A 57671-nucleotide genomic window follows, 5' to 3' on the forward strand; every position below is an offset into this window, starting at 1 on the left:
ATTGATTGGAGCTAATGCTGGAAAACAAAGATAACAGGTTGATAAGTAAAAAGCTTACAATGTGAGTGTTCACAATTCAGTTAATATAATGTTAGAAGAAACCGGCGAGGAGCTTTATTATATATGTGTTTATGAGGCGGGGTGGTTTTCTTATTTTTGTGGTCGTTGGGATACTATTGGCAGCTTTGTTGCTCACTTCTATCTGGAGTTTGATTGAGGGCATAAAGAACAGGTCCCGATTTATCTTTGGAGAAAGAATTAAGTACTATTTTATTGTTTTTTTGATTTCTGCAGTAGTCGCAGTTGTGGCAAGCTGGTCATCGCCTGATAAGGAAATAGGATTATTAACCACTGTCGTAATTACAATAACCTTGATTTTTGGAAATCTTATATATTATACAAGAATTGAAAAAGTGAAAAATATTTTGGAATTGAAATTTAGATTTTTGAAATACTTATTATTTTCGATAATCATCTTGTTCCTTAACTTAATGATCTTTGGATAGATGAATACTAGGATATAGAAGAGATCAAGGAGGCAAGAAGATGCCTGTTCAAATTGAATATAGAGATTCGTTTTCGGTTATTGGGAAGCTGGGTGAAGGTCTTGCTGCTGAAGGTGGTAAGTGGATTCCTGTTCTTTGGGAGAAGGCCAATCATAACTTTGATGAGATTCGTGATTTAGCGAAGAAGGACAATGAGGGAAATCTAGTTGGACTATGGGGAGCGATGAGCGATATTTCGGAAAGTTTTGAGCGATGGACGGATCAAGGGAAATATTTGGCTGGCTGTGAAGTTATAGATAACTGCAACGCTCCAGCGGGATGGGCGAGATGGGTAATTCCTGCTTACAAGTATGCAATCATTCAATGCAATCTGGACACATATGACGAGAAATTTAGATACATGATTACGGAGTATCTCCCAAGCAATAATTATTCAATCGTCGGAGCGGTTCATGAATTTTATAAGCCGGGTGAAACTGACGAGGGGTTGTGGTTGTATTTTCCAATAGAAAGAGCTTAATGTACTGATGATTTAAATACCGAATGCGAGAAAGCGGTGAAGCCTATGATTATTCGCAAACATGAAGAAGGATTTATTCTTATCCATCAGCATGAGCACGCAAAATTATCAGGTGACATATGCAGCAATATGAATAAGGAGCTATTTCTTAATGCGAATATTCCAGATGTAGTAACTGCCGTTTATGAACACGATAGAAGCTGGATTCGGTTGGACCCGCAATATCAAGTGAATCCGGACACTCATAGCCCTTATTCTTTTCAAGATTATCCGCTAGAAGAAAAAATCATTGCCTACACACAAGGGCTGGATGAGACGGAAGAGATCAATAAATACGCGGGGTTGTTGTGTAGCCTGCATTATGTATCGTTTTTCGACAATTGGAGTCCACCTGAAAGTAAGTCTTTTATAGAGAAGGAAAAACAAAAGCAGGTTAAGATTCTCGCGGAACTCGGCCATGTGGATCGAAAAGTGATCGAGGCTCATCTAAATATTCTTCAATTCTGCGACAGATTGTCGCTTTACGTTTGTCTCAATGATCCAGGGGTGCCGAAAAACAAGGAACATGAATGGTATAGGGAAGGAATTAGCCATTCGGAAAGCATAAATCCCTCCGGCAACATGCCGATCCGAACGAGCTGGATGAGCGACTACGAAGTGCAAGTTGCGGGATTCCCGTTTACGGATGAGTTTGAGACTTGGATAAGGTATAGCAGAGTTTCAAAGGAACATGTCGATTCTGGTGTGATTCATGCGGAAAAGATTAAATGGGAAGATCAAAGGGTAATTTTTAGGCGTTAGACGCCAGTTTTTTCCCATTGTCTGTACTGGATTTAATTAAGTCCGAATAAGAATATGAGCTTTTAAGCCGCGAATAATCGCGGCTTTTTTCGCTATTTAATGACAAAATGCTCAGGAAGAGAAAGGAAAATAATGACGGACATGGAATTAGAAAAGTAGGCATTTGATGAGGATTAAGCTGATGGATCAAGGTTTTGAACGGAATGGGATTATGAATACATGATCAAGCGGAAAGAAGGGGCAAGTATGAGCGAATTTAGTGAGAGCTATCATCTTTTTTCAACAGAACAGAACGATGGTGTTGAGTTGTTGAAGCGGGCCTGGCTTCGGGGGTATGTTTATCCGGCAAGCAACCATTGGGTGACTATTGCTCCGAAAGGAAAAATTTTCAAACCAAATAAACGGCTGATCAATAGTAATAAAGGCACATTAGTCCACCTAATTAATGCCGAAGATCATGGATGGTCAATTAGTGTCTACGATGGGAATAAAAGAGCTTTTCATTTTGAATGCGCCTGGGAAGAAGAGGTTGAAATAAACCAAGACGAATATAATAGAGAACGTATGGTTGAACTCATCAATCAAAATCCTAATAAATTGTCGGTGGTAACACCGTTGGATATTACAAAGGTTTTTTATTTCTCGGATTTTGAGGAATTTTTTGAAAGGGATCCCGTGAATCAAATCGCAGGCTTATTAAGGTTAGACAACTATAAGTGGGTATCTTATGAGTATGTTCAAGCAGAATATAAAGAAAATTCAAGTGAAGTGATAAACAAAGGGATAAAAATGGTTTGAGGAGGAGTAAAGTGTTGACCCCACCAAAGCATATTGTTTCAGCGGCTGCGATAGTAATAAATGAAAACAACGAAATATTACTTATCAAGGGGCCTAGAAGAGGCTGGGAAATGCCTGGCGGACAAGTAGAAGAAGGGGAATCATTAAGCGATGCAGCAATAAGAGAGACGAAAGAGGAAGCGGGAATTGACATTGAAATCATCAGATTCTGCGGTATTTTTCAAAATGTCGGAAATTCAATTTGTAACACACTCTTCTTGGGGAAGCCAATCGGCGGGGAGCTAATTCAGACACCGGAAAGCTTGGAGTCTGGATTTTTCCCGATTCAAGAGGCTTTAGAAAAAGTGGAGTGGAAAGATTTCAGGCAAAGAATATTTGAACAAGTCAGATGACAAAGCCCTAAAGCTCAAGCATCAAAAAATGGAGGGAACTACTATCTTGAATGTAATATTAGTTATTTAGGAGGTTGGGTTTCCTTGAGTAAATGGTATTCGATACAATTGTTATTTAAAGCGGTAATCCATGAAGAATTAGTCAAACATGATTCAGAAACATATGAGGAACAGATATTCGTAATAATGGCCAATTCTAAAGATGAGGCTCATATAATTGCTGAAAATAAAGGTAAGGAAGAAGAGGTTAGCTATAAGAATCTATATAATGAAGAACTTACTTGGAAGTTTATTAAAGTAATTGATATTTTCGAAATTCTAGAGGAAGAACTAAAATCGGGAGTTGAAGTGTTTTCTAGATACTTGTTAGTACCGAAACCCTCAAGTACACCTGAAGTTCTAAAGCATTATTATCAAGAAGAATGATTAAATAATTAAAAAGGAGCAATTCATATCGAAACTATTATACAAGTAGTGATTGGTATAATCGTTCTTGTATATATTCTTAATCTAGCATCACTTGCAAAAATGGAATTAAAGACAGGTTACAAACTGCTGATTGCATTTGCGGAAGTGTTGATGATGCTAATAATTGCGGCGTCTTTCTTGACACTTATGTATATATTTCATTCAGAATCGCGTAGTTTGAGTGTAGTAGTAGGTCAAAGTTTTGCTCTCATTTTAAGTTTTATAGTAAATGGAATTATTATGATGACTTATAATATGATTTTTTTGAGTCCCAGAAGAAAAAGCAAAGAAGTAGTTTTTATGTCAGTTTTAGCGGTAACGATTCTTATTCATTTAATATTTTCATTTTCATTTGGATGGAAGACCGATCATAATGACGAGAAATATATAAGTTTCGTACAAGAACATGATCGGAAGCACAATTAATGTATTATAGGGAAATCACAGAACAAGAGCTGGAGCTACTTAATTTCGAAGATGAGTTCTCCCAAGAATGGGGTGTACGATGAAGAAAGAATCTCTTTTTATTTTCGCCATCTTTTTTGCTCTAATTGTTTTAACTAATACTCATCTACATTACTCTCTTGGAGATCTAATTTTTGAGTCAATTGGAATAGCGCCGTGGACTAGGGGAAATCAAAACGGATTTCATTTGCCTGTTATTCTGGGACTAATTATTCTTATTTCAGGAATCATTGGAAGCGTTAAATATTACAGCCCGAGATACCCTAAAATTCGAAGCCGAATTTATATTTGCTGTATCGCGTTTGTAATTCTTTACCCATTGGCGACTGAGAAGGCTATGTTTCTATTTAGGCATAATGCAGAAGGGATAAAGTCAATCGATTTATTGAAAAAGGATAGTCGGTGCAGCATGCAAACTACAGGCGATCAAATTATGGCTAATTGCTCTATTACGATATTTAATTATGGAAGTGCAGATCAATTAACCGTTAGACCCCTATTATTAGATTCGTCTGCGAACATCCAGTTTGAGAAGATGACCGTTTCAATAACCCCGCATGCTAAAGTCGGTTTTGGAGCCGTATTTTATGGAACTCAAAGAAATGAAACTGGTTATCAGGAAGCAGTAAATAGGTTTAAACTTGAATTGGAAGTGAATGGAACTAGCAAAATATTCGAATAGTTCAGCAGACTATATTGGCCTAAGTAAAGGAGAAGATCATGGGATCAAGAGTCATGCATTATTGCATAACATCATTGCTCGCTAAGGAGCTACAAATTGAAGATGATCAGTTTCTACTGGGTGGGATAGCACCGGATGTTCATAAAAATATGAATGCACCTAAAAGTATTTCTCATTTTATAAGAGCAGATCGCGATGGAAAGTTTTTTGCTGATTACATTGGTTTCAGTGAAAAATATCTGAATCATATGAAAGATCCATTTTACTTAGGTTATTTTTACCATTTAATATCTGATGTTGTTTGGGTAGAAGAGATCTATAACAAGAAAATAAAGTGGCTGCCACAACCAGATAAAAAGGAAGCACAATTAATGTATTATAGGGATTTCTGGAGATTGAATGGCAAACTCATTGATTATTACTCATTAGAAATTAAACCGTTGGCAGTTAAGTTAGTTGAGATTGAAGAAATCGATTATAGGTACCTCCCAGAATTGATGAAGAATTTGGAAGTCGATTTTGCAATGAAAGACGAAGCTAAGGAACAAGAGTTGGAGATTCTTAACTTCTCTGAAGTGATTGCCGTTCTTGAAAAAACTGTGAGGGAGTGTGTGGCAACTTCAGAAGTGATGGGGAGATAAAATGACAAGGAAAACTAAAATTAAAATAGAGCCTTATCTCGACATAAGTGAATATAGGAATGGATTCCAAGTCGTGTCGGCTTCAATAGGCTTTGATGACAACATATACATTTTACTTATAGATGAAATTCCTGAAAGAATAAATGGGACTTCCGTTCAAAGCAACACAAAAAATGCTCACACCTATAAAGTGCTAACCGCAGGGGAAGACTTTGTCAGCGAATTATTACTATATAATCAGAGATTTAATTATCATTTTGTTCAGCCATTTCAAAACGACAAGTTGCTTTTAGCTGGGGCGAGAACAAGATTCTTCAATCAAGATAAGTATGAGCTTAATGGGAAGTTATTTGATCTAGATGGGGTGTTGTTAAAAGAAATCCTGTTGGGAGACGGTATTCAGAATCTTCAAGTTTCAAAGAACGGCACGTTATGAACGGGGTATTTTGATGAAGGCGTATTCGGCAACTATGGTTGGGATTCTCCGATCGGTGCTGCAGGTTTGATTGCTTGGAATATCAACGGTGAACAAATTTTTAGGAATTCAAAAGCGGATATCTGCGACTGTTATGCATTAAACGTAATCTCAGATGATGATATCTGGTTCTATTACTATACGGATTTTAATCTTTGTAATATTAAAGATTCTCAAATCCAATTTTTTAATCCTAGAATATCTGGTTCGTCTGGTTTTGTTAAATATGATAGTTATTTTTTATTTGATAAAGGATACGGTAAGCACGATTATTATTCGTTACTTAAAGCAGGATCATTTAAGGAACAATATTCTATAGAGTTTATTAACAAGGACGGGGATAAGATTGAGTCTAGTATTCGGGATTTTAGAGGCGACAAGCTGCTGCTAATCGATCATGCTCATGTTTATGTAGTTGGGCTAAAAGATATTATGAATACATTGAAAAGGGAGAATCTCTCTAAATGAGTAGAATAACAGATGATAGTTTAATAGAGGCAGACATCATTTCGCTGCAGTTAGCGATGGAATCGGGAGAATTAACATCCGAAGCTTGCGTTCGTTGGTATTTGGAGCGGATCGAACGGCTAAATCCGAAGCTGAAAGCGGTCCTGGAAGTCAATCCGGACGCGATCACGATCGCAGTGGCGCTTGACGCAGAGCGGCAGGAACGCGGAGTTCGCGGTCCGCTGCACGGCATTCCGATCTTGCTCAAGGACAATATCGATACAGGGGATCGCATGCATACGAGTGCCGGTTCGATCGCTCTTGCTGAACATTTCGCTCTGACGGATTCGGCAGTTGCTGCGCAACTAAGGGCGGCCGGCGCTGTGCTTCTCGGCAAGGCAAATATGACGGAATGGGCTAATTTCATGTCAGGTACGATGTGGGCGGGGTATTGCTCCAGAGGAGGTCTGACGCTTAACCCTTACGGTCCCGGAGAGTTGTTCGTGGGCGGCTCAAGTTCAGGCTCCGGCGTGGCGGTTGCAGCGAATCTGTGTACCGCAGCCATCGGCACAGAAACTTCGGGTTCGATCATCAGCCCAGCCTCGCAAAATAGTCTGGTCGGCCTGAAGCCGACGATTGGACTCATCAGTCGTACAGGCATCATTCCGATTACGCAAAGCCAAGATTCGGCTGGCCCGATGACGCGTACGGTTAAAGACGCCGCAATTTTGCTCGGAGCCATGACTGCTGTAGATCCGGAAGATACGGCCATGCAGGGGAATGGGCGAATAGCCTATACGGACTATACGCCCTTCTTAGACCCGGAAGGTTTGAAAGGCGCGAGGATTGGCATTCCGCGGCATTATTATAGTGGATTGGACGAAGCCCGTGCGGAGATTCTCGAGCGGGCAATCACTCTCTGCGAGGAACGCGGAGCGATCATTGTCGATCCGGTATCTTTGCCTTGCGAGAGTGCAGAGTGGGACTGGGACGTGATGCAGTACGAATTCAAAAAGGGTCTGAACGATTATCTTGCCAAAGCAGGGCCCGGCGCTTCGGTCCGGACGTTAGATGAACTCATTGCCTATAACGAAGCGAATCGTGACGTCGCGCTGAAATACGGGCAAGACACGCTGATCTGGTCGAATGAAACAAGCGGCACATTAACTGAACCGGCTTACGTCGAGAGTTTGCGTCTTAACCGTGAAATGTCCCGGGAGCAAGGCATTGATCACGCAATTGGTGAATTTCGCCTTGACGCGTTGCTGTTCCTGGGCAATGAGGATGGGCTCGATCTATCCGCGCGAGCTGGGTATCCTGTCATTACCGTACCAGGCGGGTATGCGGAGACAGGCATCATCGCAGAAGGCGGCTATACGACGAAAGGGCCGCAGGGGATCACCTTCGTCGGAACCGCCTACAGCGAGCCAACTCTTTTCCGACTCGCCTACGCCTATGAACAAGCGAGTAAGCACCGTTTTGCTCCTCTCGATCCGGTCTGAAAATTTACGCTATAGGAGGGGAGGGCTTGATAGGTCCGATTTTTCTTAGGAAAGGCTTGGTTGCCAAATTCAAAGATCATATTTCAAGCGTTCCTTATTGTATAGTAATTCACAATGCCAAACGGTACTCCGTTAGTGTAGAAAAAAAACTAGCAACAGAAGAGGTATCTTCAATCGTTAATCATTTTCTGAGTACAAGGTATCCTATTGTTTGTTCGGCAGGGAGCAAAAGCTCAATTCCTTTTTGGGACTATCATATTGCATTAACAGGTGGAAATAATGACGAGGACACCGTGAATACGGCAACTTTAGATGATATTTGGAGTGAGTACGATAACCCCAAACCAAAGGAACTAATGAAATGACTTATACCTTGTACCATTATTATGAAGCAGAACAGGGGCCATTTCGAAACCTCTCTAGTTTATCGATTGAGGAAGCTAGCAAGGTATCTGAACAAATAAGACTTGAAGGTAGGTCTTTTGCAAGCCAACGATCAGAAGAATATATGACGATTAGAAGAGGATTGGAGGAAATCGCCCGAAACCAGTTTATTAATAAAGGCGGTAAGCCGAAAAATCGATTCCCTCATTATATGACTTTAGGGGAATGCAGATGGTTAGAGTCATGGTATAAGAACCCGAAAATGATTGCTATCGACTGGAATGAGTTTTTAGAAGACTCAATTAGTTTCACGTATGGTGATCTGTTTCCGACTATGAGATATCCAGATAATAAACCTTATCGGAGGAAGATCTTCACCAAAGCGGAAATCGTTACGTTAATAGCAGAATGGGGTTTGCCCCAGGAGTGGAACAAGGATGGAGAAAAAGGGCCGGAAAGGTATATTGAAGTTCAGATCTGGGACGAAGAAACAATTAATAGATTTTGGTGAGCCAGTGCAAATCTAGATTAAAGGAGCTTTGTTTTTGTGCCAACTAAATCACCAGATCAAATATTATACGAGATTGCCGAGGAACTTAAACTTTATTATGGGCTAATCGTCAAAAATGCTGAAGCTAATGACTTTGGATTCGCAAATCTGAAATGGAAGATTGATACGGATGCAGGTATATTCTTTGTAAAGCAATATAATTCAGAGAGATATACAGATGAATTATTAAGTCATGTCGAAGTGGCTCTAGGTCTACAAGACAGATTAAACAAGGAAGCAGGCATTCCTTGCCCAACGATACTCCCCCATAAAGGTTCGTATATTCAACGAACATCGTCCGGCGAACGATTCATGTTAACCGAATTTTGTCATGGCCATATGGTCGGCCCTGGTGAAGTGAATAAAGATCAGATGTATCATTTGGGCCAAGTGACTGGAAGGATGCACAGGTGGTTAAATGAGCATGCTCCACTGTCCTTGCATTTGCATTGGGTACCGGCTTCAAAGGAAAAGATGTTAACGCAATGGTTGACGAATTGGCATCAAGCGCATAGTGCTGGATCAGATAAATATATTGCAGCTCTTGAGCTTCAAAGAAAAATTGCGGAAAAAATAGATCTGGAAATGTTTCAATCTTGCGAGGAGGGCTGGGTTCACTGGGATCTCTTCGTAGACAATATATTGTTTCATTCCAATTATGTTTCTGCGATTTTAGATTTTGACCGAATGCATTTTATCTATCCTGAATTCGACATATCGCGAGCAATATTGTCAGGGACCATTTTGAATAATAAGATCAATTTGGAGTCGGCAAAGGCGTTTATTAATGGGTATCGTGAAAGTGCTCCGCTACCTGTATTAAAGCTAGTTCGGTCAATCAAGTTAACTTGGTGGAAAGAATCGGCTTGGTTAAATATTAAATCTGAAGAGTTCAGAACTTTAAGGAGATTTGCGGAGGAGTTAATGTGGGTAGGTAGCCATTGGTCAATGCTAGAGGATATATTTAATGATTGATTTAAAGAAAGAAGGGTATAGCTATGACATTATTACATATAAAAACGCTTTGAAAGTTAATTAGCGGGTAGTCTGCTTCATCGATTGGAGATTCTCTATAAATAAAATTTAACGAATTCGGTGATACCTAATGCCACCTAAGTCGGCACTTATCGAAAATGAAATTACGATTAAGTCTGTTCGCTGCTACTATAGATGGGTTTTCTCATATGGCGATTATTATTGTTTTATTAAAGAATATGATGATAAAGGTAATTTCAAACCGTATTTTGAAGATATACTTCACTTCGGACAACGAAATTCAGATCTTAAAAAATTTTATTATTTTCTTAAGATATTCAATAAAGATAAGGCAGAACTGATTAGGATACTAGCATCAAACCTATATGGTCAGAAGAATTGGTCAAATAATGATAGAAGACGAAATGGACTTAGTTTTATAAATTTGAAAAGACTTATGAAAGAAAGAGAAAAGTCGTAAATAACGCATGGTTATATTATGAATAACTACAAACCCGAAGGAGGCTCAATGAACGATAATGTTCACGAATCATTCGGAAGACTGGTGCTGTCACTTCCAGCAATGATTGAATCCGTTCGTAAGGGACATTGACGAGTTTTCAGAAACTTCTGTAATTCACTATGAGGGATTAGAGGGTACACTATGAGTAAGATTCATTTTTCAAGGACAATCTCAGGCTGAGGAGAACGTGGAAGAATCAAGTCACAATATAAGGAAGAGGAAAGTGCATGAGCGATATCACAACTATTTTTCTCACAAGACACGGTCAAACGGAGTGGAATATTTTAAAAAAATTTCAAGGTCATAATGACTCTGCTCTCACAGAACTGGGGATTAAACAAGCAAAGTGGCTGGGGGAAGCTCTTAGGGATGAAAAGATAGATTTGATTTATTCGAGTTCCAGCCTTCGGACCCTTAGAACAGCCGAATTATTAGCCGAAGGAAGAGACATTCCCATTGAAGCCTGTGATGAGTTGATGGAGCTCAATCTAGGGGTCTGGGAAGGTTTAAACCAAGAGGAAGCAAAGAATTCAGATCCTCTTCAGTTTTCTAATTTCTGGAATGATCCGAATAGCTTTAAAGTTCAACAAAGCGAAACGTTCCAAGAGGTCTCAAAGCGCGCGGTAAATAAATTACAACAAATTATAACCGAAAATTCAGGTAAGTCGATTTTGCTTGTCACTCACACAGTTGTCGTAAAGCTGATCATGGCTTATTTTGAAAAACGCGATTTAAAAGATCTGTGGAACCCCCCGTATATTCATCCTACCTGTTTATGCAAGATTGAAATTAGCCAAGATCGGCATTCAATTATTCTGCACGGGGATATTACACACTATAAGGAAGAGGCGGTTGAGAGTTGAAAGCGGAAGTCCAAGAGCATTAAGATGAATGTGGATCGAACCTATAGATAAAAGTTTGTTATCTTCTCGATTGGTTTAATTGTTTTCACCTTATTTGGGTATTGTTGTAACATTCGATTGAGGTGATTAAGAATGAGAGCCGACTTTGGTAAAGTGTCTTCCGATTATGCAAAATATCGTGATCGTCTGCCTGCAATCCTATTGAACAATTAGCTAACAAAGGATTCCGCTTCAAAGATCAGGACGTGATTGACCTTGGCTCGGGCAGTGGCATTTTCAGTAGAGATTTGAATAAGCACGGTGCCCGCGTCATCGGTATCGAGCCTTCAGATGAATTGATTAAAGAAGCAGTGAGGATTGATCAATCCTTAGGAATAAATAATATTAGCTATGTTCGAGCTCAAGCTGAAGATTTTACACTTTCGAGAACATATCCGATGTTCACAGCGGTTAGAGCGTGGCATTGGTTTCAGCGCATCAATGTTATTGAGAATATAAAAAGGTATTTGGAACCGCATGGGCATCTAATAGTCATTAACTCTGTTTTCAAACCGGATTCCGATATTGCTCAAAAAACATTTGAAGTGTTAATCAACAACGGCATCGAACTTAAGCCAGCTGGCTCCAACGCGGAGACTAAAGAGAGAAGAAACGGGTTTCCGGTGAACTGGTTTGACGAGTGGCAGAACCATTCGTTCCATGTAGTAGGCGAATGGCAGCAAGATTACGAAGGCAAGTATTCTCACGAGGAATGGTGCGGGAAAATGAGATCCGTATCATGGTTAACAAACATAGATGAGAGCAAACGAATGAAGGTAATCAGAGAATTATTAAATAAATTATGTGATGACCATGAAATACTGAATGTTCCTCATCAATTTTCAATCGTGATTCTAAAATATGCTCTGCAGGACAAAACGGAGAGATAAATATGTCATTGAAGATTTCCAATAATATAACTGAATCAAATAAGGATTACGTCAGAAATAAGATGATAGAGTTTAATTTAATGCACTTCCCTGACGAGCTTAAAGGTCGATATCAAGAGTTAAATTTGCATTTAGTGAATGAGGATGGAGAAATATTGGGCGGTATCGTAGGGGAGTTTTGTTGGAATTGGCTGGAGGTTCAATATTTATTTGTTGATCCGGCGCATCGGAAATCAGGAAATGGAAAATCGCTTCTCAGGGAAGCCGAGAAAATGGCTCGAGATAAAAAGTGCGATTTTATTAAGCTGGATACATTAAGTTTTCAAGCATTGGATTTTTATCTCAAAGAAGGTTTTCAGATCTATGGAACAATTGAGAATGCCGGAGGGTATACTCACTATTATTTAAAGAAAGATCTATTGAACTGAATGAACACTAAACAACTCATGAGTGTTCGTCTGCCTTGGAGGGATTTCCTTTGAATTCAAAAATAATGAATGGAATAATTGGGCTTTGTATCGGTGATGCACTCGGCGTGCCCGTAGAATTCAGGTCGCGCGGAGCTCTGTCAGGACACCCCGTCTTAGACATGATCGGCTATGGAACGTACAACCAACCTCCTGGTACTTGGTCTGATGATAGTTCATTAACTTTTTGTTTAATGGACAGTATAGCCGAATGTAAGCGAATTGATTTGTTTGATATCGCCGACAAATTCAAAAAGTGGTTATGGGAAGGATATTGGACGCCGTATGGAGAGGTATTTGATGTCGGTATCGCCACAAAGCAAGCGATTGATAGGCTGAATCACGAGTTGATTAGGCCGGACTTCGCCGGTGGCCAAGATGAATACAGCAATGGAAATGGATCGTTAATGAGAATTCTGCCTCTAGCCTTTCTGCTGCGAAAAAGCAATGTTGAAGAACGTATTTCAGCGATCACGCAGGTTTCGTCCATTACACATCGTCATATGATCTCGATCATTGCATGTGTTATTTATACAGAGGTTGCCATCAACTTAATCGACGGGTTGGATTTGAAAACCAGCATAAACGAGATGAAGCTAGTTGTTAATAGACATTTTTCCGGCCATAGTGAGATTGTTCAATTCGAAAGAATACTTAATGAAGACCTATCGGACATTAAAGTGAATGATATTCATTCCACAGGATATGTTGTGCACACTTTGGAAGCGAGCTTGTGGAGCTTACTGACGTCGGTCAGCTATAAAGAGGCGGTATTAAAGTCCATAAATTTAGGAGAAGATACCGATACAACAGGGGCCGTTACAGGGGGATTGGCGGGTCTGATTTATGGAATAGAGAGTATCCCTGATGAGTGGGTACAGCAGATTGCGCGAATCGATGAAATAGTTGAATTGTGCAGAAGATTTGAAAACAGTATTAACATTTAAATTTGAGAAAAATTTAGTATTCAGACAACCATCTTTATCTTATAGTTGAACTATTAAATTACGGAGGGATGAAAGTGCTAGATGCTTTTACAAAAAAGAGAATAGAAAAAGTACTGCAAAATTATATAGATAAAAAAATCCCGAAACATCTCAAAAATGAAGTTCAGATTCATTATAAATTTAGGGGCAAAACCGTCACGTTAAGCCAGGAGAGACCAGGGTATATGGGGAGGCGATTTGTATACCCAATTGCTCAACTCAGAAATGAAGAAGCATTGTGGAAGGTATATTGGCAAGATAGTAAAAATAGATGGCATTTTGTCGATGATATTGAGCCGGATACGGACTTCGAAAAGCAATTAAAGGAAATTGATGAAAATGATATTTTTTGGGCCTAGGCGAGGATGGCAATGGCTTCTCATCACATGAAACGGGTCAGTACATAGGAAGCTCAGGAGCGGCAGTACCATAGCAGCCTATAAGGTTTGTCTAATCGTATGATTCAGATGAGTATCTATTATTCGTCTAATTATACGATTTTTCGTTTATAAGGAGAGCGCATTTTGAAAACATGGGTTATAATACCAAATAAAAGCTTGTGAACTAACGGCCATTAAGAGATTTTTGCAAAGCGAGGAACAGCTAGATGGTTAAAAATTTATTGATAGAAACGAAACGATTGATTATTCGCCCCTATAATGCAAATGATTTAGAACCTTCGTATCGGTTAATGCAGGACAAAGAGCTTTATCAATTTCTTGAATTCGATGATTCGATGTTCTTTCCTATGAGGAATATCAAGGCCTTTTTCAATGGCTGATGGAGAGTTACGAGGTAAGCTATGAAGGCGAATTTAAGTATTCATTTGCGATTATTTTGAAGGAAACGAATCAGGTTATCGGCTGGTGCGGGATTGGCACCCTTGATCTTAGTAAATCAGACAAGGAAGTGTATTACCTGATTGGACGGGATCATTGGGGTAAAGGGTATGCCTTCGAGGCCATGAAATCGTTTATCGCCTCGAAGAGGATCATTGAAAAACTAGGTTTTCGCTTCGAACATATTCTAAAGGATTTACCTCAAGAATTCAGTCATTGTAATGGCGAATGGTTTTACTCCATAGCAAGATAGGAGATGTCCATTGTTCGGCAGGAGATCTGCTTGCCAAATGGTAAAATAATCAGTACCTTTATCCGGTCTAACCCGCAGGATTTTGTAACGATTGTAGAATGAGGTGTTCTGTGGGGAGGACCTGTTGAAGCAGGGGGTTTTTGATTTTGACGGGAAGTTTGGAGGCTAAATCAATGGAGAATATTTATTTGTCGAGACCTTCAATAAATTTGAAGGATGAATATTTGGATTTCTATCAAGAATGGATAGATAGCGGGGAAGATATAGTTCCATGGGTCGTGAGCAGAGACCCTTCAGATTTTGAGCAGATGATCAGATGGCTTGAAGATCATGAGAACGGAGTGAACCTGCAGGAGGGCTGGGTTCCCGATTCAACCTTCTGGTTGGTTGCTGACGATCACAGGATCGTAGGAGCAGTAAATATTAGGCATAAATTGACTAAATTTTTAATGGATAGGGGCGGACATATCGGTTACGGAATACGACCGTCTGAACGAAGAAAAGGCTACGCGACGCAGTTGCTAAAATTAGCGTTAGTAGAAGCTAAGCAGTTAGGAATAAATCAAGCATTAGTGGTTTGTGATAAGGGTAACATTGCATCCGAAAGAACGATTATCCGAAATGGCGGTACTTCCGACGTTGATTTTCTTGAAGAGGACGGCAATGTAATTAAGCGGTACTGGATTAGACTTTAAGAACAATATAGCTAAAATAGGGAGCCATATGCAGATGCCCATCACAATTAGATTTGGAGATATTAATGATTTGAAGGATGTAAGCAATGGGGATCAACATGTTCCAGCTCATATATTATTGTGGAAATTACAAAATCAAGAGATCATTATAGCCACTGATAAGGCTGACTTGGTTGGATACCTCAGACTAGAGTATTTGTGGTCTAAGTATCCTTATATTGGACTTATTATTGTTCGGCCTGACTACAGAGGCAACGGCTTGGGAAAAGGGCTTCTAGAGTTTGCTCAAGCGCACTTAAGGAAAAAAGGGATGAAGAAAATATACAGCTCTTCTCAAGCAAATGAGTCTGATCCTCAAAAGTGGCATAGGAAAATGGGGTTTCAGGAATGCGGAATCATAAATGGAATCAATGACGGGGATATTGGAGAGTTGTTTTTTGCTAAAGAAATTTAAGGACATACCCAATTTAAAGCTTCGATATTAAAGCGTAGATAGAATGGCATTCATTGAACTGAATGAAGTCATAGATAAACTGAAACAAAAGTGGTGACTTGGCCGTAGTGGAAACAATACTGTATTTTGTCAGACATGCAGAGTCTGTTTACGAAGAAGGTAGAGAAAGAACTAGAGGTTTATCTGAACAAGGAATGAAGGATGCACGGAAGGTTAGTGATATTTTAAGGTCCCAAAACATCGACATATTTGTCTCAAGTCCATATGAGAGAGCGATAGAGACGATTCGTTTATTGGCGGAAGAACAATGTAGAGAGATACATTTAGAGGAGGATTTGCGGGAAAGAACAATCGGCGACTTTGCTCCAGCATCATTTTGGGAGGCAAAACGTGTTGTATACGAAGACTTTAACGAATCTTATCCAGGCGGAGAGTCAAGTGAGGCTGCACAGAAGAGAGCGATGGAGGTCATAACAAGGCATATTGAAATCTCTAGAGGCAAGAAAATTGCAATTGGAACACACGGCGACATTATGACACTGATGTTGAATTACTTTGATCAACGATACGGGTATGCTTTTTGGAAATCGATGACAATGCCTGATATTTACAAGGTGAGAGTTGAAGGGAAAAGACTCATTGAAGTAAAGAGAATGTGGATGTAGCTTGGAGGCCGTCTCATGAATAGTGAACGAATTTATATATCCATTGGGCAACTGTAGGGGATGGATATATTTGAGGGGAGAGCAAATGAATAAAAAGCTAAAAAGTTTGAGTTCACTTTTACTCTTAGTATGCATTGTTGCTCTGATCGTCTTATGGCAAGTTGGACTACTTGGATTATGGAAAGACGGAATCGCATATATTGCAAATAATACAGAAAAGTATAGTGATAGAGAGGGTCACAAAATACAAGGTCGTCACTCTTTATCTATTGATCTTTCAGATTTGAATAGCAATAGGGGCAAAGAGCTTTATAATGACGGTACTCATAAAATTGTAGTTGCTTCCGTTGAGAAAACAATAAATGACAGTATAACGATTAGTTTCAGATCGATGGGGCATTATTCCCTCAATGGGGCAACGCTAATTTCTGGAGTGCGACATTATACAGTGAATAACATTTCATTTGCCAGTGAAATGTCTGCGATAATGACTGCAGAGGACGATTCTACAAATTACTCGGTATCGGGAACTGGAATGAGCGGATTGAACTATAGAGATGGAGATGATTTCTCTTTCTCCATCTATCCTTTAAAAACTTCAGATGGAGCGGGAAAACTACAAATTACATTAACGAATCTGTATTTGAACGCTTGGAATAAGAAATGAAGGATGGGTAAGGAAAGGCCGGAATAGAAGGAATCAATTTTGGAGGTTGACCGGTGTACCACATTAGAGTAAGGGCATGTGCGTTAATTATAGAGAAGAACTCGATTCTGTTAGTGGAATTTGATGATGAAAATGGACTTCATTATAATTTGCCTGCCGGGGGAGCCGAACCGGGAGAGTCGATTATTGAAGCGGTAAAACGCGAAGCACGAGAAGAGGCCAATGTCGAAGTAGAGGTTGGGCCGTTGGCTTTTGCTTATGAATATGCTCCGCATTTTAATTCTTATATTTACGGAAAAGGACATAGCTTAAGTTTAATGTTTGAATGTCGAATTACGAGCGGTCGCCCTTCATTGCCCGAGAAACCGGACCTCAATCAAACAAATGTAAAATGGATTGAACTAGAGAAATTAGAAGAGATCGTACTCTATCCGAACATTAAGGATGAAATAAAGGAATACGCGAAAAACAAGAGAAATATCGAGCTAATTGAGGAATGCAGGTTGAAGAAATACAGATCGTGAAGAGGCAGCGGCTCGAATCTTAAAAAAGGAAGGCGGTAGGTAGCACCCTCGCCTTCCTTTCCATGGTTTACTTTATCTTACTTATGCGGAGCAGCATTGTTGCAGCTTCCGCGCGGGTGGCTGCCCCATCCGGAGCGAAGCTGGTGTTGCCGCGGCGTCTTTCTTCGGGAAAAATGAAAAATAGAGGCGTCAGTCAGCCCAGATCGGAGAGATAATATGAAGCTTCTAATTGCGCAACCTCGATTAGAGAAGGAGCTACGACAGCTGGAGCTTGAAATGATGAATCATCCAGAAGCAGATGTTATCATTTTTCCGGAAGGGTACATCAACCACAATATAGATTGCGCATGCGAGTTGGCTAGAAAATATTCAAAGATCATTATATCGGGGTACAAGAACCCAAAAGATAGGGCGGTCGTGATAGATCGTGATGGGAAGCTGCTGCTCGATCGCGCCAAGTACGAGGATACTAAACTCGTTGAGGTTGAAGGGAACGTTATTGGTATAATGTTGTGCGATGAACTGGTCCTCCAAGGGATGAGCAATCTACAACCAACGAACATCCTATTCATTGTTCATCCTATTGGAGTGGGAATGTTTAGCGAAGAACAGTTCGCTGAATGGGTAGAGGAAGCCAGGAAGTATGCCATACAATATAAAACGGTCATCATTGGGACCAGCCATGCAGACGGATCGTTCGGAGACAGCGAAGTTTCTATCCCCATCGCCTATTGCATGGATGAAGAGGGCACGGACATCTTTATTTCCAAGAACGATACTAAGACAAGAATCGTAACTCTTGAAACAAGGCCGGGCCGCTCCGTGATTAATCTGGCTTAGGAACAGCGACAGGGAATAGTTCACCTATCATTCTTGCGGATGCGTTGGAGAATTGTACGCGAAAGGACTGACAAGCGATTGAAATACAAAAAGAGATATAAAATCATCTTTGTGACGATAGCTTTGGTTATTTGCGTATTATTTGTCTCTACACGATATATAAAACCATACTATACCTATAAAGTTGAAGACGATGAAAATGCCATTGCCCAATCCATAAGCCAAATGGTGAAGTTGCCTGTTCAGATCAGGCTAATGGAAGATGCAGACGACAAGAAAATCGTTCTTTTTACAATTGAGTCACAATTTGGCGAAGCGGAGCTTACAAAGGGCCCTAACCATAAATACAAACTTGATTTCACGGGGCATGGAACAAATGAGATCCGACCTAGAATTATGGAAACGGGTAAGGGACAGTATGTTAGAATTCTGGGCCGGAATACGGAAGGGATTTCTAAGATACTTACGTTGATTGATGGCGAGAAATATGAATTGGCGGTGCAGGAGGGAGACTTTTTTATTGCCATTTCTCCGTTAACCGGGAGTACGGATAGTAAATTCCCCTCAGGATCAGTATTGTACGACAGCCAAGGCAATGAAATCAGAAGAATAGGGATATCTGAAGATTATATTTTATGAACAAATTACTCTGGGAGGCAAACTCAATGTCCAAAAGTATGAGATTAATGCTGGCGTTTCTATTAATTACAGTTTTCTTAGGGCAATCCGTATCTGCTGCAACTGCGAAGACGACCAAAATAAAGGTAACCCTTGTCAGTGTTGAATTAGTGGAAAATAACCATGTCGGTAATGAATGGTATACCGCAGGCTATGTTAACGGTAAAGAAATTAAAGAAGGCTCGACAGTCACTTTAAACTTAAAATCATCGGAGAGTGTAAAATTAAAAGCATACGCAGAAGAGCAGGATAAGATCCCCGATGTAGGAACAGCCAACTTATCCATTAAAGCATCCTCGATTTCTAAAACTATGAATAAATCGCTTACGGTAAAGGTCAAAGAAAATCGCGGCAGATATTCGGGCAACACGGCAGAATGGAAATTTACATTTAAGATTCAAAAGTAAGACTGGGCTTGTAATAGATCGAATTATTCATTGACCTTTCAAGTTAATAGGAGTACAATCTTCCCAATATTTATGATATTGGGGGTTTTTGTATGTCGGGAAATTCGATTGAAGAACGATTGCAAGCACTAAACGTTATGCTTCCTTCTGCAAGTCAGCCGGCTGCAAAGTATGCAAATTACGTGATCGTCAATGATATGATTTATGTTTCAGGTAAAGGTCCTTCCGGAAACCCCACAGGAAAATTAGGACTAGAGTTCTCGACTGAAGAAGGCTACGCTTTCGCAAGATCGACCGCGGTTGAAGTGCTTGCCGTATTGAAATCTGCTTTAGGATCTTTAGACAAAGTGAAAAGAGCTGTGAAGGTACAGGGATTCGTGAATGCAAGCGCTGACTTTGAAGAGCATCATAAAGTGCTGAATGGATTTTCTGACTTGTTGGTCGAAGTGTTTGAGGATAAAGGGAGCCACGCTCGTTCTGTTCTCGGGGCGGTCTCCGTAAGAGATAACTTGCCAATCATTGTGGATTCCATTTTTCAAATAGAGGTATAAAAGCGAAATAAATGATATCATGCAGGAGGCTAACGTGCTCTATGATACTCGTTGATAAAGATGAAATTCGGTTGCGGACACTGGAGTCGGAAGATTCTTATTTATTAGTGAAGTGGCTTTCGAATCCAGCAGTGTTGGAGTTTTACGAAGGCCGCGATCGACCGCATGATCTGGAGCTTGTAAACAAGCATTTTTATGAAGATAGAGAAAACATAACGCAATGTATAATCGAATATAAGGCCCAAGCAATCGGGTATTTGCAATTTTATGAGATAGATGATGAAGAACTCGAGGCGTACGAGCTTAAAGAGTTTACCGGAGTCGTTTATGGAATGGATCAATTCATTGGCGAACCGGACTATTGGAATCGCGGGATCGGGACGAAAGTCATCCAAGAGACTGTAAATTACTTGGCGGAACACAGAAAGGCAAGCAAAATCGTTATGGATCCGCAAACGTGGAATACCAGAGCATTAAGAGTGTATGAAAAGCTAGGATTTACGAAGAAGAAATTATTAGAGAAACAGGAGTGGCATGAGGGCGAATATAGAGACTGTTGGCTTATTGAATACGAAGTCAAATCTTGAGGTGCATCATGAAAAACTTCACATTTATTATTATTCTATTCCTAGTTATTGTAGTATCGGCATGTGGCTCCGAACCGTACAGCTATGATACGGCAATGGAAAACGGCGACGTTGTAGACTTACATGGTAACGTGAAGAACGCGGAACGACTAGAGGCATTTTATCAGAACTCATTAACGAAAACGGAAGATAAAATTAGAATTACCAGGTTTACGATAGAAGGAGATCCGATATTTTACGACCTAGTATTTAACGGAGCGGAAGTACAATTTAAGTATGACAATTCTAAAGATAAACATGGAACAACCAACATAAGAACCGCGAGCTGTAAAACCCTAACTTTTAATACGGTTGAAAATGGAAAGGAATATGAGCTTCAAGGGTGTTACGGGAAAAATAAGGAGCTGGGAGACGGGTTTAAATTTGAAGTCAGGAACTAGTAGGCGTTTTATGAAGGAGGGGGCGACCCATTGAATATTTCTTTACTCAAATCGGATCTGAGTCAGGCATCGCTCATCTACGAAATGCAAATTAAAGCATTTACGCCTCTGTTTAATAAATACCAAGATCACACAACCAGCCCTGCTAATGAATCTGTAGAACGAATAATAGATCGATTAAATGAATCGTCTACGGATTACTATATTATAAAAGATTGCGAGGTTCCCGTAGGTGCGATTAGGATTGTAAGGAAAGAGAATAAAGCGTATCGCGTCAGTCCGGTATTTATTGTACCCGAGCACCAGGGAAAAGGGATTGCCCAGAAGGTATTCGCTATTATCGAAGATAAATATAAGGATGCATTAATTTGGGAGCTGGACACCATATTGCAAGAGCAGGGCAATTGTTACCTCTATGAGAAGCTAGGCTATCGAAAGACGGGGCAAACCAAACAAATTAACGATAAAATGACAATTGTGTTTTATGAGAAACGCATGACACTTAGCAAATGAACTGGACATAATTACTTTCAATCAAATAAATAAAGCCGTTCCAGGCAGTATAGGGACGGCTTTGTTCTAGTTCCATACACTTCGGAGGAAATTTTGCTCGTGGAACCGAGATACGGCGCATAAGTCTTTTTTTTATTTTTCGACCAAACTTTTTGCGGACATGGCCGTCATACTCCGTAAATCAAGCTTTTAGGCGGTGAAGACATGAACATTCAGATTCAAGCTTTAAGCAAAACTTACAATGGAAACAAACAAGCGTTACGCGAAATCGATCTATCAATCGGCTCGGGAATGTTCGGGTTGCTCGGTCCGAATGGGGCGGGCAAAAGCACGCTAATGCAAATTCTGGCGACTCTTATTCCGCCGACCGGCGGCAAAGTACAAGTCGGTCCTTACGTGTTGGGCAAGGATGATCACTGTATTCGGCAGTGCCTGGGCTATTTGCCTCAAGCGTCAAGGTTTTACGATAAATTAACCGGGGAAGAATTTCTTCATTATGTCGCGGCCATTAAAGGAATGAAATCGGCGAAGGAACGTCGCGCAGCAGTAGCTACCCTTTTGGAAAAGGTGAACCTTCAGCATCACGCCAAGCGCAAGCTTAAAACATACTCCGGCGGCATGAGGCAGCGGATTGGCATTGCTCAGGCGCTAATCGGCGAACCCCGCGTATTAATTGTAGACGAGCCGACGGCCGGACTTGATCCGGAGGAGAGGATCCGGTTTCGCGAGCTGCTGGAGGAGTTGGGACAGGAACGAATTATTGTGTTATCCACTCATATCGTAGCGGATATTGAAGCAAGCTGCCGTTCGTTGGCCATTTTGGATCAAGGAAGTATGAGGTATCACGGAACGATGGCCGATCTTCTGGCTAAGGTGCAAGGTCGTGTGTGGACAACGTATGTTCATGAACGAGATCTGCACAGGCTGACAGGGGAGTCCGTTATCCGTCGGCGGAAAACAATTGAAGGCTACGAGCTGAGGATGATCTCCAGCACTTGTCCTTTGCCGGATGCGGTTCCCGCATCTCCCAGCCTGGAGGATGCTTATTTGCATTTAACGAGAGGTGAATCCGATGAGTGAATGGCGAGCGCATTTTGCAACGGAATGGAAGCTTCTCCTGCGTGGGGCTCACTTTCGGATTCTGATGCTGGTCGGTGTTGTTCATGCTTGGCTTGTTCATAGGGCAAACGAATGGACGGAGCATGCCGGCTATTATCTTCATCAATTTGAATTTATGTACTTGGGCGCGATTACGATATTGGCCATTTTGTCAGGGGTATATGGAGCAAGAAGCCGCCAAGCTGCCGGGGAAGCGCAATTGATCGGGAGCCTCCCCTATCGTTCGATACGGCGATGGTCGGCGCAACTGACCGTTTTTTTGCTTCCCTTTTTCATTTTCACATGTGTTCCGGTTTTCATTTACCTTTGGTTGCGAGAGACGATGTATCCGGGGGCAAGCTTGTATCCGGCCTGGTTTTTATTGTCCACGTTTATTCCGATGCTGTATGCGATGATTCTGGGCTGGCTATTGGGCGGGTTGTTTAAGAGCAAAATAGGCTATGCGGCAGGGTTTCTGCTGTTTTTTCTTCATATTTATGGCGGACTCTTATTGCTCACGCCCCGTCTTCCGATGCCCACCCGACTTCTTCCCAACTTTTTATTATTCGACTTCAAGTCGATGGGATATTTTGACGACCAGTTTGGATTTTCGCGCGAAATGTCTTTTTGGACGCATCGGGGGTTTTATCTCTTTTTGGCTTTTGCTTTATTTATTTTGTTTATTTACATCAAAGCCAAAGCCAGAAGAGAGCCGGGAGTCCGAATGCAGGCGACAGGTCTTATTCTTGCCGCCTGCTTGGCAGCCGGATTGCTTGCGGGTCATGTATCGCAGAAAACCGTTCAGATGAATCAAGTGGCGATTAGGGAAATCTCGAATTTGGAGTCCGTCAAGCCAGCCAGACTATCCGGATTGAGCTATGACCTGGATATGAGGCCATACAAAGACGGCGGGCTCGCTGTAAAAGCAACAATTCAGTTCACGAATGAAGAAGCGGCGACACTCCCTCTTGCTTTTACGCTGAATGAAAGATTCGAGATGACCGAAGCGCGTCTCAATTCGGAGTCGGTTCGCTTCAGCAGGGACGGGAATCAGATTCAGATCGAGACGGGAGACATACGTCCGGTCACCTTGGTTTTGCACTATCAAGGAAAAATAGCCGACCATAAAGTGACGGAGGAGGGGACGATGACAGCCGTTCATATGGCCGATCGCTGGAACGTGAACCTCCCTATGGAATTAGCCTGGCTCCCGCAGCCTCTGTTCACAGAAGGCGCTGCGCCAAGCCGAGTCACCGTTCGTTATCCCGATACGATCCGGCTGTACAGCAACTACCGCACACTCGAAAAAACGACAAATGCCGGCGTACAGACGATTCAATTCGAAGCGTCCAATGAAGCCGAGTCCGGTTTCAATTTATGGGGCGGATCGTTAAAAGAAGTAGCGGCGGAAACCGGCGGAATGACAACGAAAGCCATCGTTAACGAATTGTTCAATGACGACTACGTTTCGCGATGGGTCGCATTATTTCATGAAGGAAAACGGCTGATGCTTCAATTGAATCCGGAAGTCCAAGTTCGTGAAGCCGATACGCTGATCGCAATGGACAGAATTCGTTTCAATCAACGGGAAATAGCTAAAACAGGCAGCGGGATTATACAAGTGCCGTCCTACTTCTTCCAAGGGCTGTACGACGATGAAGAGGTGGTTGCGCAAATAACCGAGTTTTGGTTTGATTCCTCGGGAGCGAAGGGGGAACGGGCCGATCCGGGCAAACGGAAGCAGTTCATAAGAGAACTTTCCGCTTATCTGATTAAACTGGACAACAAGAAGCTGCTAGCGGCGAATGCTGGCGATAAACACGTTCAAGAGCTGCGGGATAACGATTTAGGGGAGGCGTCATGAACAGGCTGGGGCTAAGCTTGAAGCTCGTTTGGTCGTCTTTCGTGTGGGCCGCTTTGGGGGTGACGGTACTGCAGGTCGCGGCAGTCGCCGTGCTTCAGCCATGGCACTTCGTTGAGAAAATCGAGTTGATTCATATTCAAATCCTATATGAATATACATTGCCGTTTATCGCCAGTTTGATCATGTGCCAGCTTTTTGTGGCGGAGCTGGATAAGGAAACGAGCGGTTGGTTTATGTCGCTTCCGTTTCGAAGTCCGCTTTTCTTCGGTACAAGGTGGTTGTTGGGCACAGCAACGATATTTATACTTTATTTAATGGGAATTGCCGCCATTCACCTGTTAGTTCTTCCCATTCCGCTGCGGACTTTTTCCTATCATGTGCTGCCGCCGGCGTTATGGCTAGGTCACCTTGCGCTGCTTGGCAGCTTGATTGGAAGAACCTATATCGCGGGAATTTCGGTTTCCTTATTTTATTGGGTGATGGAATCCTTAACGAACGGGGGGATTACGGACAGGCTTTACTTGTTTTCGGGAAGCCTGCAGGAGGGGGCGGAACTAATCTGGAATCGCAATGCCTTGCTGCTCGGCAGCCTCCTTGCTTTTATACTCTGTATATTCGTATTTGGACGACGCACATTTTTTGTTAATAGATAGTTAAGGATGATTCTACCGGAAGGGAGAAGCGAATGACCGACGAACAATTAATGCGGCAATTCGCCGACGGAAACGCCTCTGCTTTGGAAACTCTCACCTATCGTTATCATGCGGCTATTCATAAATATATTCATCGCATGATGCAATCGCGAGTGCTGGCTGAGGATTTAACGCAGGAATGCTTCGTGCGTGTCATGCTTTCTGCGCGGGAGGGGCGCTATCCGCAATCCTTTCGGCCATGGCTGTACAAAATAGCGACGAATCTGTGCCGAGACCATTGGCGCCGATCGCACGTCTGGGCGAAAGCGGTCCCGGATCTGGAACGGAATGCCGCCGCCGCTTCGGATAACGTGTCGCAAATTTACGAGAAACAGGAAGAACGGGCGCTTGTTGTGCAGGCGCTGAATCAGCTGTCTGCCATCCGCAAGGAAGTCATTATTCTTCGTTTCTACCAGGAGCTGCGGCTGGATGAAATTTCCGATGTTCTGGATATTCCATTGAGCACCGTCAAGAGCAGATTATATGAAGCAATCCGTGTGTTAAACGGACTTTTAAGCGCTGGAGGAATTAAGGGAGAGACGGAAAGACGGGCTGCAGCTCGTAAAGGAGGGAGGGAAATATGATGGGCGAAAATGGAAATCGGCAAAGTAATAAGCAGGATTTGGCTGAGGAAGAGGCGAAATTAAAGGAGTATTTGGGTCGGTATACCGTGGAGGAACCTTCGCTCAAGGATACGGCTCAATTCGCCGCCATGCTGACTCGTCAATGGGAAGAGTCGCAAGCCGCTCCGCCGCATCGGAAGGAACGGGCGGTTCAACTGCTTATTCCGCTTATTCGGTCGCATCTACGATTGTTTAATTGGAAATATGTGCTGCTGTCCTTGGCGCTATCCGCTTTGGCCTTTGTGGCCGAGTTCATCATTGCGGATGAAGTGGCCATACGGCCTTTCCTGTTTACCGCTCCGCTGCTTGCCGCATTAACGGTTTGTTTGGGCTTTCGCTCCTACGGAACGCCGATGTTCGAGTTGGAGCTTTCTATGCCCGCGAATCCATTATTATTGATCTTTAGCAGATTAACGTTGATCGTCGCCTATTACCTCGTTTTGGGCAGCGTTCTTACCGTGCTTCTGCCTGATTTGCAGCATCGCATGGGGGCGCATATGATCAGTTGGTTGATCCCATTGGGGATTTTCAGCTTGGTCGCCGCCTTGCTGCTCTTTTATTTCGGTGTGTTTGCGGGGCTGTACGGATCGGTCGTTTGTTGGATCGTCCAGCTTTTGCTTAACAAGCATTTAGGAATTTTGTTTTGGTTTAGCGAAGTAACGAGCCCTCAGCGGCAGCAAAGCCAAATGGTCGGCTTAGTTTTCATTCTGCTGCTTTCCCTGTTGTTGATCCATCGGGTCCGGAGGATGAGCGGCCGAAGAGGATGGCTGCGTTATGAGAATTAGAATTCGATCGGCGACGGTATTCGGCGACTCGGGACAGGCGCTCGGCCCGCTCAGCTTGGAGCTGTACCCGGGCTTGATCGGCTTGATTGGTCCTAACGGATCGGGCAAAAGCAGGTTAATTAAATTGCTTGCGCATGTCGTTCCTATTAACTCGGGCAGTATTGGATATGAGCTTGACGGAGTTCCTCTGTCGCCCTTCCAGGCAAGAAAGGAAAGCGGGTATGTGCCGCAGGAGATTGCCATTTACGAGCGATTTACAGTGCGGGAATACTTGGCTTACATTGCCGGAATAAAGTTTCTTGGGAGCGAGGAGGCCGATAACACGGTGGCGGAGCTGGGCGGTTTTATGGAAATTGCCCCGTTGCTGGACAGAAAAATGGGAGAGCTATCCGTAGGCCAGCAGCGTCTGGCGATGATCGCGCAAAGTATGATTGGCTCGCCGAAGTTTTTGTTTCTCGACGAGCCGTTCAACAATCTCGACGTTCGACAACGCGACCGCTTGCTGGAGCTTCTCTTCGTCGTATCGCGCCAAGCGATCGTGCTTGTATCGAATCATATTGTGGAAGAGATGAGCGGGTACAACCAGACAATTGCCATGCGAGACGGCATGATTGCCGAGATTTCTCCCTATGTCTGAAAAGGGCAAACGAAACGGAGGGCATTGCGATGAAGATCGGGTTTGTCGTGTTTAACGGGATTACTTTTCTGGATTTGATCGGTTTTTACGATGTGATCTACCGTTTGAATTTGTTCGAACAGACAAAAGGGACGACATGGGACTTCTGCGGACTATCCGAGGAAATTACCGATGAATTGGGATTAACGATAAAAGTGAACAAGATCAGACCGGAACTCTCGGCCTATGATCTTATTTTTGTTCCCGGCGGAATGGGGACGAGGAAGCTGAGGTTTGACGAAAATTTCATCGGATGGCTTCGTCAAGCCGCCGATGTGCGCTACATCGTATCTGTCTGTACCGGATCGTTGTTAATCGGAGCAGCGGGATTTCTGACGGGGAAAAAAGCAACGACGCATCCCAGTGCATATGAGCTGCTGGAACCCTATTGTCAAGAAGTAATGAATGCTAGAATTGTGAAAGACGGCAATTTGATTACGGCCGGAGGCGTTTCGACATCAATCGACCTGGCTTTGTATCTTGTCGAGCTTTTTGTGAATAAAGAGGCCGTCGAGACGGTCAAGAAACAAATTGACTATCCGTACGAAATACAAGGAATTGTTGAAGTGTAGCTTCCTTACGAGAATAGACGAAATCGCATGCAGAAAGGGTACATAGCCGGATGAACGCAGCATTATTCTACACAGGCATGGTCGTGGCCGCTATTCTGATGGGAGTTTCGTTGATATACGCTGTCATTTATCGGCGCGAGCGCGCAGTTCGTTATTTCGTTTGGCTAATGGCCTGCCGATTGATTTATGCAGGTGGAGTCATTATGGAGTTGCAGGCGGACGCTCTGCCGGGCAAAGAATGGTTTCGCAGCATTCAGCAGATTGCGCTCGTACTGAGCGTGCCATTATTTATTCTGTTTGTGCTGGACTTGTACAACAGGGATAAGTGGCGTAGGTTTTCCTCTCATCTGATCATTTTCGGTCCGTTTGTGGGATGGGCGATCGTCGTCGCGACAGATTTTCGAACAGGGCTTATCTATGCCAGCAAGCAGCTCGTTAACGGACATTTGGAGACGGTCAGAACACCGCTTGCGCTGAGCGTTAATCTGCTTTGTTTTACGATTATCGCGACAGGCCTCGTATTCGTCGTTCGATATATTCGCAGCGCTCGGCCCGAGGTGCGCAAAGCAGGCATGTGGGTGCTCGTCTTATGCTGTATTCCCGTTCTGTTTGAGCTGGCCAAGCTCACCGTTCCCGACTTGCAGGTTTGGCTGCTGCCGATTTCGGTATATACCGGCTTCCTCGGCATGATTATGCTGTGGTTGGTCGTTCGAAATCGACTCTTTTCGATCGTTCCTATGGCGAGGCAGCAGATCATCGACACTCAGCGGGAAGGCTTTCTGATTGCCGATCACAACGGGCGCATCGTCGATCATAACGGTTACGTTCAGCCCTTGCTTCTCGATTCGGAGGACGGCTCGCTTATCGGACTGTACATCAACGATGTGCTGAGCGGTTGGCCGGAGTGGAAGGAAGCTTGCTTACAGATGCGGACGGAGAGAATGGAGATTCGCGGCGGCGGCCGTCTTCCCGATCGCGTCTTTATTCTGGACGTATACCCGCTGCTCTCTCAGAGAGGACGCAAGCACGGCACAGTCAGCGTCCTCTTCGACATTACGGAGAAGCAGCGGCATCTTGAACAGATCGCCTCGCTTAATCAGCTTAAGGATCAGCTGTTCACCGTCGTCTCGCACGACATTCGCGATCCGCTGGCTCTTCAGGTCAGCTTGATCGAGCTGTTGGAGGAATCCCGGTACTCGCTGCAGTCGGACCAGCGGGAACTGGTGGATACATTAAGCGAGCAAATTCGCAATACGTATACGATGGCCGAAAATTTGCTGGAATGGTTCCGCGTGCAGAAGGAAGGTTTCTCTCTTCGCGCCGACGGATTCGACCTGTCGCAGATCGTGCGCGAAGCTTGTCGATCCTTGACGCTGCGCAGCGAAGTCAAGCAGGTTCGTCTGGTTAACGAAGTACCCGACGATTTCCGAATTCATGCGGACAGGGAAGCGATTCTGCTGATCGTGCGCAATCTGCTCTCGAATGCGATCAAGTTTTCGCGCAGAGGCGGTACAGTGCTTATCCGCGCACAGGAGGAAAAGCGCGAATGGCTGCTGGCCGTGCGCGACGACGGGATCGGGATGGACGATACGCAGCTGCGCCTTCTGTTCGACGATGCCAGCTTGGATACTCTTCCGGGCACCGAAGGAGAGAAGGGAGCCGGTCTGGGGCTGATGGTCAGCCGCCGGTTTCTACAACTGAGCGGCGGGCGTCTGCGCGTCGAAAGCGCGCCCGGGAAGGGCAGCACGTTTTATATCCATCTGCCGAAGGAGGGGGGTCGAAGCAATGAAGGTGCTGATCCTGGACGATGAACGAGCGATGCACACGATTATGAAGCAGATGCTGGCTCGAGTAGAGGGGATTGAACGAGTCGAATGCTTTTTGGAGCCGGCAGAAGCGGTGGAGTATGCCCGCAAGGAGGCCGTCGATGTCGCCTTTATCGATATTAAGATCGGGAGAGAGAACGGCTTGCAGGCAGCCGCGCAGCTGCGCGCGCTTGCGGGCGGACTGGACATCGTCTTTGTCACCTCCCATAAGGAATATGCGTTGGAATCGTTTGAGACTTATCCGCTCGACTACATCGTCAAACCGATCTCGCGCAGCCGCCTGGAGCAGACTATTGCCCGGGCATTCGAGCGAAGAGCGCAAAACGCTGCAGACAAGCAAGCCGAACCGCGCTTACAGGTTCGCGCTTTGGGCGGGTTGGAGATATCCGGGGTGCAAGGCGGACGCGTGCGTTGGATTTCGCGCAAGAGCGCCGAGCTGTTCGCTTATCTCCTTCTCTGTCGGGGACAATTTGTCGCTAAAGGTCGAATTATCGAAGATATTTTCTTGGAAATGCCGATCAAGAATGCCGAAATTTATATGAATACGGCGGTTTATCAGCTTCGCAAGGCGCTCACGCCGCTGGGGATGAAGGCGATTGTGCAATCCGCCAATGAGCAGTACCGTCTGGAAATGAGAGAGGTAGCCGTAGATTTTGTGCATTTTGAGGAACAGGTCAATCAATGGAACAGGGGAGCGGATTCCAGGGCCGAACTGGACGAAGGCATTGCTTTGGAGCAGCAATATACAGGGGCTCTGTTTGAGGATAACGCCTACCAATGGTGCGCCGCGGAGCAGTACAGGCTGGAACAGCTGTATATGAGCTTCGCCAAGCGTCTCGCCCGCGAGTTGGCCGAGCATCGAAGATACGAGCAGGCTGTTATCGTGCTCAGACGGGTTTTGGCGCTGGCCGAGCTGGACGAGGAAGCGAACTTACTGCTGCTGCACGCCTATCGGGAGCAGAAGGATCGACTTGCGCTCCAAGCCCATCTCCGCCATTACGCCGACCTGTATGAGCAGCAGCTTGGCCTGCCGCTGCCGGTCGAAGCCACTTCTTTTATGATCCTTTAATATTTTTGAACGCCACTTCGATCAGCTCGATATCGGCGGAGCCCACAATCGCATCGGCTACTTCCCCGCGTTCGTTAAAGAAATAGAGCGAAGGAAAACCGACGCCTCCGAATTTGTTGTAGATATCGCCGGCTTCGTCCAAAAGAACGGGATATTCAATATGATGCCGCTGCACATAATCTCGCACATCCTCCAGGTTGTCGCGAGCGGCAACATTGATGCCGTACACATTAATCTTGTCCTTGTACTTCTTTTCCAATTGGACAATTTTCGGCGCATCCTCATTGCAGTACGGACACCAAGAAGTAAAGAACAGCAGCACGGTCGGCTTTTCGGCAAAATGAACGTCAACCGCAGCGGTCGCCTCCGACAAGCTGTTTAAAGTGAAATCGTTGGAGGTTTGTCGCATCTTGTCGACCGAAGCGTCGGATAAAGATGTCTCATTCGTGGCCGTATGTCTCGGCTTTTCCTCGCGATTTGCCAATAGATAGACAATGAGGACGGCAGAAACAACCAGAAGAAGGCTCGTAACCGCAACCTTTAATTTATTCATCGTATCCCCCTAACTTTCCAATTCGTTACAGCGATGATATTCTATTTTCAATAAAAAATAAAGAAAATATACGCTATTGAAGTTGGGCATTTGGTTCAGCTTGCATAGCTCATAAGGGGACGGAGATTTGAACGAAATCCGGCTGTATGTCGTTTCAGTCAAAGACGGATTCGAGCTCAGCAGGCTCGATCGGGGGCTTGCCTTGTTGGATGAAGAGGAACTGCAGGTCTATCGCCGCTATCAGGTCGACTTCAAGAAAGTGGAGTTCGCCATTGGTCGCATCTTGTTAAAGACGCAGCTGGCGCAGCGAATCGGGGCCGACCCGCGATCGATCCGATTTCGCAAAAATCAGTACGGCAAGCTCTACCTTTCGGAGCAAGACATGGGAACAACAAGCGAGCAAGTCTTTTTCAATCTGTCTCACACGGATAAATTAATCGTTTGCGCGATGACGACATTAGGCGACATCGGCGTGGACGTTGAGCATATCGCCCGGGACCATTTGACTATTATGCCTCGCGTTTTTAACGAAACGGAGATCGAGTACGTAAACGCACAGCAGGGCGAGGAGGAAAAACTAGCGGCATTCTATATGATTTGGACGAGGAAGGAAGCGTATATGAAGGCCAAGGGAATGGGCTTTTCTCTACCGCCTTTGTCGTTTGCCGTTCCTGTTCGGCCTGGTCGAGCGACGCAAGGGGAATGGGAGTATAACACCTGCCGTCTTCGTGAGAAATATATGCTCTCGACCGCGCTGCATAATCCGACAGGATGCGACATTCATTACCGCATTCAAGAAATAGATTGCGAGTGGCTCGAGTAATTGTCTCCGCCATTCTCCTCCGGCAAGGCCGATAACCTGACCCGAAATCCGCAAACCCGCCAGTTCCGGCGAACGTAACCCGTTGAGCCCACAGGAGCTTTGCGGGTTTCTTTGACATTCCCGAATTCCTGACAAACTCCCCTTTTTTCTGCCGCACTCTCTCGAAAAAATTTGGATATTAGTGAAAAGTATCCCTGGATAAAGAATCTTGGCACTTGCTGGCCAATGGAAAATTTAAGTAATCTTTAAGTAATCTATCTTTACAATTTTGTGCAAATGCACAGACGTTACACAAATTAACTAAAAGAGGGGAATAGCGCCTGAACGCGAGATTAGATGACTAGGAGGTAAGCTGGGCGATGCATAAAGGAGATACGCTAGTCGAATTGCTCTCCGTAAATCGAACGAAGCATAAAGGAATCACGTTTGTTCACAAGAAACAAGAGCATCACGTATCTTACGATCAACTGTACGAACGATCGATGGCTTATCTCGGCGATCTGCAAAAGAAAGGGCTGCGCAAGGGAGATCGCGTCGTCTTGCTGCTCCAAGAGAACGAGGCCTTTCTTCTTGCCTTCTGGTCATGCTTGTTGGGCGGAATCGTTCCGGTTCCGATCCAGTATGCGACGACGAAAGAACAGACCGTTAAATTTTTCGAAGTATGGCGGATGCTTGATAATCCCAGTCTTATTACCGACTCGGAGCAGCATGAGCATCTTCGACAGTTTGCGGATCGGCAGGGGAAATATCCGTTAACGGACCGCGAGCGCATCGTCATCTACGACGAGCTGATCCAGGGCAAGCCGGGGATTATCCCCGACATTTCTCCCGGGGATTGCGCCTTTATCCAGTTTTCTTCGGGGTCTACAGGACAGCCTAAGGGCGTTGTGCTCACACACGAAAATTTGCTGACAAATATTCGTGCGATCGTCGGCGGGTGCGGAGCTACGGAATCCGATTCGTCGATCAGCTGGCTGCCGCTCACCCATGACATGGGCTTGATCGGATTTCATCTCGCGCCGGTGTATGCATCGATGAACCAGTGGATTATGCCTTCGACCTTGTTCATGATGCAGCCGATGCAGTGGATGGAACTGGTGCATCGGAAGCGAATTTCCATGCTGTCGTCCCCCAACTTCGGGTACCAGCATTTTCTCAGACATTTCAAGGAGAAGGCGGCTGGCGAGTGGGATCTTAGCTGCGTCAGACTCATCTATAACGGAGCGGAACCGATATCGGCGCATATTTGCGAGGATTTTGTGGATCGCTTGGCTCCGTACGGATTGCGACGAAACGCGATGTTCCCGGTTTACGGATTGGCGGAAGCAAGTCTGGCCGTCACGTTCCCGCCGGTAGAGGAAGAGGTTGTTGCGATTCATCTTTCCAGGCGAGCGCTGCGAATCGGCGAACCGCTGGCGATGAATCCGGACGACGAAGAGGATCGGGTCACATTTGTAGATGTAGGATTCCCTGTAGCGGATTGCGAGGTGAGAATTAGCGGAGACGATCATGCTGAGCTTCCGGAAGGAACGGTTGGACATATCCATATTCGCGGAAAAAACGTAACGTCGGGATATTACCGAATGCCGCAAGTCAATGCGGCGTCATTCACACAAGAAGGGTGGTTTATTACGGGAGATATCGGCTTTATGCGCGGGGGCAGGCTTTGTGTCACAGGCAGACATAAGGACATTATTTTTGTAAACGGGCAAAATGTGTACCCCCACGACATAGAAGGAACGATTGAAGCTTTGGAAGGCATTGCTCCGGGCCGAACCGCGGCCTGCGGCGTCTATAATGAGCGGCTGGGGAGCGAGGAAGTGGTTTACTTCGTATCTCATCGCGGGGAGCCGGAGAAGTTCGCGGATCAGGCGGCAAGAATTCAACGCGCCTTAAACGCACGCATGGGCATCGACGTGAGAAACGTGCTCCCTGTCAGAGCCATTCCTAAAACGACAAGCGGCAAAACGCAAAGGTACAAGCTGGCGGAGCAGTTCAGGGCGGGCGAATTCGCCGAGCTTGCGCAAACGATGACGGAGCTCTTGCAGGCGAACCTCCAACACAAAGCGCATAAATCGCCGCAGAACGCTACCGAAGCCAAGCTGCTGGCCATTTGGCAGGAAGTTCTGGAGAGAGAGCGGATCGGCACGGACGACGCTTTCTTTGAAATCGGCGGACAGTCCTTGGGCGCTTCGCACGTTCTTGCTCGGATCGAGCATGAATTCGAGGTAGAGGTCCCTATCCAGAGACTGTTTGAGCTTGCGACGATTGAAGCGATGGCCGAGTATATCGATCGGGCGGAGAAAATTCGCATCCAGCGGATAGAGCCGCTTAGGGAGCGGAGAGAAGCGTATCCGGCGACGTTTGCGCAGCAGCGGATGGTAATGGCGGAGCAGAACGAAGGCGTTCACACCGCTTATGTCATTGCAGGCGTCATGAAAATTGCCGGTACATTGGACAGAGACGCAATCGCCCGCGCCTTCGGCGAACTCGTCGCAAGACATGAAGCGCTGCGCACCTCGTTCCATACGCGGGAAGAAGGGATCGTGCAGATCGTTCGCGACCGCGTGGATATTGCCGTGGATTGGCGGGATGTCGCCGCGGAGCCGTCGGAGGCTCAGTTGCAAGCCGCTATACAAGCTTTTGATTTGTCGGCGCCTCCGCTGATGAGGGTACAGGTGTGGTCCTGGGCGGAAGATCGGCGGGCGGTGGCCGTCCATATTCATCATAGCGTGGCCGACGGTTTGGCGATGAACGTATTAATGGCGGAGTTCATTAAGCTTATTCAAGATCAGCCGCTGCCCGACCTTGCGCTGAGGTACAGCGATTTCGCATGCTGGCAGCAGGGCGGGATGAAAACCGAAACGCTGGAGGCCGGACGGCAATATTGGATGAACGCTCTGCAAGGCGAGCTTCCGGTAACGGAGCTGCTGACGGACCGGCGAAGACCTGCCGTCAAGAGCTATGCCGGGTCAAGCGTGAAGATCGGCCTGGACAAGGAGGACGTCAAGGCGATCCAAGAGCTTGCGCAGCGATCAAACGCAACGCTGTATATGGTGCTGCTGTCTGCTTACTCGATTTTGCTGGCGAAGTACTGCGGGCAGGAGGATGTCCTCGTCGGATCCCCAATCGCGGGAAGAAGCCATAACGGGCTGGAGCAAATGGTCGGAATGTTCGTCAACATGTCCGCGTTGCGAAGCTATCCGGAAGGGGATAAAACCTATCTCGATTACTTAGCCGAGACGAAAGAGGCGGCGCTGGGAGCGTTCGCTCAACAGGATTATCCGTTCGAATTCGTGGTGGAGCAATTGGGGATGCAGCGCGACCCGAGCCGGAATCCGCTATTCGAATACGTATTTGTGTTGCAGGAGCGGCTGAACGTATCCGGAGCGGCCGGAGGACTGAGCTTCGAAGCCGACTTCGTCGAGCCGGCCGCGGTTCCGTTCGATCTGACGTTGGAGGCGTTGGCTGACGGCGATGATCTGGCTTTTACTTTCCGTTACGCGACGGAACTGTTCCGAGTATCCACGATAGAGCGAGTGGCGGAGCACTATATTCGTATCCTGCAGGACATCGTTAAGCATCCGGGCAAGCAGCTGAAGGACATCGAACTGCTGACTGCGGAAGAGAAGCAATGGCTCACGAGCGGCTGGAACTTGGCGTTTGCCCCATATCCGAAGGAGCAGACGATTCCGCAGCTGTTCGAGCGGCAAGCCGAGAAGTACCCGGAGCGAATGGCCGTGACGTTTAACGGAAGCTCTCATTCCTATCGGGACATCAACGAACGAGCGAACCAACTGGCGCATGCGTTACTGGCCAGCGGGGCAGGTTCCGGCTTTGTCGCGGGATTGATGGCCGATCGCTCGGTGGAAATGATCGTCGCCATTCTGGCGATTTTGAAGGCCGGAGGAGCGTATCTGCCGATTGATCCGACGTTCCCGGCGGAGCGCGCGGAGTACATGATGAGCGACAGCCGGGCAATCTGCATGCTGACGATGGGCAAATGGCAGGAGCGCTGCTCGCGCTTGGGCCGTGTTATGCTGCTGGACGACGGCTCGTACGATAGCTTCAGCCGCGAGAATCTTCCGTCTCGTAACGAGGCTGGAGATCTGGCTTATATCATGTACACGTCGGGCTCGACCGGGAACCCGAAAGGGACGTGCACGACGCACGCCAACATCGTTCGGGTCGTGAAGGACACGAACTATATCGCCATCACGGAGCAAGATACGCTGCTGCAGCTGTCCAACTACGCTTTCGACGGATCGACATTTGATATTTTCGGCGCATTGTTGAACGGGGCGAAGCTCGTACTGGCCGATGCGGATACGGTCGGCGATACGAATCGGTTAAGCGAACTGCTGACGGCGGAAAAGGTAACCGTATTTTTCGTAACGACGGCGCTGTTTAACGTCATCGTTGAGGAATACATCGACGCGCTCGCGCATGTGCGCAAAATATTGTTCGGCGGGGAACGGGCTTCGATCTCCCATGTTCGCAAGGCGTTCCAGGCGCTTGGACCCGGAAAGCTCATTCATGTGTACGGGCCGACGGAAACGACCGTATTTGCGACATATTACGAGATCGAGCAGTGGGAGGAGCAGGCGAGCGGCGTTCCGATCGGTAAGCCGATTAACGGAACGGGACTGTATGTTATGAACCGCTACGGACGTCCGCAGCCGATCGGCGTGCCGGGAGAACTGTGGATTTCCGGGGACGGGCTGGCTCGAGGGTATCTTAACCTTCCAGACGTCACCGCCGAGAAGTTTATCCCGCATCCTTACGAGGCGAACGAACGGGTGTACCGGACGGGGGATTTGGTGCGCTGGCTGCCCGGAGGCCATATTGAATTTCTGGACCGAATCGATCAACAGGTTAAAATTCGCGGCTTCCGCATCGAGTTAGGCGAGATTGAAGCTTGTCTGCTGGCTCATCCGCACCTTCAAGAAGCGTGCGTGATTGCGCGCGCTGCGGAAGGAAGTCCGTCTCTATGCGCCTACTATGTCGCGAATGAAGCCGTAAACGGGGAGGAGATCAGAGCTTACTTATCCGAAGCGCTGCCCCTGTTCATGGTTCCCGCCGATTTGATCGCACTGGAGGCGATGCCGTTAACGTCGAACGGGAAGATCAACAAGAAGCTGCTGCCCGCTCCGGATCTGTCCCGTGGAAGCCATAAAGCCTATGTACCGCCAACGGACGAATTGGAGCGCGCGCTTGCCGCGCTGTGGGAAAACCTGCTGCAGCGTCAGCCGATCGGAAGAGACGACCATTTCTTCGATTTGGGAGGGCATTCGCTTAAGGCGACCATCCTGTTGGCCCGGATCTACGAGCAGTTTCATGTGAAGGTTCCCTTTCAGCAGTTTATGCGAATGCCTACGATACAAAATTTGGCCGCGCTAATCAAACAGGGGGAAGTGAAAGCGTTTACTCCCCTGGTCTCGCGAGAAAATGCGTCGGGCGAGTATCCTGTCTCCCCCGCGCAGCAACGGCTGATGATCCAGGAGCAATTGGAGGCGATGGGCACCAATTACAATATGCCGATCGTTCTGAAGGTGGACGGCTATCTTGATCCGCGTCAGGTGGAAGCCGCTTGGGAGCAGTTGGCCGCAATCCATGAACCGCTGCGTACCTCGTTCGTCTGGCGGCAGGGAGAGATGCGGCAAATCGTTCACCCGAACGCCCGCATACGCGTTCATGCCGAAACGGCGGAGCGGGAGCAGGCGGAGGAACGGCTGCGAAGCTGGATTCGACCGTTTGATTTAGAGGCGGCTCCGCTGGTGCGAATCTATCTGCTGCGGATTTCCGCCGAAGAACAGTATTTGCTCATCGACATGCATCACATCATAGCGGACGGCGTCTCGGTTCAGCTCCTCTTTAACGAGATGTTCCGAATGATGGGGGGTTATCCGGCGTCTCGGCCGCGCCTGCAATACAGGGACTACGTGCAGTGGTTGGAAGAGGAGCGGCATTCCGCCTCGTTCCGGCGGCAGCAGCAGTATTGGCGGGAGCAACTGGACGGCGAGCTTCCCGTACTGAACATGCCGCTGGACTACCCGCGCCGGGAGCATAAGACGTATCGCGGCGAGACGCTTCGCTTTACTGTGAATGCGGAAACGGGAGAGCGGATCCGTGCAGTCGCGCAGCGGGAGAACGTCACGGTTCATACCGTATTGTTCGCCGCGTACAGCGCGTTGCTGTACAAGCTCAGCGGTCAGGACGACTTCATCGTCGGCTCCCTCGTCGCAGGACGCAGCCATCCCGAAGTTCAGGACATGGTCGGCATGTTTAACAATTTCCTGCCGATCCGCTGTCGTCTGCCGGAGGCGCAGACGTGCGGAAGCTGGATGCAGCAGCTTCATCGTACGCTGATGGAGGCTTACGAGCATCCGGATTTCCCTTACGATCAGATGATCGCGGATGCGGGCGCTTCCGTCGACGCTTCCCGGAATCCTTTGTTCGATACGATGCTGGTCGTGCACAGTCAGATGGAATCCCCCGATGCTTGGCAATTCGGGGAGTGGCGATGCTCGCGCTACGAGCTTGAATTGGGGCAGGCCAAGCTCGATTTCAAACTGGATATTTACTTGGTGGAGGACGGAGCGCTTCGCTGCGACCTGGAATTCAATACGGATTTGTACGCCGGGAAGACGATGGAACGGTTCGTCCGGCACTTTCAGATCGTGGCGGAGCGGCTGGCGAACGACCCGGATGTATCCTTGGCTCAACTGGACGTGCTTACCGAGCGGGAGCGGGAGCAAATTTTGTGCGAATTCAATTCGACGTTCCGGCCCTATCCGAGCGAGCAAACGCTGGTCGAGCAATTCGAGCGGCAGGCCCAGCTCACGCCCGATCGGATTGCGCTTACGCACGGCGAACGGAAATGGACCTTCCTTGAAGTGGATCGTTTGGCCAACAGGCTTGCCAGAACGTTAAGAAGGCTTGGCGTACGGCGGGAGGAAATTATCCCGATTGCGGCGGAACGATCCTTGGAGATGATCGTCGGTATTTGGGCGATTCTGAAGGCCGGCGGCGCGTATTTGCCGCTGGACCCGCATTATCCGCCGGAGCGGAAACGGTACATTCTCGAAAATAGTCAGGCACAGAGGATTGTGACGCAAAATCAATGGATAGCTTCTCTGGCCTCGATTCATGCGGAGCTGCCGATTATCGATCTGGACGACGCGGCTAATTACGATGCGGACGACCGGCCGCTCACTCCGGTGAACGAAGCGCGGGATTTGGCCTACGTCATTTACACGTCGGGATCGACGGGACAGCCGAAGGGGGTGCTCATCGAGCATCGCTCCGTCATTAACCGTTTGAACTGGATGCATAGAAGCTACCCGATCGATGCCGAAGACGTCATTTTGCAGAAAACGCCGTACACGTTCGATGTGTCCGTATGGGAGCTGTTTTGGGGCGCTACGAAAGGGACGACCTTGCATTTACTGGCGGCGGACGGGGAGAAGGACCCGAAGCAAATTGCGGAAGCGATCGGGCGCCACCGGGTGACGACGCTGCACTTTGTACCTTCCATGCTGCAAATCTTTTTACTGCATCTGGAACAGCATCCCGAAGACGTCGCGAAGCTGGCCGGCCTCCGGCAGGTTTTTGCAAGCGGCGAAGCGCTGCATCCGCATCAGGTTCGGCTGTTCCAGTCGCTGCTGTACGACCGATTCGGAGTCCGGCTTGTGAATTTGTACGGTCCGACCGAGGCGACGGTTGACGTATCCTGCTTCGACTGTTTTGCCGAACCGATGGGCCAGCTCGTGCCGATCGGCAAGCCCATCGACAATATTCAGCTGCTCGTCGTGAACGATCATTTGCAGCTTCAACCGATCGGGGCGGCCGGAGAGCTGTGCATCGCGGGGGACGGTCTGGCCAGAGGGTATCTCAACCAGCCGGAATTGACCGCGCAGAAGTTTGTCGACCATCCCTTTGCCGACAAGCAGAAGCTGTATCGCACCGGGGATCTCGTCAGATGGCGCGAGGACGGTCATATCGAATATTTGGGCCGCTTGGATCATCAAGTGAAAATTCGCGGCTATCGCATCGAGTGCGAGGAGGTCGCTCATCAGATGGGCTCCGCTCCCGGGGTACGGGAGGCGATCGTCGTCGCCCATCGGGACGCGCGGTCGGAAGCTTACTTGTGCGGCTACTATATTTCCGACCATGAGATCGGATTGGCGGAATGGCGCGCACGGTTAAGCGAGACGCTGCCGGATTATATGATTCCCGGCTTCTACGTTCGCCTGGATCAATTTCCGCTCAGCGCGAACGGAAAGCTGAATCGCAAGGCGCTGCCGCTGCCCGAAACCGGCATCCGAGACGAGGCGGCCTACGCAGAGCCAAGCAATGAGATCGAGAGCAGGCTTGCCGCGATCTGGCAGGAGCTACTGGGCGTTCCGCGGATTGGCGTGGAGGACAACTTCTTCAGCCTGGGAGGACATTCCTTGCGGGCGGCCCATCTCGTGACGAAAATCCATGAGGCGTTCCACGTATCGATCGCCTTAAAAGAAGTGTTCCAATCGCCGACGATCAAACAATTGGCGCAACGCATCGTCTCGTCGGAGCGGGAACGGTTCGAATCCATCCCCCCGGCGGAGCCGAAGGAAGCTTACCCGCTGTCCTCGGCGCAGAAGCGATTGTACGTTTTGCATCAGATGGAGGAGGCGAACACCGCTTACCATCTGTCGCAAGCGATTCGAATGACCGGAGCGCTCGATACGGCAAAGGTGGAGGCCGTCTTCCAACGGCTTATTGCACGCCATGAATCTTTGCGGACGAGCTTCGTATGGACGGAAGGCGAACCGATGCAGCGCATCCATCCGCAGGTGGATTTCTCGCTCGAATTGGCAGATGCAGAGGACGAGAGCGCGCGCATTCGTTCCTTCCTGCGGCCGTTCGAGCTGACGCAGGCCCCTTTGCTTCGCGTCGTGCTCATTCGCAAGTCGGCGGACGATCATGTGCTGCTGTTCGATATGCACCATCTGATTGCCGACGGCTTGTCTACCGTACATTTGGCGAACGAGTTCATCGCGCTGTACGAAGGGAAGGAATTGCCGCCGCTTCGCATCCAGGTCAAGGACTACACGGAATGGCAAAATCGCTGGTTAAGCGGGGAACAGGCCGCACGGCAAGAGCGGTTCTGGCTTGGGCAATTCGCCGACGGAGTTCCCACGCTGCAGCTTCCGACGGATTTTGTGCGGCCGTCCAGAAAGACGACGGAAGGAGACCGGATCGTCGCGCAACTGAGCGAGCGGGATTCCCAGGCGGTTCGCGATTTGGCCGCACGGCATGGAGCGACCCCGTACATGGCGCTGCTGGCCGCATTTAATGTGCTGCTGCACAAATATTCCGGCCAAGACGAGATTGTTGTAGGCACGCCGGTATCGGGCCGAACCCATAGCGAGCTTCAGCCGCTGATCGGAATGTTCGTCAATACTCTGGCTCTGAAAACGAAAATCTTGGCGGACGGAAGCTACAGCGAGCTTTTGGCCGCAACGAAGGAGCTGACGCTTGAGGCGTTCCAGCATCAGGACTATCCGTTTGAACGGTTGATTGATCAGTTAAAGCTGGAGCGGGACCTGTCTCGCAACCCGCTGTTCGATGCGATGTTTATCGTACAGAACATGGGCTTGCCGGAGCTGGAGCTGGACGAGGTCGCATTCGCGCCCTATGCGCTGGACAATCCGACCGCCAAATTCGATTTGACGCTGGAGGTCGTGGAACATGGAACGGCGTTGACCTTAAATCTGGAGTATGCGACATCGCTCTTCACGCCGGAAACGGCCGAACGAATGCTGCGGCATTATATCCGTATCGTGCAGAGCGCCTGCGAGAGCCCGGATGCGCCAATAGACGAGACGGCGTGGATGAGCGAAGAGGAGCAGCAGATGATTCTTGGCGACTTTAACGCGACGCGCAGAGCTTATCCGGAAGATCGCACGCTGCTCGATTTCTTTGAGACGCAGGCGGCGAATAGAGCGGAGCAGGTTGCGGTACAGTGGCTGGACCTGAGCCTCGGCTATAGAGAGCTGAACGAGCGCGCGAACCGTCTCGCCCGCACGCTGCGCGAGCACGGCGTGAAGCCGGATAGCTTCGTTCCGCTGCTGATCGAGCGTTCGCCGGAAATGTTGGTCGCCATCTTGGCAATCTGGAAGGCCGGAGGGGCTTACTTGCCCGTCTCGCCCGATTTTCCGGCGGAGCGCATTCAGTACCTGCTTCAGGATAGCGGGGCCGGCATCGTAGTCGGCAGAGCGAAATATTGGCTTCCGCTGCAAGAGAGCATAAGCGAGCTTCAGTCCGTAACGGGAATCGATGTGGACAGCGAATCGTCGTACGCGGACGATCGCAGCAATCTGCCCCGCGCGCATACGAGCCGTCATCTGGCGTACGTCATCTATACGTCGGGCTCGACCGGGCGGCCGAAAGGAACGATGATCGAGCACCGCTCGGTCGTGAATCGCCTGCTCTGGATGCAGGAGCAGTATCCGCTGCTGCCGGACAGCGTCATTTTGCAGAAAACGCCGTTTACTTTCGACGTCTCCGTATGGGAGCTGTTCTGGTGGATGATTCCCGGAAGCCGGGTGGCGCTGCTGGAAAGCGGGGGAGAAAAAGATCCGGCGCTAATCGTCAAGGCGATTGAAAAATACGAAGTAAGCCATATGCATTTCGTGCCTCCGATGCTGAAGCTGTTTTTGGAGCATTTTCATCGCATGGGGATGACGGCCAATCTCAATCGCCTCGCCTACGTATTCGCCAGCGGCGAAGCGCTGCAAGCGCCGCAGGTCGAACAATTCCAAGCGCTGAACGAGCGCTTCGGAACGCGATTGATCAACCTGTACGGCCCGACGGAAGCGACGGTCGACGTCTCCCATTACGAGTGCGGCTGGACCGAGCCGCCGAGCAGCGTTCCGATCGGGAAGCCGATCTACAATACGTCCTTGCTGATCTTGAACGACCGCTTCCAGCTGCAGCCGATCGGCGTTCCCGGGGAGCTGTGCATTGCCGGAGACGGCTTGGCCCGAGGCTACGCGAACCGACCGGAATTGACGGCCCAAGCGTTCGTGGACCATCCATTCCTCGCCGGCCGGAAGCTATATCGTACGGGAGATTTGGCGCGCTGGCTGCCGGACGGGAACATTCAATACTTGGGAAGGCGAGACAATCAGGTCAAAATTCGCGGCTTCCGCATCGAATTGGGCGAGATCGAGCAGGTGCTTCTGAAGCACGAGCACATTCGCGAATGCGTAGTTGTCGTGAAGCGCAATAAGCAGCATGAGGATTATCTTTGCGGCTACATGGTGGCAAGTCAGCCTCTGTCGGGCGTCGAAGTGAAAGCATGGCTGCAGCGCAAAGTGCCGGAATATATGGTGCCCGGCTACATCGTGCAATTGGATCAGATGCCGCTCAGCTTTAACGGGAAGCTGGACCGCAAAGCGCTTCCCGAGCCGCAAGGGGCAGGAGAAGGACGAGGCGATGCTTCGATGCTGCCGAACAACGAAATCGAGCGGCGGCTGGCCGCTATCTGGCAGGAGCTGTCGGGAACGGAAACGTTCGGCGTTCACGACAACTTTTTCGACATCGGAGGCAATTCCTTGCTGCTTGTCCGGGCGCAGGCGGAAATCGACGCCGTGTATCCCGATCTGGTCAAAGTAACCGACTTGTTCACCTACTCGACGGTATTCAAGCTGGCCGAACATATTCGATCGCGCAAGAAGCTGGTTGCAGCGGAGAAAATCGCGTTGATCTCGTGGCCGCTAGTCGATTTTGGCTCCTCTGCCTCGCAGCAAGCGGCAAGAGAATATCGCTATACTCCGGACAAGAAGGCGATCGATCAACTGACTTCTATCGCCGCGCGGCTAGGCGTGGAGATTCGCGACATCTGGCTGGCGATATATGGCTACTTGCTTCACGAGCGTTCCAAGCAACAAGAGATTACGATACAAGTCGTTCGCCAACCGGGATTCGTCGGCGAGCTGCGGCAAAGCTTCGCTCAGGTGAACCATTTTGGACAATTGATTGCGAGCATCCATGAAAGCCTCCGCACGGATTCGGCATCAGGCATTCCGCTGTCCGAATGGCGCGCAAGAGTTGTAAAAACGAGAGAAAAAGGAACGTTATTGCCCGTATTTTCGCTAGATGGGCCGCATTCTCTCGCAGGGGAGAGCGACTACGACATTTGCATTGGCGCGAGCTTGTCCGCTCAGCGCGAAATCCAGCTCGTGCTGCAATTCAACGCGCAGCGCTTAAACTCGGACAGAATGAAGCGGCTGCTGCAATCCTTCGTTCAGATTATGCATCAAATCATCGAGGCCTTTGCCGCGGATGCGAACGCGGCTGTAGCAAGAGAAACTTCCCGCAACTCAAATGGAGGCGAAACCGAACAATGAAAAAAACGACTTCTAAAAGCTTGTTCAACATCGTGTGGATCATCGCCGTTTATTTTGTTTTATTCTATGGCCTAATTCAAGTTTACTCGCGGTTTGTGTATCCCACGTCCGGCTGGTTTGAGGACAATCCGATCGCCTTTATCGTCTTTAACGACATCATTCAAATGCCGCTACTCTTTTTCATCATGCTGAAGGTTCGCAAGGTTCATATTTTCAAGGAGGCCGGATTTACCAAGCTCGGCATGCCGCAAGTCGTCACGATTGTCTCGATCGGTCTGCTGATGGGCTGGTTTACCGATCTGCTCTTTAGTCTGAGCTGGATAAAGGTCCATTTCCCGCAGTTCGAGGAGATTCTGGCCTACCTCAACGACGGCTCGAGCGTGCTGGTGTTCCTGGCCTTCCTGCTGTACGGCAATATTTACAAAGAAATGCTGTTCCGCGGCATGATTTTTAAGGAGCTGCGCAGGCTGTCGCCGCTGACGGCCGCCATCATTATTCAAGGAATCCTGTACGGTGGATTATTTTTCAGCTTTGATATTCCGTTAACGGTGTACGGATTTCTGGGTGCGGTCGTGTTCGCCCTTCTGTATGTTCGTTATCGTTCGATCTGGGCGCCGATTCTTGCGCAATATGCCTGTCAAGGCAGCCAATATGTATTCAGAAGATCGGAGACGCATGTCGCCGACCCGAATATGCAGTACCTCTTCCTGGCGATTACAGGAATCGCGATCATTGCTTTGCTTATCGTCATCTTCAACAAGCATCGGGGATTGCAGGCCAATGCGATTGGCAAGGAGGGGGCGGCGTGAAAATCGTTCGGGCTATCGGCTTCATCGTGCTGTATTTGGCGATCTATGTCGCCGTTCAGCTCGTCAGCCAAAGCGTATTGTCGCAACTGTCTCTTCAGTTGTCCTTTATCGTCAACAACATCTGTACGCTCGCGATTTATGCGCTGCTGATGAAAGCTCGCAAGCGGTCGCTGCCGATCTTTTGCCGAGTAAAGGCGATTTCGACCAAGGCGCTGCTCATCGCTCCGTTGATCGGAATCGCGCTAGGAACCGTCATCTACAGCGTTGCCAACCTCCCGGTCATTCGGGAGGATTGGCCGCAAATTTACAATCTGGTCGAGTTCGTCGGCGGGGGGAGCTCGATTGCGCTGACTTTATTGGGGACGGTGCTGGTCGGTTCCTTGTTTGAAGAAGTGCTGTTCAGAGGGCTGATTCTGAATGAAGTTCGCGCCGTATCCCCGGTCTATGTCGCGGTTCTTGTTCAGGCCGTTCTATTTGGAGTCATCCTGATGGATCCGATTTTAGGAGGCTTTGCCGCCTTAGGGGCGCTCGTATACGGGCTTGTCTACTGGGCTTCCGATTCCTTGTGGGCTTCCTTGATCACGCACGTATTCAGCAGCGGAACGGTGATGGTTTGGTTTCAAATGGGGGACTTGTCGACGGCCGTATCCTCTTCCGCAGTCTTTTGGACGAGTTTGTCCGTGCTGCTCGTGTTGTTAGCCGTTCATCTTCAGTTCGTCGCCAGAGGGCGGGGAGCTGCATCGTTAGCAAGCGGGGTGAGCCCATGAAAAAGGTGGCCTTGCTGTTCCCGGGACAAGGCTCGCAAATGACGGGCATGGGAAAATGGTTTTACGACCGTTACCCGATCGCCAAACGAACCTTCGAAGAAGCCGACGACGTGTTGGGCTGGAAGGTAACGGACGCCTGCTTCCACGGTCCGATCGCAGAACTGACGAGCACCGATGTGGCCCAGCCGGCGCTTCTGACCGCCTCGATGGCGATGTATCGCGTGTATATGGAGGAGATCGGCATTCGTCCCTTTGCCGCGGCGGGACACAGCCTCGGCGAATATTCGGCTCTTTGCGGCGCGGGGGCGATTTCCTTCGCCGAGGCATTAAAGCTTGTGCATTTTAGAGGGCAAACGATGAAGGCGGCGGCAGAGTTGGGAACGGGCACGATGCTCGCCGTCGGCGGAATCGATTATTTATCGACAGAGGAACAATTGGCCTACTTTGCGTCAAGCCGTGAGGAAATCTGCGTCGCTTGTTACAACGGGCCTGACCAAATTGTCGTCTCCGGAACGTTTCCGGCGATGGAACGAGTGGAGTCTCATTTCCGTAAGCTCGGTGCGAAGGCAACCAATTTGCAAGTCGGAGCTCCTTTTCACCACCCGCTGATGCAGTCCGCCGCCGAGGAGCTGAAGTGTCGGCTTGAGCAGGTCGCGTTCAAACCTTTGCAATACAAAGTGCTATCGAACGTCACGGGGCACGCGCTTGACGCAAGCAAGCAAAGTCTGGTCGAGGAGCTGACCCGGCAAATGACGCAGCCCGTGCAGTGGCGCAAATCGATGAACGTTCTGCACTACTGGGGAATCGAACTGGCGATCGAGTTAGGTCCGAAAACGGTTCTGAAGCAGCTATTGAAAAGTCACGACGCGATCGATGCGTATGCCTACGACGTCGCGGAGGATCGCAGTAGGCTGGCAGGCAATATCTCCGTTCAAGCCGGAAACCCGATTCGCGGCGATCATCCGATCGCCAAGCTGGTGGCTATCGCCGTCTCGGAGCCGAATCGCCATCCAGACGATCCGGAAGCTCGGCAAGGCGTCTTGGAGCCATACCAACAGCTCCTCGATCTTCGCGGCAGGCTGGCACAGCAGAATAAGCAGCCTGATCCGGAAGACATCCGTCAAGGCCTGCAATGGCTGCGAACGATTTTGCACAGGAAAGGCGTTCCGCCGGAGCAGCAGCTGAGCCGGCTTGCGGAAGCGAACCTTATTTAGGGCGTGTCTGCAAACCCGCTCGGGGGCATCTTTCCCTGCTGCGTCACTTTTGCTTGACGTACCTCCGGTACGCCTTCCCAAAAGTTCCTTGCATGGAACAAAAATTCGGCCAAATCTGCTGCCTTCGGTGTATGCAGACACGCCCTGACGAAAGGTGTGCGCGATGAAAAAATATTTGGCGACAACGGCGAACGTAATCCTTTATTTTGTCGTTTTCTATTTCACCATGTTTGTATTCGGGCGCCTGCTGGCCATCGAAGCTTACGGGAAGCTGATTGAGGCGAATCCGCCGCTTCATCTCGTTTTCATTTTCGGTGTGACGATGCTGCTCTACTGGCTGCTGTTCAAGCTGAATCTAGTGGTTAGCAATACGGAACGTCAGTCGTTTGTACAGGTTGTGAAGTTCGTGAAGCTTCCGTCTAGATTGGTCGTTTTCAGCTTTCTGATCGGACTCGCAGGAGCTCTGGCCAGCCTTGGCCTATTAGAAATCGTCTCCTTAAAGGAAGTGTTTCCGGATTTGGAGGCCAATGTCGATTCGATGATGGGCAGCGGGAACTTCTTGCTCATTATTGCGGCGCTAGGCATTCTGTTTCCGGCGCTTGAGGAAGTAATCTTCCGGGGGCTGCTGTTTAACGAGTTGAAAAAGGTGATGCCGTTGTGGATAGCGGTCGTATTGCAAATGATCGGTTATGTGGCCGTTCAGCCGAGCGCCGGCTTTATGCTCATTTCGGTCGTGACGGGAACGGTTTATTGCCTCATCTATATAATCGCGCGTTCCTTATGGGCGCCGATCATCGTGCAGATTACGGCGATGAGTTTGTTCTTCATCGGCTATAAGCTGGATGTCGGAAAAGGATGGATGAACAGCGACCCGGCGGCCATCGCGATTACGTTGGTCGGCGTCGTCGGCATGATCGCTCTGACGATTTGGCTGAATAGGAGGAATAGAGACGCTCGGCCGGCAACGACATTTTAGACGAGGGGGAGCAGCATGCTGCAATTTCAATCGATCCGCTTGAGGGACGAAGAAGAAGACGCGATTGAGATTTCGGAAGTATCGAATAGAGACATCGCGATTATCGGTATGTCCGCGAAGCTGCCTCATGCGAGAACCCTGGAGCAGTTTTGGGAGAACTTGGAGCAAGGCTTGGACTGTATCGGTCCGCTGCCGGAGAACCGGCTGCGGGACATTGAAGATTATATGCACAGACTGCGCCTCGATCGGAATTCCGCGAAGCTGCTGGAATGCGCTTATTTAGATGAGATTAGCTCGTTCGACTATAGCTTTTTCCGCCTGTCTCCCAAGGAAGCCAGCCTCATGAATCCCAATCAGCGGCTATTTCTGCAGACGGCTTGGCAGACGATCGAGGACGCGGGTTACGGCGGAGAGGCGTTAAGGGGAAGCAGAACCGGGGTGTTCCTCGGGTATAACGCCGACAGCTTTCACGATTATAAACGGATGATCGAAGCGCTGGATCCGCAATCGCTCAGGCTGGCTATTCCCGGCAACCTTAGCTCAATGATCGCTAGCCGGATCGCCTATTTGCTGGACTTTAAGGGGCCGGCTCTTATGGTGGATACGGCGTGCTCGTCCTCGCTCGTTGCCGTGCATCTCGCCTGCCAGGCGATCCGCAGCGGAGAATGCGAGCTGGCGTTAGCGGGCAGCTCCAAGCTCTATACGTTTCCGGTCGATCTCGGCATCAGCGTCGGGATCGCGTCGGCCGACGGGCGGGCCAAGCCGTTCGACGAGCGCGCGGACGGAACGGGCGGAGGCGAAGGCGTCATCGGCGTGCTGCTGAAGCCGCTGCAGCAGGCGATCGACGACGGAGACAGCATCTATGCCGTCATTAAAGGCAGCGCCACGAATCAGGACGGCAGCTCGGTCGGCATTACCGCGCCGAACGCCGCCGCGCAGGAAGACGTCATCGTACGGGCATGGCGAGATGCGAATGTGGAGCCGGCAACGATCTCTTGCATCGAGGCCCATGGAACAGGCACCGTGTTGGGGGACCCCATTGAGATTGAAGGGATCACGCGGGCATTCCGAAATTCGACGGAGGCGAATCAATTTTGTGCAATCGGTTCGATAAAAAGCAATATTGGTCATTTGGACCATGCAGCAGGGATTGCCGGTTTATTGAAAGCTGCGCTCTCCTTGAAGAAGCGTACAATACCGCCAACAATTCATTTTACGCAACCGAATTCGGCCATCGATTTTATTCGTTCTCCCGTATACATCAACGATCGCGCAAGAAAATGGGAGGCGACTGACGGGCCTAGAAGAACCGGAGTAAGCGCTTTCGGCATGAGCGGCACGAACTGTCACGTTATTTTGGAGGAGAGCCCGCAAGCGAGGGACGAAGCCCGCCCGGACGAGACACAGCACAGCTCCGTGTTCGTTCTGTCGGCCAAAAGCCGCGATTCGCTTCTCCGAATGATCGGAGACTATATCTCGTTCCTCTATCAAGAGAGTGCGGAGCGCTTGTCCGTTCGGGATATTTGCTTCACCTCCAGCGTGGGAAGAGGGCACTATGATTATCGGATCGCCTGCGTTGTGCAGGACGTACCGGAATTGAGCCGTAAGCTGGAGCAGATACAATTTATGTCGTCCTCGCCGGCGGCATCGGTCAATTTAGCCCAAGCGGCAAGCGTAAGGGGCATTTATATCGGGTCAAAGCTCCGGACAGCTTGGGAACTTCCGGAAGATCCGGAAGAAGCAGAGGCAGGGCTAGCGGAAGCGGCGACGGAAATACGGTTAGCTCGGAAATACGCGCAGGGCTCGGACATCGATTGGCCCGGTGTATACGCCGGCGAGCAAAGGAAGCGGCTGCACCTGCCGGCGTATTCGTTCCAACCGCATCGCTGCTGGATCCAGCCGAGCGCAGCGGGCACCGACTTGAACCCGACCGTTCTCGCGCCGGTGGCGGCGACGGCCGCTGCGGAGACCGAAACGGCGGCGCAAGCCTCGGCGAGCCGAGTCAAACTCGCAGGCAAAGATTCGGGAGAATATGAGCCTTTGGAGGATAGCATCGGACAAATCGTCGGCAAAATTCTAGGCTTTGAAACAATCGATGTTACCGAACACTTTTATCAGCTTGGCGGCGACTCGATTATCGCCATGCAGGTCGTTCATGAAATCGAGCGGCTGCTTGGCGTTCCGATTACGATCACAGATGTTTTGCAGCAAGGAACGGTGCTGAACTTAGCCCGATTCGTCAAGCAGGACAAGAGCGACTCCGCGAGTGCAGATAAGCTTCAGCCCTTGGCTCCGGCGGACGCACAGATGGCCTATCCCGTCTCTTCCGCGCAGAAACGGCTGCTGCTGTTGGACCGGCTGCAGACAAGCAGCACCAATTACAACTTATCGGAAGCGCTGCGGCTGCGAGGCAAGCTGGATCGCGGGCGACTGGAGAAGACGCTGCGGCAGCTCGTCGCCCGGCACGAGAGCTTGCGCTCAAGCTTTCATTTTTACGGCGGCGATCCGGTTCAGCGCATCCATGACGAGATTACAATCGAGATCGCTTGGGAGGAAGCCTCGGAGGACGAGATCGACGCTCGGATTCGGCAGTGCATTCGGCCCTACGATTTAAGCGGCGCGCCTTTGTTCCGCGTGTTTGCATTCGAGCTGGGCCGCGAGGAATACGTGCTGCTGTTCGACATGCATCATATTATCTCGGACGGCACGTCTATGGGGATATTGATTCGGGAATTCGTCGCCCTGTACGACGGACGGCAGTTGTCGCCGCTGCCGCTGCAGTATAAAGATTATTCGGTCTGGGAGCAGCAGGCGCTGCAATCGGTCGAGCTGGACAGGCAAAAGCGGTTCTGGCTGGAAGCTTTATCGGGAGAGCTCCCGATTCTGGATCTGCCAACGGACTTTGTTCGTCCGCCGATCAAAAGCGAGAGAGGGCATACGATTTTTTTCGAAATCGAGGACAAGCTTGCGCAGCAGTTGAAGCAGTTCGCTCGCGAAGCCAATACGTCCTTGTTCATGGTCATGATGAGCGTCTATCAAATCCTGTTATCGAAGTATTCCGGCAATGGGGAGATTGCCGTCGGCACTCCGATCGCTGGACGGCTTCATCCGGATTTGGGCGCGCTCGTCGGGATGTTCATCAATACGCTGGTGTTCATGAACAAGCCTGCACCCAACAAGACGTATGAGCAGTTCCTCGGCGAGGTCAAAGCTTATTCGCTGCAAGCGTACCGGAATCAGGATTTTCCTTTCGACGACCTGGTGCGGGAGCTGGGGTTCACGGATTTAAGCCGCAATCCGATCTTCGATACGATGTTTATTATGCAAAATTTGAAAATGCCGGGGATGACGGGAGAGCACTTCGAGCTGAGCTCGCATCCGATTGTCTCGAGTACGGCCAAGTTCGACTTGATGGTACAGGCCGTGGAACGGGGCAATTGTATAGAGCTGATCGTGGAATACTGCACCGACTTGTTTAAGCAGCAGACGATTGAGCAAATGATGGAGCACTATATCGAATTGCTGAAGCAATGCAGCGCGTATCCGCAGACGGCCATCGGCGAGCTGAACATGCTGACGGAGCGGCAGTGGCGACGAATGACGCTGGAATTCAACGAGATGTCGGGGGAATATGACGAGAGCTTAATGATACACCAGATGTTCGAGCGGCAGGCCCGGTTGAATCCGACTCAGCCGGCCGTCGAGCTAGAGGAACGGAGCATCACCTACGGAGAGTTGAACGAGAGGGCCAACCAGCTTGCGCGTCTGCTAAGAAGCAAGGGCGTTCAAGCGGACGAGGTCGTCGGTGTGCTGACGTATCCGTCGCCGGAAATGATGATCGGCATCATGGCCGTGCTAAAGGCCGGAGGCGCGTACTTGCCGATCGATCCGGAATATCCCGAGGCGCGCAAGTCGTTCATGCTGAACAATTGCCGGGCGGGAATTGTGCTGACGAACGCTGCAGAGGCATGGAATCCGGGCGAGGACAAGGAAGTGCTGAATTTGCTGGACGACAGCCTGTACAATGGGGACGAGAGCGACCTGCAGCCGGTGCAAACCGCCCGCGATCTCATGTACGTCATCTACACTTCCGGTTCGACGGGAGATCCGAAGGGCGTCATGATCGAGCATCGGTCCTTTCACAATTTTGCCTACACGATGAATCGGCATTGCGGCGAGACGTTCGGTCCGCACGATCGCGGCCTGAGCGTAACCAACATTTCCTTTGACGTCAGCGTATGCGAGCTGTTTATGCCGCTTGTGTTCGGTGGAACGCTTGTGCTGTACGATATGCGCAATTTCGTCAACGTCAAACCTTTGGTCGAGACGATGGTGAATAAGCAGATTACGTTTGCGTACATTCCCCCGACCATTTTGTCCGCCGTAGCCAGAGACTTGGCCGAGCATCCGGACAAGGTCAGGCTGAATAAAATGCTGGTCGGCGTCGAGCCGATCAAGGATACGGTGCTGGAGCGATTTATCGAGCTGAATCCCGCCATGTCCGTCGTTAACGGGTACGGCCCGACGGAAACGACGATCTGCTCCAACATGTATGTGTATCGCTCCCGTTCTCCCGAAGGGAAAAACGTGCCGATCGGTCGGCCGCTGTACAACAACCAGGCTTACATCCTGGGAGCCGGGGACCTGCCCGTTCCGATAGGCGTCGCCGGTGAGCTGTGCATCTCCGGTAAAGGCCTGGCGCGGGGTTACATTCACCGACCGGACCTGACGGCCAGCAGCTTCGTCGAACATCCCTGGATTCCCGGCGAGCGAATGTATCGCACCGGCGACTTGGCGAAATGGCTGCCCGACGGCAATGCGGTTTATTTAGGTCGAATGGATCGTCAGGTGAAAATTCGCGGTTATCGGATTGAACTGGGAGAGGTCGAAATCCAACTGTTGAAATGTCCGTCGATTCGAGAGGTCGTCGTGACGGCGGAAGCGGAAGAGGAGGGGGCGGGATACAGTCACCTGTGCGCCTACTTTGTCGCCGACGCCGAGCTTTCCTTGAACACGTTGAGAGAAGCCGTGCTGAAGGATTTGCCTAGCTTTATGATCCCATCGTATTTTGTACAGATCGACGAGATGCCGTTAACGTCGAATGGCAAGATCGATCGCAAAGCTTTGCCGCATCTGGAAGGGAGAAAGTCTCATCTGGAGAGCTACGAGGGACCGACGAACGAACTGGAGGAGCAGATCGCGGCGATCTGGCGGGAAGTGCTGAACCTGGACAAGATCGGCATCAACGACAGCTTTTTCGATCTGGGCGGCCAGTCGATTCAAGCCGTTCGGGTGCAAATCGAGTTGGAGGACAGAGGCTTCCCGATGGACGGCTTGAACATCGTCGAGCACAACACGATTAAAGCGCTGGCTACGCATATGGAACAGCTAACAAAATCGCAAGAAGGAAAGGAAGAGCGCCATGACAACGAATACGAATAAGCCGCAATCCATGGAAGCCATTTTGGGGGACATCGTTTATCCGGCTCTAGAAGAGATTTTAAGCATGAAGGAAACCGCAATCGAGATCAGCGAGACGACAGTGCTGTTCGGCGAGGGAGCCGTATTGAATTCGCTGGAGCTGGTCAGCTTTATCGTACTCGTGGAAGAACGGGTCAACGACAATCTCGAATCCGGCGGCATCACGTTAACGAGCGAAAAGGCGATGTCCAGATCTTCCACGCCATTCAGAACGGTAAGGACGCTTGCCGAGTACATCGACGAGCTGCTGGAGGAGGAAGCGGTATGAGCGCGCCGGTTACGGTCATTACGGGCACGCGCAAAGGAATCGGCCAATATCTCGCTCAGTATTATGCCGATCTTGGTCACCACGTCGTCGGCTGCAGCCGGAACGAAGCGGACTGGGGGCACGACCGCTACGACCACATCGTCGCCGACGTGGCGGATGAAGCGGATGCGAAGCAGGTATTCAAGCACGTCAAGAAAAAATACGACCGACTGGACAATATGATCAACAACGCCGGGATCGCTTCGATGAATCATAGCTTGCTTACGCCGTTATCGACGGTGAAGAGCATCTTCGATACGAACGTAACGGGGACGTTCCTCTTCACGCGGGAGGCGGCCAAGCTCATGATGAAGCATCGCTACGGCCGTATCGTCAATTTCTCGACAGTGGCGTATCCGCTGCAATTGCCCGGCGAATCGATCTATGCGGCGTCCAAGGCCGCGGTCGTATCCTTCTCCGAGATTGCCGCCAGAGAGTACGCCGAGTATGGCATTACAGTCAATTGCGTCGGACCGACTCCGGTCATGACCGATCTGATTCGCACGGTGCCGCGCGCGAAGATGGACGAGCTCATCGCCCGTCAGGCGATTCGGAGAATGGGCACATTCGAGGACGTGGCCAATGCGGTGGATTTCTTTATTCGCAAAGAGAGCGATTTTATTACAGGACAATGTCTCTACCTGGGAGGGGTGTAAAATTGCATACTCGCTTCCTGCTTGAGAGATTTCAAGCTTACGGTTCGAAAGAAGCGATGATATGGAAAGGCGAGCCTTACAGCTATGCTCAGCTGCTGGAAAGCATCGAAGCAAGCCGGTCGTTTCTGGACCGGTATCGGGTTCAAGCGGGGAGCGTAGTGGTGCTTGAAGGCGATTTTACGCCGGGGACGCTCGCGCTTATGTTCGCTCTGATCGACCGGGAGTGTCTGATCGTTCCGCTGACAAGCGGCATGGACAGTCGGAAGGAGGAGATTTACGAGATCGCCCAGGCCCAACTCGTCCTAACAATGGATGCGGAGGACCAAGTATCCGTGGCCTCGTTTCCGACGCTTACTTCGCACGAGCTGCTAGTCTCGCTTCAGCAATGCGAGCATCCGGGCCTCATTTTGTTTTCCTCCGGTTCCACCGGCAAAAGCAAAGCGACCGTCCACGATTTTACCGTCATGCTGAAGAAGTTTTCGACTGATCGCGTCAGAGCGGGCAAACGGATTATGGGCTTCCTGTTTTTCGATCATATCGGAGGAATCAATACCGTTCTGAATACGCTGTCGAGCGGCGGCTGCATCGTAGCTCTGGAGGATCGTTCGCCGGATCGGGTATGCGCCGCGATTGCCAGACATAAAGTGCAGGTGCTGCCGGCGTCGCCGACGTTTCTGAACCTGCTCTTGCTCAGCGAGGCGTACAACCGGCACGATCTGAGCAGTCTGGAGCTGATCAATTACGGTACGGAGGCGATGAACGAGCATACCTTGACGCGTATTCGCGAGATTTTGCCGCAGGCCGGTTTGCTGCAAAGCTACGGCATGTCGGAGATCGGCATTATTCGATCTTCGTCCCGTTCCCCGGACTCTCTATGGATCAAATTCAAGGGCGAGGATTACGAGACGCGTGTTGTGGACGGGCTGCTGGAGGTTAAATCGGAATTTACCATGCTGGGCTATCTGAACGCCGAAAGCCGGTTTACGGAGGATGGCTGGTATCGAACGGGGGACGCCGTAGAGTGCGACGGAGAGTATTTTCGCATTAGGGGACGGCAGTCGGAAATGATCAACATCGGCGGGGAAAAAATTTATCCGATCGAAATCGAAAACGTCCTGCTGCAGATGGACGAAGTGATCGAGGCTTCCGTTGTCGGCGAGAAAAACCTTATAACGGGCACGATGATTACGGCCACCTTTCAACTGCGGGTTCAGCTGCCTGCCGCCGAATTTAGAGCGCGCATGAGAGCGTTCTGCCGCGACAAACTGCCAGCATGGGGAATTCCGCAGAAATGCGTAATCGTCGAAGAGCTTGCTCCCGGAAACAGACTGAAGAAAAAAAGATCGTGACAGGGGAGAAAACGATGAAATATTCGAATCAGATCAAGCCTTTTGACGAGTTTTGGATGAATTGCATCCTAAACCAAATGTTCTCCGTAGCCTGCACCTATGAGCCGAGCTATCGCTATGCCGCCTACTTGAATTCCTATCAATATTTTCGCTGGGAGGCGGCCACCGATCCGTTGTTCAGATACCCGACGATCGATTCGATGTATTATTTGGACTTTCTGTATCAGAACGAAGGGCAGAAGAACCATGACTTCTCCCTTTCCCGGGTATTTGGTCCGCTCGTTCTTCATCATTTCCCGGATCGGGACAGTTACTTGCACGAAATTCGCGAGCTATGCAAGGCCAACCAGATTTTCAGCCTGAACGTCGATTTATTTTACTGGATTCCGAATAGCATGGCCTATCAGAAGTTCCATTGGTACCATTACTCGCTGTTTAACGGATACGATGAGACCGCGTCTACCTACTATGTGATCGACGACAACCTTGACGGATATATGGAGCATGGCATTCCGGAAGAAAGGCTGATCGTGTCTTACGAAAATTCGGAGTACCGCACAAACCCCGATTATGTGCTGCCGCCGGTTTTGAAGTACAGCATCCGCGAGGAGATTCCTCCCTACGAGCTGACGCTGCGGGAAGTATGCTTCCATGCGGACCGCTTGATTCGCGAGATTCGCAGCTTCTCGCTGGAAGGACAATGGAATGTAGAACTGGACGAAAGCAGATTAAACGATTATCTCACCTACAGCGTCGTTGGCATTAACATTATCGCTAACCGGCACAAGGCTAACGAATCGTTGATTCGTTCGTTGCGCGAGCTGTCATTGATTCCGGCGGAGACGTTCGAGCGGTTGCTGGCGCAAATCCAAGAAATTCGGAGCGGCTGGGATTTAGTCAAGCAGCTTTTCATGAAGGCTTCCATCCAGCGCAAGCTGGACCGGCCGCAGTGCTATAAGCTAGCCGAATCCTTGTTCGCCAAGGAGGTGGCGTTATGGGAAACGCTGTTGCAGACCAAGCATTAACCGGACTGCAGAACAAGCAAGCGCATTTTTCCATCGCCGATCTTTCGCACTATATCCCTGAACCGCAATTTTCGGTTAGCGACGGCGTGGCGCATTTGCGGCGGCAGGGAATGACGATTACGGAAGCGCAAATCGAAGCTTTTCAACGGGACTACGGGTTTACGCAAGCCCCGTTCGAAACGGAGCTGTCCGTGGAAGAAATGATAGCTGCGGCGTGCACGCCCCTGCTGGACAGAAATTCGCTTCCGATTCAAGTGCTGATGTTCGTCAACGGAGGCAACTGGGGGCTGCAGCACAACTTGTTCAAGCCGTTGATTGACAAGTATGTCACTCTTCGGGGTACGGACATCTACTCCATCGGGAAACAGACGTGCGCTTCGTTCCATATGGCCTTGCGGATGGCGACTCATCTGTTTGACGCAAGCCGCGACGAGGGAGCGATTCTGATCGTTGCCGTAGACAAATTAAGCGTCAATTCGCACAAGCTTACCGAATTTTATTTGTGCGGCGACAGCGCGTCGGCCTGCTTGCTCACGCCGTATGGCGCAGGCCACAAAACCTATGAGGTGTTTAATCAAGACGGGTATGTGTACGATCAGTCGAACGTGGAGGGCGTGGCGCTCT

Annotated in this window: 54 protein-coding genes (2 of these 54 cut by a window edge); 53 read left to right on the forward strand and 1 reads right to left on the reverse strand. The window is 48.9% G+C overall.

Translation table 11 applies throughout. The features are described from left to right. From DFP98_RS05800 to DFP98_RS06010, 41 genes are all read left to right on the forward strand, one after another. Positions 1-5 carry the end of a zinc-ribbon domain-containing protein gene (locus DFP98_RS05800; RefSeq protein WP_116059602.1) on the forward strand. It extends 184 nt beyond the left edge of the window, so only the last 5 of its 189 coding nucleotides appear in the window; the start codon falls outside the window, past its left edge; the stop codon is at positions 3-5. 541 nt (positions 6-546) lie between these two features. Beyond that, positions 547-1026 carry a GyrI-like domain-containing protein gene (locus DFP98_RS05810; protein WP_116059604.1) on the forward strand — a complete coding sequence of 160 codons (480 nt, stop codon included), beginning with the start codon at positions 547-549 and terminating at the stop codon, positions 1024-1026. A gap of 45 nt (positions 1027-1071) precedes the next feature. Then, entirely contained in the window at positions 1072-1827 is a 756-nt protein-coding gene (locus DFP98_RS05815) for a DUF3891 family protein (RefSeq protein ID WP_116059605.1), read from the forward strand. A 219-nt stretch (positions 1828-2046) separates the two neighbouring features. Next, a complete protein-coding gene (locus DFP98_RS05820) occupies positions 2047-2625 on the forward strand; it encodes a hypothetical protein (protein ID WP_147310133.1) in 579 nt (192 codons plus the stop codon). A gap of 14 nt (positions 2626-2639) precedes the next feature. Further along, positions 2640-3017 carry an NUDIX hydrolase gene (locus DFP98_RS05825; protein ID WP_181917502.1) on the forward strand — a complete coding sequence of 126 codons (378 nt, stop codon included), beginning with the start codon at positions 2640-2642 and terminating at the stop codon, positions 3015-3017. A gap of 84 nt (positions 3018-3101) precedes the next feature. Then, complete coding sequence (locus DFP98_RS05830; protein WP_181917503.1) at positions 3102-3443, forward strand: DUF4288 domain-containing protein; 342 nt, start codon at positions 3102-3104, stop codon at positions 3441-3443. A 547-nt stretch (positions 3444-3990) separates the two neighbouring features. Then, positions 3991-4632, forward strand: coding sequence for a hypothetical protein (locus DFP98_RS05840; protein WP_116059610.1), 642 nt, complete (start codon positions 3991-3993; stop codon positions 4630-4632). 38 nt (positions 4633-4670) lie between these two features. Continuing rightward, positions 4671-5273: a hypothetical protein gene (locus DFP98_RS05845; protein ID WP_116059611.1), complete on the forward strand. Its 603-nt coding sequence runs from the start codon at positions 4671-4673 to the stop codon at positions 5271-5273. 1 nt (position 5274) lies between these two features. Next, a complete protein-coding gene (locus DFP98_RS05850) occupies positions 5275-5709 on the forward strand; it encodes a hypothetical protein (protein ID WP_116059612.1) in 435 nt (144 codons plus the stop codon). Positions 5710-5775: 66 nt separating this feature from the next. After that, the gene (locus tag DFP98_RS05855) at positions 5776-6216 is read left to right on the forward strand and encodes a hypothetical protein (RefSeq protein ID WP_116059613.1); all 441 of its coding nucleotides are present in this window, start codon (positions 5776-5778) and stop codon (positions 6214-6216) included. After that, positions 6213-7697, forward strand: coding sequence for an amidase family protein (locus tag DFP98_RS05860; RefSeq protein WP_116059614.1), 1485 nt, complete (start codon positions 6213-6215; stop codon positions 7695-7697). The genes DFP98_RS05855 and DFP98_RS05860 overlap by 4 nt, the downstream gene beginning before the upstream one ends. A 26-nt stretch (positions 7698-7723) precedes the next feature. Beyond that, positions 7724-8062, forward strand: coding sequence for a hypothetical protein (locus DFP98_RS05865; RefSeq protein WP_116059615.1), 339 nt, complete (start codon positions 7724-7726; stop codon positions 8060-8062). After that, entirely contained in the window at positions 8059-8592 is a 534-nt protein-coding gene (locus DFP98_RS05870) for a hypothetical protein (RefSeq protein ID WP_116059616.1), read from the forward strand. Before DFP98_RS05865 ends, DFP98_RS05870 begins: the two co-directional genes overlap by 4 nt. Positions 8593-8628: 36 nt before the next feature. Beyond that, entirely contained in the window at positions 8629-9606 is a 978-nt protein-coding gene (locus tag DFP98_RS05875; protein WP_116059617.1) for a phosphotransferase, read from the forward strand. Between the two features lie 750 nt (positions 9607-10356). Next, positions 10357-10992 carry a histidine phosphatase family protein gene (locus DFP98_RS05880; RefSeq protein WP_116059618.1) on the forward strand — a complete coding sequence of 212 codons (636 nt, stop codon included), beginning with the start codon at positions 10357-10359 and terminating at the stop codon, positions 10990-10992. Positions 10993-11237: 245 nt separating this feature from the next. Continuing rightward, complete coding sequence (locus DFP98_RS05885) at positions 11238-11921, forward strand: class I SAM-dependent methyltransferase (protein ID WP_246016426.1); 684 nt, start codon at positions 11238-11240, stop codon at positions 11919-11921. Between the two features lie 2 nt (positions 11922-11923). After that, a complete protein-coding gene (locus tag DFP98_RS05890; protein ID WP_116059619.1) occupies positions 11924-12349 on the forward strand; it encodes a GNAT family N-acetyltransferase in 426 nt (141 codons plus the stop codon). A 50-nt stretch (positions 12350-12399) separates the two neighbouring features. Continuing rightward, positions 12400-13335, forward strand: coding sequence for an ADP-ribosylglycohydrolase family protein (locus tag DFP98_RS05895; RefSeq protein WP_246016427.1), 936 nt, complete (start codon positions 12400-12402; stop codon positions 13333-13335). Positions 13336-13403: 68 nt separating this feature from the next. Further along, the gene (locus DFP98_RS05900; RefSeq protein WP_116059620.1) at positions 13404-13733 is read left to right on the forward strand and encodes a DUF3024 domain-containing protein; all 330 of its coding nucleotides are present in this window, start codon (positions 13404-13406) and stop codon (positions 13731-13733) included. A 421-nt stretch (positions 13734-14154) separates the two neighbouring features. Further along, positions 14155-14466, forward strand: coding sequence for a GNAT family N-acetyltransferase (locus DFP98_RS40200; RefSeq protein WP_220377054.1), 312 nt, complete (start codon positions 14155-14157; stop codon positions 14464-14466). Positions 14467-14639: 173 nt separating this feature from the next. After that, on the forward strand, positions 14640-15161 hold the full coding sequence (locus DFP98_RS05910) for a GNAT family N-acetyltransferase (RefSeq protein ID WP_116059621.1): 522 nt from the start codon (positions 14640-14642) through the stop codon (positions 15159-15161). 34 nt (positions 15162-15195) lie between these two features. Further along, positions 15196-15615 (forward strand): GNAT family N-acetyltransferase, encoded by a 420-nt coding sequence (locus DFP98_RS05915; protein WP_181917504.1) that lies wholly within the window; start codon positions 15196-15198, stop codon positions 15613-15615. Between the two features lie 107 nt (positions 15616-15722). Further along, positions 15723-16280, forward strand: coding sequence for a histidine phosphatase family protein (locus DFP98_RS05920; RefSeq protein ID WP_116059727.1), 558 nt, complete (start codon positions 15723-15725; stop codon positions 16278-16280). Positions 16281-16365: 85 nt separating this feature from the next. Next, complete coding sequence (locus DFP98_RS05925) at positions 16366-16947, forward strand: hypothetical protein (RefSeq protein ID WP_116059623.1); 582 nt, start codon at positions 16366-16368, stop codon at positions 16945-16947. A 53-nt stretch (positions 16948-17000) separates the two neighbouring features. Continuing rightward, positions 17001-17471 carry an NUDIX domain-containing protein gene (locus DFP98_RS05930; RefSeq protein WP_116059624.1) on the forward strand — a complete coding sequence of 157 codons (471 nt, stop codon included), beginning with the start codon at positions 17001-17003 and terminating at the stop codon, positions 17469-17471. A 216-nt stretch (positions 17472-17687) separates the two neighbouring features. After that, complete coding sequence (locus DFP98_RS05935; RefSeq protein WP_116059625.1) at positions 17688-18311, forward strand: carbon-nitrogen hydrolase family protein; 624 nt, start codon at positions 17688-17690, stop codon at positions 18309-18311. 78 nt (positions 18312-18389) lie between these two features. Then, a complete protein-coding gene (locus DFP98_RS05940; protein WP_116059626.1) occupies positions 18390-18950 on the forward strand; it encodes a hypothetical protein in 561 nt (186 codons plus the stop codon). 26 nt (positions 18951-18976) lie between these two features. Beyond that, positions 18977-19396 (forward strand): hypothetical protein, encoded by a 420-nt coding sequence (locus DFP98_RS05945; protein ID WP_116059627.1) that lies wholly within the window; start codon positions 18977-18979, stop codon positions 19394-19396. 92 nt (positions 19397-19488) lie between these two features. Continuing rightward, positions 19489-19947, forward strand: coding sequence for a RidA family protein (locus DFP98_RS05950; protein WP_116059628.1), 459 nt, complete (start codon positions 19489-19491; stop codon positions 19945-19947). Between the two features lie 41 nt (positions 19948-19988). Further along, on the forward strand, positions 19989-20534 hold the full coding sequence (locus DFP98_RS05955; RefSeq protein ID WP_116059629.1) for a GNAT family N-acetyltransferase: 546 nt from the start codon (positions 19989-19991) through the stop codon (positions 20532-20534). A gap of 8 nt (positions 20535-20542) precedes the next feature. After that, on the forward strand, positions 20543-20974 hold the full coding sequence (locus DFP98_RS05960; RefSeq protein WP_116059630.1) for a DUF4362 domain-containing protein: 432 nt from the start codon (positions 20543-20545) through the stop codon (positions 20972-20974). Positions 20975-21004: 30 nt separating this feature from the next. After that, positions 21005-21487 carry a GNAT family N-acetyltransferase gene (locus tag DFP98_RS05965; protein WP_116059631.1) on the forward strand — a complete coding sequence of 161 codons (483 nt, stop codon included), beginning with the start codon at positions 21005-21007 and terminating at the stop codon, positions 21485-21487. Positions 21488-21691: 204 nt separating this feature from the next. After that, entirely contained in the window at positions 21692-22567 is an 876-nt protein-coding gene (locus tag DFP98_RS05970) for an ABC transporter ATP-binding protein (protein WP_116059632.1), read from the forward strand. Next, positions 22560-24449: a hypothetical protein gene (locus DFP98_RS05975; RefSeq protein ID WP_116059633.1), complete on the forward strand. Its 1890-nt coding sequence runs from the start codon at positions 22560-22562 to the stop codon at positions 24447-24449. Before DFP98_RS05970 ends, DFP98_RS05975 begins: the two co-directional genes overlap by 8 nt. Next, positions 24446-25102 carry a hypothetical protein gene (locus DFP98_RS05980; protein ID WP_116059634.1) on the forward strand — a complete coding sequence of 219 codons (657 nt, stop codon included), beginning with the start codon at positions 24446-24448 and terminating at the stop codon, positions 25100-25102. Before DFP98_RS05975 ends, DFP98_RS05980 begins: the two co-directional genes overlap by 4 nt. A gap of 32 nt (positions 25103-25134) precedes the next feature. Then, positions 25135-25725, forward strand: a complete 591-nt coding sequence (locus DFP98_RS05985) for an RNA polymerase sigma factor (RefSeq protein WP_116059635.1) — start codon at positions 25135-25137, stop codon at positions 25723-25725. Next, the gene (locus DFP98_RS05990) at positions 25722-26549 is read left to right on the forward strand and encodes a hypothetical protein (protein ID WP_116059636.1); all 828 of its coding nucleotides are present in this window, start codon (positions 25722-25724) and stop codon (positions 26547-26549) included. The genes DFP98_RS05985 and DFP98_RS05990 overlap by 4 nt, the downstream gene beginning before the upstream one ends. Beyond that, positions 26539-27186, forward strand: a complete 648-nt coding sequence (locus DFP98_RS05995; RefSeq protein ID WP_116059637.1) for an ATP-binding cassette domain-containing protein — start codon at positions 26539-26541, stop codon at positions 27184-27186. Before DFP98_RS05990 ends, DFP98_RS05995 begins: the two co-directional genes overlap by 11 nt. A 29-nt stretch (positions 27187-27215) precedes the next feature. Then, positions 27216-27797, forward strand: coding sequence for a DJ-1/PfpI family protein (locus DFP98_RS06000; protein WP_116059638.1), 582 nt, complete (start codon positions 27216-27218; stop codon positions 27795-27797). Positions 27798-27847: 50 nt separating this feature from the next. Next, positions 27848-29608 carry a sensor histidine kinase gene (locus DFP98_RS06005; protein ID WP_116059639.1) on the forward strand — a complete coding sequence of 587 codons (1761 nt, stop codon included), beginning with the start codon at positions 27848-27850 and terminating at the stop codon, positions 29606-29608. Continuing rightward, on the forward strand, positions 29583-30692 hold the full coding sequence (locus DFP98_RS06010) for a response regulator (RefSeq protein WP_116059640.1): 1110 nt from the start codon (positions 29583-29585) through the stop codon (positions 30690-30692). Before DFP98_RS06005 ends, DFP98_RS06010 begins: the two co-directional genes overlap by 26 nt. Here the strand turns inward: DFP98_RS06010 and DFP98_RS06015 are convergent. Next, positions 30679-31245, reverse strand: a complete 567-nt coding sequence (locus DFP98_RS06015) for a TlpA family protein disulfide reductase (protein WP_116059641.1) — start codon at positions 31243-31245, stop codon at positions 30679-30681. The genes DFP98_RS06010 and DFP98_RS06015 overlap by 14 nt on opposite strands. 127 nt (positions 31246-31372) lie before the next feature. On the opposite strand from DFP98_RS06015, the gene DFP98_RS06020 reads away from it, so the two are divergent. The 12 genes from DFP98_RS06020 to DFP98_RS06075 all read left to right on the forward strand — a co-directional run. Continuing rightward, on the forward strand, positions 31373-32068 hold the full coding sequence (locus DFP98_RS06020; protein ID WP_116059642.1) for a 4'-phosphopantetheinyl transferase family protein: 696 nt from the start codon (positions 31373-31375) through the stop codon (positions 32066-32068). 359 nt (positions 32069-32427) lie between these two features. Further along, positions 32428-44463 (forward strand): non-ribosomal peptide synthetase, encoded by a 12036-nt coding sequence (locus DFP98_RS06025; RefSeq protein ID WP_116059643.1) that lies wholly within the window; start codon positions 32428-32430, stop codon positions 44461-44463. Further along, positions 44460-45272: a CPBP family intramembrane glutamic endopeptidase gene (locus DFP98_RS06030; protein ID WP_181917505.1), complete on the forward strand. Its 813-nt coding sequence runs from the start codon at positions 44460-44462 to the stop codon at positions 45270-45272. The genes DFP98_RS06025 and DFP98_RS06030 overlap by 4 nt, the downstream gene beginning before the upstream one ends. Continuing rightward, on the forward strand, positions 45269-46039 hold the full coding sequence (locus DFP98_RS06035) for a CPBP family intramembrane glutamic endopeptidase (protein WP_116059645.1): 771 nt from the start codon (positions 45269-45271) through the stop codon (positions 46037-46039). Before DFP98_RS06030 ends, DFP98_RS06035 begins: the two co-directional genes overlap by 4 nt. Beyond that, positions 46036-47253, forward strand: a complete 1218-nt coding sequence (gene fabD / locus DFP98_RS06040) for an ACP S-malonyltransferase (protein WP_116059646.1) — start codon at positions 46036-46038, stop codon at positions 47251-47253. Before DFP98_RS06035 ends, fabD begins: the two co-directional genes overlap by 4 nt. A 163-nt stretch (positions 47254-47416) precedes the next feature. Beyond that, on the forward strand, positions 47417-48229 hold the full coding sequence (locus tag DFP98_RS06045) for a CPBP family intramembrane glutamic endopeptidase (RefSeq protein ID WP_116059647.1): 813 nt from the start codon (positions 47417-47419) through the stop codon (positions 48227-48229). 15 nt (positions 48230-48244) lie between these two features. After that, positions 48245-53671, forward strand: coding sequence for a non-ribosomal peptide synthetase (locus DFP98_RS06050; protein ID WP_116059648.1), 5427 nt, complete (start codon positions 48245-48247; stop codon positions 53669-53671). Next, positions 53652-53978, forward strand: a complete 327-nt coding sequence (locus tag DFP98_RS06055) for a hypothetical protein (RefSeq protein ID WP_116059649.1) — start codon at positions 53652-53654, stop codon at positions 53976-53978. Before DFP98_RS06050 ends, DFP98_RS06055 begins: the two co-directional genes overlap by 20 nt. Continuing rightward, positions 53975-54673: an SDR family NAD(P)-dependent oxidoreductase gene (locus DFP98_RS06060; RefSeq protein WP_116059650.1), complete on the forward strand. Its 699-nt coding sequence runs from the start codon at positions 53975-53977 to the stop codon at positions 54671-54673. The genes DFP98_RS06055 and DFP98_RS06060 overlap by 4 nt, the downstream gene beginning before the upstream one ends. 2 nt (positions 54674-54675) lie before the next feature. Then, the gene (locus DFP98_RS06065; RefSeq protein WP_116059651.1) at positions 54676-56022 is read left to right on the forward strand and encodes an ANL family adenylate-forming protein; all 1347 of its coding nucleotides are present in this window, start codon (positions 54676-54678) and stop codon (positions 56020-56022) included. A 14-nt stretch (positions 56023-56036) separates the two neighbouring features. Next, entirely contained in the window at positions 56037-57047 is a 1011-nt protein-coding gene (locus DFP98_RS06070; RefSeq protein ID WP_116059652.1) for a hypothetical protein, read from the forward strand. Continuing rightward, a protein-coding gene (locus tag DFP98_RS06075) for a 3-oxoacyl-[acyl-carrier-protein] synthase III C-terminal domain-containing protein (protein WP_116059653.1) crosses the window boundary here: on the forward strand, positions 57017-57671 show its 5' portion. 320 nt of this gene lie beyond the right edge of the window; the window shows 655 of its 975 coding nt (coding positions 1-655); the start codon lies at positions 57017-57019; the stop codon falls past the right edge of the window. The genes DFP98_RS06070 and DFP98_RS06075 overlap by 31 nt, the downstream gene beginning before the upstream one ends.

The organism is Cohnella phaseoli (genome assembly GCF_003386235.1).
GTDB classification, from domain to species: domain Bacteria; phylum Bacillota; class Bacilli; order Paenibacillales; family Paenibacillaceae; genus Cohnella; species Cohnella phaseoli.

Bases quoted from the DNA above. Each gene is read 5' to 3' on its own strand.
- DFP98_RS05970 (WP_116059632.1), top strand. From the start codon at position 21,692: ATGAACATTCAGATTCAAGCTTTAAGCAAAACTTACAATGGAAACAAA.
- DFP98_RS06005 (WP_116059639.1), top strand. From the start codon at position 27,848: ATGAACGCAGCATTATTCTACACAGGCATGGTCGTGGCCGCTATTCTG.
- DFP98_RS06000 (WP_116059638.1), top strand. From the start codon at position 27,216: ATGAAGATCGGGTTTGTCGTGTTTAACGGGATTACTTTTCTGGATTTG.
- DFP98_RS05960 (WP_116059630.1), top strand. From the start codon at position 20,543: ATGAAAAACTTCACATTTATTATTATTCTATTCCTAGTTATTGTAGTA.
- DFP98_RS06045 (WP_116059647.1), top strand. From the start codon at position 47,417: ATGAAAAAATATTTGGCGACAACGGCGAACGTAATCCTTTATTTTGTC.
- DFP98_RS05980 (WP_116059634.1), top strand. From the start codon at position 24,446: ATGAACAGGCTGGGGCTAAGCTTGAAGCTCGTTTGGTCGTCTTTCGTG.
- DFP98_RS05810 (WP_116059604.1), top strand. From the start codon at position 547: ATGCCTGTTCAAATTGAATATAGAGATTCGTTTTCGGTTATTGGGAAG.
- DFP98_RS40200 (WP_220377054.1), top strand. From the start codon at position 14,155: ATGGAGAGTTACGAGGTAAGCTATGAAGGCGAATTTAAGTATTCATTT.
- fabD (WP_116059646.1), top strand. From the start codon at position 46,036: ATGAAAAAGGTGGCCTTGCTGTTCCCGGGACAAGGCTCGCAAATGACG.
- DFP98_RS05955 (WP_116059629.1), top strand. From the start codon at position 19,989: ATGATACTCGTTGATAAAGATGAAATTCGGTTGCGGACACTGGAGTCG.
- DFP98_RS05945 (WP_116059627.1), top strand. From the start codon at position 18,977: ATGTCCAAAAGTATGAGATTAATGCTGGCGTTTCTATTAATTACAGTT.
- DFP98_RS05900 (WP_116059620.1), top strand. From the start codon at position 13,404: ATGAAAGTGCTAGATGCTTTTACAAAAAAGAGAATAGAAAAAGTACTG.
- DFP98_RS05935 (WP_116059625.1), top strand. From the start codon at position 17,688: ATGAAGCTTCTAATTGCGCAACCTCGATTAGAGAAGGAGCTACGACAG.
- DFP98_RS05815 (WP_116059605.1), top strand. From the start codon at position 1,072: ATGATTATTCGCAAACATGAAGAAGGATTTATTCTTATCCATCAGCAT.
- DFP98_RS06015 (WP_116059641.1), bottom strand. From the start codon at position 31,245: ATGAATAAATTAAAGGTTGCGGTTACGAGCCTTCTTCTGGTTGTTTCT.
- DFP98_RS06055 (WP_116059649.1), top strand. From the start codon at position 53,652: ATGACAACGAATACGAATAAGCCGCAATCCATGGAAGCCATTTTGGGG.
- DFP98_RS06070 (WP_116059652.1), top strand. From the start codon at position 56,037: ATGAAATATTCGAATCAGATCAAGCCTTTTGACGAGTTTTGGATGAAT.
- DFP98_RS05820 (WP_147310133.1), top strand. From the start codon at position 2,047: ATGATCAAGCGGAAAGAAGGGGCAAGTATGAGCGAATTTAGTGAGAGC.
- DFP98_RS05880 (WP_116059618.1), top strand. From the start codon at position 10,357: ATGAGCGATATCACAACTATTTTTCTCACAAGACACGGTCAAACGGAG.
- DFP98_RS05850 (WP_116059612.1), top strand. From the start codon at position 5,275: ATGACAAGGAAAACTAAAATTAAAATAGAGCCTTATCTCGACATAAGT.
- DFP98_RS06025 (WP_116059643.1), top strand. From the start codon at position 32,428: ATGCATAAAGGAGATACGCTAGTCGAATTGCTCTCCGTAAATCGAACG.
- DFP98_RS06050 (WP_116059648.1), top strand. From the start codon at position 48,245: ATGCTGCAATTTCAATCGATCCGCTTGAGGGACGAAGAAGAAGACGCG.
- DFP98_RS05925 (WP_116059623.1), top strand. From the start codon at position 16,366: ATGAATAAAAAGCTAAAAAGTTTGAGTTCACTTTTACTCTTAGTATGC.
- DFP98_RS05910 (WP_116059621.1), top strand. From the start codon at position 14,640: ATGGAGAATATTTATTTGTCGAGACCTTCAATAAATTTGAAGGATGAA.
- DFP98_RS05845 (WP_116059611.1), top strand. From the start codon at position 4,671: ATGGGATCAAGAGTCATGCATTATTGCATAACATCATTGCTCGCTAAG.
- DFP98_RS05840 (WP_116059610.1), top strand. From the start codon at position 3,991: ATGAAGAAAGAATCTCTTTTTATTTTCGCCATCTTTTTTGCTCTAATT.
- DFP98_RS05985 (WP_116059635.1), top strand. From the start codon at position 25,135: ATGACCGACGAACAATTAATGCGGCAATTCGCCGACGGAAACGCCTCT.
- DFP98_RS06010 (WP_116059640.1), top strand. From the start codon at position 29,583: ATGAAGGTGCTGATCCTGGACGATGAACGAGCGATGCACACGATTATG.
- DFP98_RS05870 (WP_116059616.1), top strand. From the start codon at position 8,059: ATGACTTATACCTTGTACCATTATTATGAAGCAGAACAGGGGCCATTT.
- DFP98_RS06030 (WP_181917505.1), top strand. From the start codon at position 44,460: ATGAAAAAAACGACTTCTAAAAGCTTGTTCAACATCGTGTGGATCATC.
- DFP98_RS06060 (WP_116059650.1), top strand. From the start codon at position 53,975: ATGAGCGCGCCGGTTACGGTCATTACGGGCACGCGCAAAGGAATCGGC.
- DFP98_RS05995 (WP_116059637.1), top strand. From the start codon at position 26,539: ATGAGAATTAGAATTCGATCGGCGACGGTATTCGGCGACTCGGGACAG.
- DFP98_RS05975 (WP_116059633.1), top strand. From the start codon at position 22,560: ATGAGTGAATGGCGAGCGCATTTTGCAACGGAATGGAAGCTTCTCCTG.
- DFP98_RS05860 (WP_116059614.1), top strand. From the start codon at position 6,213: ATGAGTAGAATAACAGATGATAGTTTAATAGAGGCAGACATCATTTCG.
- DFP98_RS05915 (WP_181917504.1), top strand. From the start codon at position 15,196: ATGCCCATCACAATTAGATTTGGAGATATTAATGATTTGAAGGATGTA.
- DFP98_RS05950 (WP_116059628.1), top strand. From the start codon at position 19,489: ATGTCGGGAAATTCGATTGAAGAACGATTGCAAGCACTAAACGTTATG.
- DFP98_RS05890 (WP_116059619.1), top strand. From the start codon at position 11,924: ATGTCATTGAAGATTTCCAATAATATAACTGAATCAAATAAGGATTAC.
- DFP98_RS05990 (WP_116059636.1), top strand. From the start codon at position 25,722: ATGATGGGCGAAAATGGAAATCGGCAAAGTAATAAGCAGGATTTGGCT.